The following is a 57,671-nucleotide window of genomic DNA, read 5'->3' on the forward strand; positions in this document are numbered from 1 at the left end:
TTTAATTTCCATACGAATCTCAAAAGTGATCATAAGCTCCCCTGTATTCAGAGGAGCAGATTAACCCCTGGATCAATTTTCAACCGCTGGGGTGGATCAGTTTTGCACCGTTGGTAACATGATGACAATGTGTCGGGTACAGAATGTCGCCCGGGCCGGGTTCTACGCGTGGCTGCATAACCCGGTCTCGGCACGCGATAAAGATAACCAGCGCCTGCTGACGCTTATCCGTGACTTATATTCACTGAGCGGAGGCGTATACGGTTACCGGCGGGTTCATGGCGACCTGAACGAAATCGGGGAGACCTGCGGTAAAAAACCGGGTGGGTAGTATTATACAACTGAACCGGATCAAAGCCGTGCGCGGCTATAAAGCGCCGCGTCGTATCGCCGGCCGACCTTCAGTGGTTGCCCCTAATCGCGTGCAGCGGCAGTTTACTGTTGTCCGGGCCAATCAGGTCTGGGTCACAGATATTACTTATATCCGCACCTGGCAGGGCTGGCTGTATCTGGCGGTGGTTATCGATCTCTTCGCCCGTAATGTGGTCGGCTGGTCGATGAAGCCCACTCTCTCACGCGAACTGGCACTCGACGCGCTGATGATGGCCGTCTGGCGGCGAAAACCGGACGGCGAGGTCATCGTGCACTCAGACAGGGCAGCCAGTATGGCAGCGACGACTGGCAACGGTTCTGTCGGGCCAATAATCTGGCCCCGAGTATGAGCCGGCGTGGCAACTGCCGGGATAATGCAGTGGCTGAATCGTTCTTCAGTTCACTGAAAAAAGAACGGATCAGAAAACGTATCTATAAAACCCGGGATCTGGCCCGGGCCGATATCTTCGATTACATTGAAGTGTTCTACAACCGGGCCCGGCGCCACAGTCACCTCGGCGGCGTCAGTCCGGAGGCCTTTGAACAGGCCTCGTCGTGAGGACAGGAAATGTCTACTGTTGTGGGGTCAGTCCAGTTTTATCTCCTGAGAGTCCAGGAAATCGTACGCACCCCAAAAACGGCCATGCAGAGTAAGTAGCTTAATAATCAGGTTGAGCAAGACCATAGTAATATCAATTGTCGGATACGGCTGATACTGGGGCTCAGGTCATTTCGCTGGGTGAAAATTTTGTATATAGGCATCCGCGAATTGATGGATTGTTGCCGGCGAAGCAGTTTTATCTTTTTATCCACCTGAAATCCCGGTAAATTAAGCTTTTTCCGACCTGTCACCGCTAATGTGACAGAATAGTTCAGAGAGTGCAGTTGCCGAAATTTTGTATTTATTAGAATCGGGAAGGTGGCACTATACCTGCTCTTTGTTATGTTATGTTATGTTATGTTATGTTTTTATTATTCCCCCGCTAGCCAGCGGGTTTTTTTTGGTGTTTTAAAGTCGAAAGTAAAATTTTGTATAAGTATGGCTGTGCTATGTAGTGTCGATTTATGATAGAAACCATTCATTGAGTTGTTTATTTTTTTTTCTGAAGTTGTTCTGGTAAGCATTGTGAGTCTATAAAATAGGCATCTAATGAAATAGGAGCAGGGGATGGATGGCAATATTTTACAACAAATCACAAAAGATAAATCTGTATGGATAAAACAACAGAAAGAGCTATTACCTTTGCTGAGTTTTAAGTGGCGACTTAGGAATAGTCAGCGTTCGTTTTATCAGGCACTACAGAAGAAAAACGAATTGGCATTCATTCTTGAGTGTAAAAAAGCTTCTCCGTCCTGGGGGGTGATACGAAGTGATTTCGATATTGAATCTATCGTTGATGTATACAGGGAATATTCTGATGTTATCTCTGTAATTACTGATGAAAAATATTTTCAGGGGCGCTATGAATATCTGATGCAGGTGAGTAAACTTGCCAGTCAGCCAATTTTGTGTAAAGACTTCATCATTGATGAGTATCAGGTTTATCTTGCCCGGCATTTTAAAGCTGATGCTATTTTATTGATGCTATCCATTCTGGATGATGAAAGTTATAAGCATTTAACGTACGTAGCCCATACATTAAATATGGGTGTTTTGACTGAGGTTAGTAATGAAGAGCAGGTTGAGCGAGCGGTGAAATTAGACGCCAAAGTTGTGGGAATTAATAATCGCGACTTACGAGACCTGTCTATTGATTTGGAGCGAACCCGACGTTTAGCTCCACTTTTCCCCGCAGATATGACGATCATTAGTGAATCTGGTATTTATTCTCGGCAACAGATTGAGGACCTTAGTCAGTATGCTAATGGTTTTTTAATTGGTAGTTCTTTGATGTCTGAGGATAATTTGGAAAGAGCTGTAAAGAGCCTTATCGTTTAAGATTCTATTTTATATATAGTGAGAGTGATGATGAAATATGCAATGCCTAACACTGAAGGGGCGAAAATTAACTTCGCAGAAAAATATGATAATTTCATTGGAGGGGAGTGGTGTCGGCCTACTGCGGGAATGTATATGGATAACATTTCCCCTGTCGATGGTAATGTTTTTTGTTCGGTAGCAGATTCTGACGACGACGATATTAATCTTGCGCTGGATGCAGCCCATGCAGCTTTTCCCGAGTGGAGCCAGACATCAATCCAGGAGCGTAGTCAGTTGCTGCTGAACATTGCTAATCGTATTGAACAGAACACAGAAATGTTGGCAGTCGCAGAAACCTGGGACAATGGGAAGCCAATTCGGGAATGTCTGGCGGCCGATATTCCGCTGATGGTTGATCACTTCCGCTATTTTGCGGGCTGTCTGCGCGCTGAAGAAGGTTGCGCAGTGATGCTGGATACCCAAACGCAAGTGCTTCATCTCAAAGAGGCGATCGGTGTTGTGGGACAGATTATTCCCTGGAATTTCCCGTTGTTGATGGCTGCATGGAAGCTGGCACCCGCTCTGGCTGCCGGGTGCTGTGTGGTACTTAAACCTGCAGAACAAACACCTGCGTCAGTAATGGTACTGATGTCATTGATTGCTGATCTGTTGCCACCGGGTATTGTTAATGTTGTTAATGGCACGGGGATGAAGGCCGGTATTGCGCTGGCGACTTCGTCCCGGATCGCCAAAATTGCGTTTACCGGGTCGTCTGAAGTAGGAAGAAAAATACTACATAATGCTGCTAATTTATTGATTCCTTCAACGGTGGAGCTTGGCGGAAAATCACCCAATATCTATTTTTCGGACATTCTGCAACAGGAGTCATCGTACGTAGATAAATGTGCTGAAGGAATGCTGATGGGATATTTTAATCAGGGGGAAGTCTGTACTTGCCCATCCAGAGCCCTGATCGAGAAATCTATATTTGATCCGTTTATCACACATGTCATCCTCCGTGGTCAGGCATTAAAACAGGGGTCCCCGCTGGATACTGATACGCAAATTGGTGCGCAGGTTTCACGTGAGCAGTTTGATAAAATTCTCAATTATATTTATCTTGGAAAAAAAGAAGGTGCATCATTGCTGATGGGAGGGCACTGGGCTGAAGTGGACGAATACCCAGATGGGTATTATATTCAGCCGACTTTGTTACAAGGCAATAATAATATGCGGATCTTCCAGGAGGAGATCTTCGGCCCAGTGCTGGGGGTCACGCCGTTTGAGGGGCTAAAGCAGGCGCTGGAAATTGCGAATGATACGGTATACGGCCTGGGTGCTGGTGTATGGTCACGCAATGCGCAGACCATACATCGTATGTCGCAAGGAATACAGGCGGGCCGGATTTGGGTTAATTGCTACCATGTTTATCCTGCTCATGCTGCATTTGGTGGCTATAAACTTTCGGGGGTTGGCCGGGAAACGCATAAAATGGCGATTGCAAACTATCAGCAGACGAAAAGTATTATCAGTAGCTTTACCTCTGAACCTCAGGGATTCTTTTAGTTTTTCATAACCGGATGCATTCGTACAAGAGTATAATGTAGAGGAGAACATGTATGTTCATCGGCGGTATTTTGGTTGTGCCGGGTTGTACCACTCCGCGGCCTAAGTATAAGCCTAAGGAGCAGGAGTATTCAGTGAAATCTGGTCGTTATATCGGCCTGGTCCGGAGTTCTGCGATGCAGAATGGAAATCGTCCAGTTGGGGAAAAGCGTAAACAATCAGGGGATAAGATAACGGTGGGTGAAGAAATTTCACGAAATATTGCACGCATGGTTTCAAGAAAACCAGGTTATGTTCATCGCTGTTAAAATAACAGTGAAGTGGCTCGGTGCTTTTTATCTATGTGGTGTAAACCTGAATCGCAAGATATTTTTTCGAAAAAATTGTAAGTGTCATGTTCGTTTTCCTGAATATTTTATGCTCTTCTTTGTCTTACCATAAGGTAGCGGGGTTGTCCGGAAGCCTGATTTACTTCCGGGCAGTTCTCTTTCATGAGGACCTTTCAGGTTCAATATGACCCACGGACTTTAAGGTGTCCGGTTAGCAACGTCCTTACCATGCAGTCAGACCTGATATCCCGGATGTTCTGTGTAGAAAAAGGCTACAATCCTCTCACACGTGTGAATTTCCGGAAAAATATCTGAGGGCGCTGTTGTTGTGCAGCTACTGCTGATTGCGGTGGAAATAACATTGTTTCCAGCAGATAAGCGCGTATTACACATGTGTTATTGAACTCTGAAGTGTCAGCTTGATGCTTAAATAATAGTATTTTGTAGTAATCGGTTCCTCTTTTTAATTATATGCATACTAGAAAGGAGAGTTATGATGACTTATATAACATCATATGATTACCATGCCAGTTATTATCGTAGCACAAAGAATGGTTCTGAACGTAAAAAAACGCACAAAAGATTTCCCTTTAGATTTTTAAAGGGAGTAAAAAATACTACAACCAGCTTTAAAAATCGATGCTTGAAATTGCGCCATGCAAGAAATAACGTTAAGAATATTAATTCATTGCACCATAGAGTTAGAGCTCAAGCTATTAGCCATAACACAATTAAGAGTTTTATTATCCAAAAGCTTGAGGCGTTAGATTTAATAGAAAAAGCAAAGCAAGACACCGTTTATGCCAGTCAGGCATGTGATGCTGCATTGGCATCAGTTTATAGCAATAAAAAGGATGTCTTTTGCAAAGAAATGATTTCCTTGGGACTTGATACTTCAGAGTATTTGAGAGAGGCTGGGTATGCAGCGAAAAACGTGGGTCTTGAAGGTCAAATGCATAATGATATCTTTATTCCTGCCGGTTCTGGAGCAAATCCATTTTTAACGGCTATTATCTCATCTACCCAACGAAGATACCCCCGACTATTTTTAAACAAAAATAGACAGGCAACATTCAGGGAATATGCAGAAAGAAAAATTTTATGTAAAGTGGGTAAAATATGTCAAGCTAAAGGGATAATCACTCCTTCTGAGTTTGGTCTGATGCTGGATAAAATTGCGAGTAAATACCTTTCAGGTGGAGCATCTGAAGCCATGTAAAGTTCCCGGAGAGCTGCAAAACCAGTTTAAATCGCACCTTTTATCTGAAGATGCCAGATTTTTCTCGAAAATAATGTTGACACTGAGCCATGATGCCATTAACTGTTTCATGGCTCAGCTTCAGCTGTGTTAGACTGAATAGACCGTATATTCTTCCTGCTGTTTATGATCTCATTATTTATGTATATCTGAACGTTGTGTCGATTTTAGATATATGAATCCTTAGGCCGTGATTTATATTAAGCTGGCATTGCTTTTTTAATACAAAAATCAATATGAGGTATTATATGTTATCACCAGTTACTAGCCTACCAACCTGGTTTAAAGCACACTGTGGAAGAAGTAGTGAGGCCGCTATCACCTATGCTTTGGAAACTCAGAGGGATAAAGATAGTAAATTTGCAAGAGAAATGATTGAGGCAAAAATAAGTTCTATTATAGCTCGATTTCCAAATGCAGCAGGAACGAACACGAAATACGGTCGTAGCTTGCAAAAATATGGGGGTATGTTGGAACAATTGAAACGAGTAAATAATAATTCTGCTGAGAATATGGTGGTGAAATGTGATGAATATTATGTCGATGCTAAAACAAAAGCTCCTTTAGGAGGGGGTAAGGATTGGGATGGTTGGGATGGTTGGGCAGAAGATAATCAACTATATGGCCCTGTGAGGGAGGTGAATAAAAACTCAGGAGGCTCAGCTTCACCTTCTTGCGAACTGAGGGAACAATTCAAGCCTGTTGTTTCAGAAATGCAAGAGATAATAAAAAGAAAAACCTAATAAATATCCTCCGGCATAGCCGGAGGCATTTCAAATTCGCCGATAAGGCGAGCCTGTACATAAATTTGTGTAATTACCTGATTTTGATATGTTCAATCCAGCATCAAATGAAGGTTAATTTATGGACGAAAAACAGTTGCAGGCTCTGGCTAATGAACTGTCCAAAAATCTCAAAACCCCTGACGATCTCAGCCAGTTCGATCGCCTGCTGAAGAAAATCAGCGTTGAGGCGGCTCTCAACGCCGAAATGTCCCACCATCTGGGCTACGATAAAAACCAGCCTAAACCGGGTGCTAACTCCCGCAACGGCTATTCCACAAAGACCGCTACCACCGGCGATGGCCCTCTGGAACTACGCACTCCACGCGATCGTGATGGCTCTTTCGAACCGCAACTGGTGAAGAAAAACCAGACACGGATCACCGGGATGGATAACCAGATTTTATCGTTGTACGCCAACGGGATGACCACCCGCGAGATAGCTGCAGGGTTCAAAGAGCTGTATGACGCCGATGTCTCACCGGCGCTGGTCTCGAAGGTCACCGACGCCGTGATGGAACAGGTTACCGAATGGCAGAATCGTCCACTGGATGCGGTTTATCCCATTGTTTACCTTGACTGTATCGTCCTGAAGGTCCGGTAGGGCAGTCGCGTCATCAATAAATCCGTGTTCCTGGCGCGGGGTATCAGCATCGAAGGCCAGAAAGAACTGTTGGGTATGTGGCTGGTCGAAAACGAGGGCGCGAAGTTCTGGCTCAATGTGCTGACAGAACTCAAAAACCGCGGCCTGAGCGATATACTCATCGCCTGTGTCGACGGCCTGAAAGGCTTCCCGGATGCCATCAACACGGTATATACGGAAGCCCGCATCCAGCTGTGCATCGTGCATATGGTGCACAACAGCCTGCGGTTCGCCTCATGGAAGGACTACAAAGCCGTCACCTGCGACCTGAAAGCCATCTATCAGGCCCCCCACGGAAGAAGCAGGGTAGCAGGCGCTGGAAGCGTTCGCCAGCGCCTGGGACAGCCGCTACCCGCAGATAAGCCGGAGCTGGCAGGCAAACTGGACCAACCTGGTGACGTTCTTCGCTTACCCGGCAGACATCCGTAAGGTGATCTACACAACGAATGCCGCTGAGGGACTGGCGTATGGCAATGAGCCGCTTTATTATCGAGTTCGGTGACCGCCCCTGGACGGTCACTTCTGAGAAAAAGCAGTTACACAGAATCGTGTACAGGGTCGGAAGCTTGGTTGCGTCACGTGATCAACGTCATCAATACATGGCCTGCCAACTGCGTGAAAGAGCTGTTGCCCTGGAACGTCACCCTCTCTGTAAACTAATTTTTACCTCACTTCCTTCCCGGGGCGCTTACTTCCCGCTTACCTTTACCGGTGCTAGTCCTCAGCAGCCACTGGATATATTCACTCTGGCTGCCGGTGATCCTGTCCAGCGTAAAGATAACCGATTTCCTCCATCGTCGGACGACGCAGTTTTGGGTGTCCGGCCAGAACGGCAGATAAATTCTGGCTCAGTTAAGACCATCGGGCTTTCAGATGTTCGCCCAGCATCCTGTCCGCCAGAGGGCTCAGCCCCTGAAGAAATGCCTGTTCCGTACTCTCCATTGCTCTTGTTCCGACAGCACGCTCAGCATCGGTATTACCGACCAGCTCAGCCGGTTTTAGCTCTGTGTCAGACAGCATCTGAAATATATCGTCATAATCCGAAATTTTCTTCTTACATAGAGTTTCCCAATCTTCCGGATACGCGCGCTTCAGCACGCTGCGTAGCGGTGCCCACTGCAGTATCCATTCTCTGAACTGTGTGTTTTCGGAGGTCTTCACCTGAATCTCGGCGGCCTGCAGGTCTGATTCAGTTATGTGGGATACGTCAAAGAACCGCATTTCCTTCGTCACGCTGCTCAGCTCAAGCACCTCCTTCAGCTTATTCTGGAAGCCCAGATAAACCTCAATTTCATCAACGAAGAACAGCTTGTTGACCTTAGCCCAGGCAATCTCCACCAGCTTTTCCAGGCGGAACATTTCACGCCCTACAGAAACCAGTTCAGGGCGATTGTTATCATACTTCCCTTTTTCTGCATCATGAACCAGTTGCAGGTTCTTCATCTGGTTCAGCGCAAGGGTGACCCGATCCTCGCAGCTTGACGTTGCCTCCGTCGCCATGGCAAAGGTTTTTGCTCTCAGTTCACCGTCTTCGGCCAGTTGCGTCAGCCAGGTCGATATCTGTGCTTTAAAACTGGTTTTTTTTTTGCAGTTTTTCGTCTCGCCTAGCCTGTCCAGGAAGGCACTGAAGGAGGTGGCATCATGTTCCTGTCCAAAGGACTGCCACCGGTCATCGGGCGCGGGTTCGCCCTCTTTCGCCGGCGCCAGCCAATCAGCGACAGCCTGGTGCAACGGACGGGCTTCCTGGGGAGTGGAAGGAGCGGCCATATTGAAATTAATCCTGGGCCCCGAATAACCCCGGCTACTGGTCATGGTCTCCAGGGTCTGGCGCGTGTGCTCTGACAGAGGGGTATTGGCTATATATATACGAGCATCCGAAGGCAGGCGAGTGATGCTTTCCGGTAGACTAGTGATTGAGGTGTTTTGCACCACCATCGTCCTCAACCTGTCCGGCAACTCCGGCAGGTTGGTCAGGGTGGGGATCTCAATCCGAAGCTCCCTTAGTCCGCCGGACAGTTCCGGTAGTTCAGTCAGTAAGGTACCTGTGATCTGTAAACTGGTCAGGCTGTCCGGCAACTTCGGCAGGTTGGTCAGGGAGGGAATGTAAATACTAAGATAATTTAGTCTGCCGGGCAGTTCCGGCAGTTCAGTCAGTAAGGCATCGTTGATAACTAATTTGAACAGGTTGTCCGGCAGTTTCGGCAGTTCAGTCAGTTGGGTATTGTTGATATATATAGTGTCCAGACTGTCCGGCAACGCCGAAAGACTAGTCAGTGGAGTGTTACTCACACTCAGATACCGTACTCCATTCGGCAGTGCCGACAGGCTGGCCACGAGGGTATCGTTGATTTCTATGATTTCAATACAGGGCGGTAAGGAGGAAATACTCCGGCGGTTCAGATGAAGAATACATGTGTCATGGATGTGGATGTCACGCAAGACATCTACCACAAAAGCACGGTCATGGGTCTCTGCTGATGGCGCAGCCTTTTTCCACTCGGACCAGACCACTTCATACTCCTCTAGAGTCTGTGGTGCCGTTGTGGCGGTGGCATGTTCTGGACATTCCTCACCCCGTTCTGCGTCCGGGGTGAGATGGTGGGTTTCATGGTGCTCCTGACACTTCACGGTATACTTCCCTGCATCATCAATGGTAACCGACAGCATCTCCTGGCTGTTTTCGTCCAGAATGCAGAAGTGCTTTTCTCCGTGCCGGCCGAACTGTACGTTTTCTGCAAATCCGCTAAACGCGAACGTCCTGAGCTGTTCAAATCTACCGGCCACCTGCTCCAGCGTCGTTCCGGCCGGCGGGTGACAAATCTGCCGGATGAGCTCCAGCACTTCTGGCTTCTTCGTTGAGCAGAAAAACGCCTTAATTTTATCCCATACGCTCAAGTGAGGAGAAGTGTCAGAACTGGCGATATCCTTAATGCATCTGCTGCTGATTGCAGCGGAAATACATCCATTTCCAACCTGAAAGGGCATAATAAACATTCTCTCTATTATTAACGGTCTGCGTTGATAGTATCATCGCTGTCTGGTTGTTTATTCCATAATACGCTCATCGACTGATTCATGGTTGTTCCGTTGCGGTGAATAGCAGAAGAGACATGAGAATCGCTGGCGTGATGGCCGAAATGGCCGCAGTGGACAAGGGACCAGGTGGACGGAATGTTCCGCCAGGTTACGGTGGCGCATCGTACTGCCAACTGACTGAACAAATCTCTTTCCAATGGTTATCGTGCCACCTCGAGTCTCCCGTAAGATAGTCAGTGTGACGTTATTTCTGCAGCAACAGATAGTGAAGGGGGTTATCGGCACACTCCCCGAAACCACATTCAAGGAATGTCGAAAGCAAATTGATGGCCAGTAACACGCAAAACAGCAGCATGACCACCATACCAGGACGTGAGGATGACGGTGGGGTTGTACTATCCGATCCCGATAAGGAGAGCATCAGAGTGATGGCCATCAGAATGAGCACTGACGTGACCAGCGACCAAGTGTAAAAATGGAGCCCGAGAAATACGGATCCGTATCCTGCATCCCTGGGCATGATGTGTAGCAAAATTTGTCTTACAGCAATCGAGCCGGTGATGATCGCCCCCAGAATTGCAATACTGTAATGCCCTCCTTTGATACCAAATCTGATGTTAAACAGAAAAGCAAGCCCTGTAATGATAAGTCCTGTCCGCTGGAGTAAACAAAGTGGGCAGGGGAGTTCATTACGGTCAAACTGATAGTAAAAGGCAACCATCAGAGCTATGTCGATGGCGAACAGCGTAGCGATATTAAGCCACTTAATGAGATGTTTTTTTGTATGCAAGTTATTTTTTTTGATCATGGGCGCAATTAACCTGTCTTATAAGGAAATATTGAGAGGGGATGTTAAATGGTGCCAGAATGAGAGCAGAGTAACGATAATCAGGGTAATGCAGAGTAAATAACTAATTATCGGTTTTTTTACTGTAAAAAGTGCAACCAGCGTATTGCTGAGTGCCAGAAGAAAGGGAAGGAACATGTACACATTAAATCCTTAGGTGGTATATGGAAGAGTAAAAGCTGTGTGCAGGATTTACTATTAAAATGGGGTTTTTATGTTTTTTATATCAAAAAAGAACCCCCCCCTGAAAAGACTTTTAAGCCATTCGAGAGGAGGGAGGTAATTTATCGATAAACCTCGGCAGTTCCCTGCCAGAAACTGGAGTGTCCGGGGGTACTGAGCGAGGTGATATACAATGTTTTTCCTCCTAGATCTTGTGCTTCTTTTTGCATTTTATGGATTGCATCGTCCATTGTTCCAGGCACAGAGGAAACCGATACCGTCCCGATTTCACTGTGTTGTTCAGTATTGATAACCGTTGGCAGGTTGTTTGCCAGGGCGCTTGCTGATGCCAGCATTAATAACAGAAGAGTTGTTTTCATATTGATAATACCCTTTTATATTTGTGGGTTTGCCCAATTTTTATATTGCATGATTTTTATTCGCGCGTCATTTTTGTTTAGGAAAACATAGTTAAGTTTTTGTAACTATTTATAATGCCTTATTTATCTAAATGAATATTACCCATTATAAGAAACGGGTTTATTTTATTGTATTTATGCTTTTATTTGCTGTGTAGGTTTCGTGTTGTTTTGTGTAGTGAATAAAGTTGTGTTTTTATGCTTTTATATCCGCAGGAAGGTTAAATTAACCTGACGACATATTTGTACCATTAAAGTATATAAAGTCTGGAGGAGAGACTATGTCACTGAAGCAATACTGTCGTTGTCTAAGAAAGTTACTGAGGACTGCCATGCAGGTTATCTGGTTGCCCATCGCGGAGAGTCGAAAAATGGAAGTGGAAGTTATAATAAAGCAAGAGATACAATACGATACCCTGCCCTGCCCTGCCCTGCCTTTGCCTGTATCGTCCACGGAGCTCACCGCTGTTAAAATAACGCTTCCACCCTATACCACTTTGCAAAGGCCAGAGTATTGTGCCCTGTATGGTTTATGTTGTTCATGGGAGCCTTGCCCGTGGCTCAGACTCCTCAACCTACAGACAGACACTGACTACGGGGGAATTTTTTAGCGTCAATACCGTCCATGATGTCCTGGGATATACCAGGGATACGCCGTTGGAAATGGTGGCTTATTACGTCAGATTTTTGAGCCTGGATAATTTCGATGGACTTGATTAGGTTCCTTCTGTGTTGGGGCATTTACCACCGCCAGTTTAGTAATTCTGTGCTATTTTTTTATATTATTGCAATGCGTAAATAGATGACTATCCTATAGTCTAGAAAGTGTTTTTTACGTTAACTGAAAAAAACTGTTTCGGGAGACTTTAAATGACAATCATAGCACCTGTTAAAAAAAATATTGATTCCCCAATTCAAAACGCTAAAGGCTTACAACCGTCTCTACCTAGACGATTTATGAATATGATACTACGTGTCTTTAATAGCTTAGTGGGGATTCGAGTCGTAGCGAAAGGATATACAGACATACCAGTTGCGAAAAAATATACAGACATAGCAGATGTGATTAATAATTCCAAATATTTGAATGCTCAGGTAGAAAGGTTGGATAACGCTGGAAATAGGGCTTTAACTTGTCTCTTTCCAGAATTGAAAGAAGAAGTACGCTCATTGAAAGGTATCATTAATAATATGGGTGATTTGAGTAGGAATGAGTTTGATGACATCATGGTTCATGAAAAAGCTATGGTTGAGGCTATCGCGGATAAATGCCTGCGAGTGATTAAACGTGATGAAGCAGAGAAGCGAAAGGAGATAGTTGATTACATATTTAATGAGATGAAAGATACACATAACACGAAAGGAAAACTGTGCAACAAAGACTTTACTGAAGATATGTTTTCTAATTATATGAAGCTTGTGATTTTCAATAAGATAATAGATAGATTTTTTCAAAAGGCATTTAGTAACATTAAGGAGGAGGTTTGTTCTGAGATTGATAAGGAGCTTAGCTGTTTACAAAATGCCAGGGAGTGCATTTCAAGCCTGGCAAATAGTGAAATCTTTAGCGATAATGATAGGTCAAGATTTTCTGAAATTGTTGCATCATATAAGTACTTAGAGGAACATGTGGTGAATAAATTACCAGGGGCGTTTTCTTTTTTGATATTTCCTGTGCTTCAACCTTATCAAGAAGAGTATGCTAAAGAGTACGCTGGTGGCTGTGATGCAATAAATACAAAGTGTGCTTTGATTAGAGATGTAATTAAAATGACTAACGAAAATTTCAGTGATTCAACCTTGTATAGAGCATATGAAGAAGTACAGGAAAAGAAAATACTGAAAAAATTGAGTCAAATTACATGTGAATGAATGTATAGTTGTTTACGCAGACACACAGGCTCGTTTCTAACCAGGGGGAGGTATTATGCAAATCTCATATTCATCTGGTTTATCACTATTTTGTTATGGTGTGTTTCGTACAGTCAGCAAAGGGCTTTCATCTTTAGTGTTTCTTAGACGCGTGAAAAATTCAGCGGTGACAATTAGACATCATGATGAAAACAAAATGAGCGTTCCCGCAGGGCGAGCATGCGACAAAGAACCGTATAATCGCTTTAGCACTGATGATTATTATTTTCGGGGTAAATCAAATGCCCTTGAAATTGTCACTATGAATGATCCCCCCCCTATAGTTATAGTATCTAATGATACTGGAAGTAATGGTGATGATGAATATGTTAAGGAAGCAAAAACTGCACTGCAAATGATAATAAATATATGGAAGGCAGAAGATGCATTTATCGTTGCACAGGATACAACAAATTGTCGGGCAGCATTAATTGGGGCGTATCGGCAGGCGATTGAATGTTTTAAGCTGTTTGGGGGCGGTAAGGTTTTTTCTAACAATGAGATAAATCAAATCCAGGTCTGTTTTTTTAATAGAGTGGAACTACTTACCAATCCTGTGTATGATGAATTTTTAATCAATAATAATTCATTTGAAAAATTTATTTCATCCTATGGTTTTTTTCGTTCTCGACATGATTTAACAAGAAAAGAAGATATTTCCTGTACCGGAAGTGAGGCAGGCGATATTACTCGTAAACCATGTCTGAAAAGTTGCATTTCTAAACCTAAATACTATGGGCGTTTCAGGGTGATGCGTCATCGAATCAAAAGGGGAGATTATGGCTCTTGAATATCTGTTATTTTCTGATCTTTCTGCTCTTGGTAGCAGCCCGGACAGTGTAAAGAACAAATTTAAAGCGATCTTTGGCACAGAACCAGATGGTCTTGCTCTTAATGATGAGACTTATTATTCAGGCTATCAACCCCCCATTACTCAGCAGTACGCTATGCATTGCTATAAAATTCTGGGGGTGCCCCAGTTCCTGGCGTCGAGTCCACTGGAATCTGGGGAGGTTATTGTCGGCAGTAACACGGCGGTCAATCACTCTGACCAGTCAGCAGAAATAGCCTTAATGGTGGTTGGTGCATGGACGGAGACAATGGGATGGAATTTGTCAGTCACCACCGGTATGCAATTCAAAACAGAATTTAAGGTTGAAGGGATATTTTCTACCGGCTGGGAGTTTAGCCTGAATGTGAGTGGCGGTAAGTCTGGCTCCACGGGGACGAGGAAAAGCTCCCAGGCAACAGCAACGGTTCAGGTACCCGCAAAATCAAAAATCACTATCAATATGATTGCAACCATGAAAAAAGTCAAACTCGACTTTAAAGCTCCAATCAAGGTCAGCGGTTCGTTTGGCGCAAATTTCCCGGAGCCAGTGAGGGGGCACTATTTTTGGTTTGTTGACGCTGAACAACTTCTGCCCATGACGCAGGCTGAAATTACCGGTGTAATTACTGGAGCAGCGGCATTTGATATACGTACTGAAATCGGTGAAATAGAATCCATTTAATATAAGGAGTCGATTATGCTCAGCGGTATTTCCAGAGCAGTCAGTGTTCAGTCCAACCAAAAACTATACTCTGCACTTGGTCAGGCAATGGGCGAACTGAGGAATACGATAGAGAGAGTTGAAAGTAATACCAACGCTCCTTTACGAATGGCATTTTCATCCCTTGAACGTTATCATCAGTCGGTCGAGTCTTGCCGCGATCGCAACGAGAGATTCAATAATCTACGACATCGGGTAGTGAGCATGATTAATGACCGTATGAAAGAAGTACGAAATCATAATGCTCATCCGGCTGTAACTCATTCACGGTTTCTGTCCCTGGCGCAAGATGTACATGGTGCACTTAACCGGAATGAACCCCCTGATAAAGACAAACTGAGAGATTTGCGTGCTGCGTGTGGTATTTTGGGTGAATCATTACCCAAACTGCGTTCTGGCCTGGACCCGCTTTCTGATGACATAAGGGAGATACTGCGGGTTTTACCGGCAGTGGAGAATACCCGTTGTCAACTGATGTCAGACGCCATTCAACCTGTCAGGATGCGCCTTAGTGATCCTCAGTACGAAGAATCTCAGTATAAAGAAGCTGCGCTGGCTTTCTGTGACCAGGTCTATAGCACTCTTGGATTGATGAGAGGCTAATATGCCAGCGATTGGCTTACAGTTATCTCATATCACCTGTATCCGCAATGGTTAATTGTGGTACGACACATCGGCCAGAAAATAGCTGTTGTATTTTGTCCGGCTGCCGTATGGGGATGTGGAGGGTGAGTAAGTGCTCTCGCAGGGAGCGGTTTTTGAGTATCATGAGCAGGGAGTGAATATAGCGGTCATGGAAGACAGGAGTGCTGGAATGATATCGTCCAATAGTATCCCATGAGTATCCATGGTTGATGATCTGCTGATGTAAAATGTAAGCGCCAGAAAGCAAATTAACGCAGGCGCTATTTTGTAATTCTTCTCGTTTAATTCCCATCGTTCTGAGCATTGGCAGATGAATGCTATTGATCTGCATAAGACCAATGTCCTGCGTTTTGTTAGCATTTATATTGACAGCACACTGATCAAAGTGTGACTCCTGCCAGATGACCGCTTTAATAAGCAATGGGTTAATTTGAAAACAACGGGCGGCATACAAGATACAATCATTTGCTGCCAGTGCGGGCCTGCAGCTGACGAAGAGTAGCATCAGGCAGATGATTTTTTTCAACATATAAATTTAGAGTATGAAAGACGGCCACAAAAAAATCCTTTTTCTGTGGCCTGGTAGGTTAATCGTTCTCACTCTCGGGCTGAGAGAAGGCCTTGTTCAACATGAACGAATACAGACTGTTCAGTCCCAGTAGCTGACAGGCCGCTGAATCCAGTGCCTTGGTGTAAGGCGTAGTCCCTTGTTCTTCACGTAGTTCACCATCAGCCTCAAGCAAAGTGGAGGAGAGGGTTGTCAGGGAAGGGGATTTACCTGGATAGAGTGATTTGAGCGTTTTCAGTAATTCAGCAGTGGGGGGGAGTTCGTTGTGCTGGTGTAGATAGTTGAGCACAATATCTTTATAAGCCTGATCCGGGTCGATCGGATCCACTCCACTCACATTGGTATGGTTTGTACGGGTATCAGTCTTCCCTATCATGTTCTTCTTCCTCTTCTAAGTTGTTTTCATGGTGTGTTGCGGTGCTGGTGGAGCGAAACTCCTTCAGCATCGTGATGATTTCTTGCAGAAAATCTCCGGGTAGCGCGTCCAGTGTTTGTCCCGCGGCGAGTGCCTCCTGGCAATTTATTGCGTCTGCCGTCAACTGCTGACACAAAGGAATGGCAGAAAACCGAATGGCCTGATCACGGTACTGGACACCAAAGCTGTTATCGGGAGAGGGCAGGCAGCGAAAATGTTGCAACGAAGGAGGCAAAGAAAGACCTACCGGCAGCAGCAGTGTTGGTGGCTCATTGCCATCTATCTCATCCATAAGGTGAGTGACGATTAGTTCCGCGACGGCGGGTTCGTTGAAAAGAGTATGCAGCCGCTCGGTCAAATAATGCTGGTAGCGGGTGATTAACTGATGCTGCATCGCGATGCAATTCTCCAGAAATGAGACGAGCTCCTGGAAAACCAGATGAAATCCCGCAGCGTATCCTTGTTTCTGTAGAGCCGAGACTTGTTGCGTTGTTTCGTCAATCATATTTTTGCAGCGCTGGTAGGTTTGCGCTAACGCTTCGGCATGGCGTTGTGCACGGCGGCGTTCACCCGCCTTAAACAACGGACCTTCCATCACCGTGTCTGGAAGGTCATCAAGAGAAATGGTACGCATGATTAAGTGCCATGATGAGTAAGTTGATATTTGCAGGGGTCAGAGGGGCTTCCCCCTTTGGGATCCCCAAAGTGAGTGGAAAAAGCAGCCGGGCCCGTTTGTGAAGCGCAGGAGAAAACTGACTGAATAGGGCAAATAAAAAGGACGCCCCTGTCTGCAGGGGCTGGCCTGCCGCAGAAAGGGGGGGGGGCATGACCATGTCGGCCGAGCGGTACTGCACTTCGGGTAAAGGAAGTGCAATAAAAGTTTGTACCGCCGAAGAGCAAAAGAGATGTCTTCCCTGAGCTAAGAGATCGTCACGCAGTAATAGTGAACCGATCAGCATGGCAGCATCAGGAAGACGATGCCAGTGTTGTATAGCGGACTGCAACAGGTGATCTTCCCGTTTGCTGATACTCAAATCCCTCTCCAGAAGCTGGTATTGTCGAGCCAGCCAGTGGTTAAGCAAGGGATGAGCGGCAGGTTTGTCAACCCAGCGCTGCCAGCTTTCGGGAATATGGCTGTGATGGCACCAGACAACGGGATGATACATCACTACAAGATGTGACAACCATAAAGGAGTGGTCATTCAGCAACACCCTCCTCGTTTTTTACCGGCTGTTGTACTGATACCTGTTTACGCCGTAGCCAGTAGAACAATGCGCCAGAGCAGAGCAGGGCAAGGAACAAAAGGCCGCACAAAGCATACCACCACAGCGGATTACCATTACGATCATCACGTGTAGGTGGAGAATATTGCACCTGTGGAGCCGGGAAAAGCACTACCGAAATATTGTTGTAAAGAATATTATCAAGGCTGTTTTTCATCAGCGTTTTAATCTGTGAAATCAAGACATTTTTATCTACAACACCGCTGTAGGTGAGCAATACGGCAAGATGTTCTGTGGGAGAGGCGCTCCCCCCATCACCGGATTGCAACGGATAGCTAATATGCACTCTGGCATTAACAATTTGCGGAATAATCTTTAATGATTGCTGCAGGCGTTGTTCCTCCATCGATAACAGCCGTGCCTGTTCTGCCTGGGGGGAAGACACCAGCGCACTATCGGGAAACGCCTGCGCAATCTGCACGTCCGGAGGAGCTGGGAGCTGGTATTGGTTCAGAATCGATAAAGCACTGGTGCTGTCCGCATTGTGTACCCTGATGGTATAGCCCGCTTTCAGCGTACCACTCTTGGTGGCAGCAATGTTATGTTGCTGGAGTACTGCCAGAACCTGATTAGCCTGCTGTTCGCTAAGGTTGCTGAGTAACGCATTATCATTACAACCACTCAGCGTGACTAAACAGATGACCAATAACAACGATGTCAACATATGCTTGAACATAGGATTATTGCGCTTTTTCCAGAGTCTCAACCGTACTGACCGATTTTCGGGCAAGTGTCGTTACCAGAGAGATGTAGTTACTGTATTCCCCCAGGCGAACCTGTAATTGCGCCAGCATATTCGGGTCACTCGTCATTTGAGGTGCACTGAGTGCATTAATGGCGTTTTTGTACTGAGCATCCTGCTGACTAAGCTGGTGGTAAGCTTGCGAGATGAAGTTATCAAGGTGCCCTTCTGACGACAACGCTGTGTTTGATGTTGTGGCCGAATCGACCGGCATTAATTTGGTCAGGGAGGGTAATGCAGTAATTGAAATACCAGGCATAATATTTCCTCGGTAATAAAAATGAGTATGGTCAGAAACCATACTCACAGGGCTGTTAACTAGCGGAAGTTCTGGATGATGGCAGAACCAATATCTTTGGCGACTTTAACTGTATTGCTTTGGGCGTTACGATAAAGAGTATACTCCTGAAGTTTCGCCTGAAAATTGGCAAGCACAGATGGATTGGAAGGGTCTTTTGAAAGTGCCACTTCGGCAGTTTTTAGATCATTCCACAGAGAGGTAGACCCGGTATCAAAATCCCCACTAAGATAATCAATAAACCCATCATTTTGATTGACCGGGTCAATGGGTTGATTACCTGATACTTGAAATGACATTATATTACCTCATTTGATAAGATTAAAAAGCATAGGCAGGTGGAAAATACCAGTGATGCCGATCAACAAATAAATAGCCATTCGGTGCATCAAGGTACGATTTCCCTTGCAGCCAGTTTTCATCCTGGTTGATAGAGAAATTAATGAAGTGATTACCCCAGAGCACGTAAAACTGGGCTATGAAGTTTTGTAAATCCGTGAGTGCTTCATCGCTGAGTTGGTTGTGGATTTCAAATGTGTATCCTTGAACAGTGTTAATTTGATGATAGGGGATTTGCAACCGTTTAAGGCCATTCTCAGCACTTTCCAAAATTGTTTTTTTACTGTACTGATGTAAATAAATATGTCTGGCATAAGGCATTTTCTTTAGCAGAAGCTGTTGAAGATCCTTAATACGAGCACTGTTCACTCCTTGCAATATGCGTAATGTAGGATACTGTGGGGAGGATAAATCTAGTTGTAATACCGGAATGCCGGATTGCTGTAACTGGAGCAATATATCCGTGCGCACATTGTCTTTCCATAGTGCTTTAATGTTTTTTTGGTCAGGAAGCTTTATGAGCGCGGCCTGTAACCATTGAAGATCGCGATAGTGCGTCGCCAGGGCGTAAATATTATCATCCCTTCCCTGAAGAATTAGCACAGGACTCGGTGCCCCAGCTAATCGCTGCGATAATGACATAATCTTGTGTGTTGACTGATAATGCTGATAAAAAATGGCTGCAGATATGACCATCGTCAGTGATAGCAATAATCCATATAAAAAGATCCGTCGGTTATATTTGACGGCTAAGCGCGGAATAATGCTCAAGGACTCGGTGGAAGTTGATTCGTCTTTATCGGCGTCCAATTGTGATGCTATGAGTGCCTCATGAGCCCATGAGTCGTCAGCTTTTTTCAGCGCCAGGCGAATATTCTGATACTGGAAGTATGTTTGTAATGTTATCGCCTCATTAAGCATATCCTTGCCATCGTATATAGTAACAGGCAATTGCTCACTATTCTCATCATTAAGGGGGACAGGTTTCTGCGACAGATGTAACACCATATTAGGCATGTCAACATCTGCAGGAATGAACAGCGTGTTTTGTACATAAGAGCACACATGCTGTTTTTTTTCGCTACCGTCAGGGTCGGAACTGGCATCAATCATTAAATCTTTATTAGATGCAATAACCAATAAATAGTCTTCTGCAGGCAAGTAGAGCTCACTACCATACATAGGACCAAACATGATTTTTAATGTGTAGGACAATGCATGTGGGGTGCCACGATCATTATCCTGGGTAGTCCCTCCTGGGGAGGCAGATTCATTCGTTAGCATGTTCTCTTTAATGCAGTTGCATTTTCCAAATCGAGTTAGTGATGGCTTAAAGGTTCTCGCCGACCTGAGAGTAATTATATCTGTCAAGAGCAGGTTGTAAATTACTGGGTGAGATGAAAATAATCATATATTTATGATCTTTTTGTGATCTTTTATTTTATTTATGATATCTGCATTTTGCGGGTTGACCTGTTTTTTTTTTGGTAGATTATTAATGTTCGCTATGCAGGACATGCTGTGCCCGTTCACCTCATGCCGGTTAGCAGGGGGTAACCCTGTAATGTACCCTGTAATGTACCCTGTAATGTAGTGGGAGAGACAAAATATGAATGATGCTGAAAATGATAAAAGATGCGACTTAAGGCCATCATTTTTGTGGCGAAAAAAAAACGTTTCTGACACAAGTTTCGTCATGAATGAAGAGTTGGTGAAAATGACGGCAATATCAAGTGATGCTTATTTTAGTGTTTCCTGTAAACGAAAGCGAAGTGGTTGGGTCAGGCCTTTTTATCCCCTCATTTTAGCTATTCATGGTCGCGCGAAGATTGAGCTACACGGTCAATGGTGTATTGAAATACTCCCGGTTTACGATGCCGCCACATTATTGGCTTTTTCTGAAAATGCAGAAGAAGGAGGGGGAGGCGGTACCGGTCATTTTCCTGTTATTAAAATTGATAGTGATAAGGTATCCAGTTTTATCATTAAAGAGTCAAGTGAGGCTTCGATCGCCGAAATGTTGGTGTTGAATCGTCAGAATCAGGAAAGGGAAGAGCTCTCAGGTTTTTATGATTTTATCAGGGGCAGTGAGTGTTACTGGATCATCAAATATCTGCTGTCGATGTTAGCGAGTGAGGGTGAAAAGGATATGGTGAAAGCACCAGGCCGGGTCTATGAAATTTGTAGCTCATATGGTGTGTCGCAAACATACTTCAGAAAGTTATGCCATCGTTATTTGCATCGCGGTGCTAAAAAACAACTCAGAATATGGCGTGCGGCTCTCAGTGTACTGCAATTGATGGAAAGTAAAAATAGCGTGGTTTGCGTAGCGCAGGACAATGGTTACGCTTCATCATCACATTTTTCTACAGAAATAAAGACCTTTTTTGGTATTACGCCAAAAGAGTTCAGGAGACTGGAAAGTTTATTATATGAATAAGTTGTCGCTAAAGCGTGCTTGCCAAATATTATTCTTAGTATGTGCGATCATCGTTAGCGCAGGTCAGCCTGCACTGGCAAGCACGGATAATACGTATGTCGCCAGCGACAGCAGCGTCAGGCAGCTTTATTCGGTCCTCTCTGATGAATTACACAAACCGGTTATTGTCAGCGATCTTGCAGGTAAAAAGCGAGTTACAGGAAATTTTGATCTCAACAGGCCATGGGCTTTCCTGCGGGATATTACGGGTAAAACGTCATCGGTCTGGTACTACGATGGCAGTGCTATCTATGTTTATGATGTGACAGAACTAGAGAGTCGGGTTGTGCAGTTAAATCGGGCACCGTTTTCCCGCCTGCTGGCTTTTCTGAAATCAACGTCTCTTTATGATGAGCAATATCCTCCCCGTGCAAATGGTGATGTTGGGTCATTCTATATTTCAGGACCTCCTGTCTATGTCGATCTGGTGGTTGCGGCAGCCAAATATATGGATGCGACCTACGGAACACCGAATACTGGCAAAAATGAAATCCGGGTGATTCATCTCAAGAATGCGTTTGTCACCGACCGCAGCTATACACAGCGTGATACTCCAGTAACGATCCCTGGGGTCGCGACGGTGCTCAAACAGTTGTTGAATAATTCCTGGCAGAATGGGGAGCAGGCACTACCACACGCAACAGTGACCGTCGATCGCGATACCCGGGATGCATTGGCAGTAGAAGGGAAACAAGGTCCAGGTTATCCGGCATTACCACCTCTGAATATGAACCAGGCTGGGCAGCGCCATTTATCCTCTCCGGAAAGCGGTAGCGACAATAACGATATCAGTATTGTCGCGTACCCGGATACCAATAGTTTATTGGTTGAGGGGGCTGCGAGTCAGGTCAATTATGTGCAGCAGCTGGTGGATGCGATTGATATCCCTAAACAGCAGATCCAGTTGTCATTGTGGATACTGGATGTGGCAAAAGATGATGTTGACGAACTGGGTATTAAGTGGCAAGGAGCAGGATCAACTGGGAACTCAGGTATTACCTTTAATACCAGCTCACTGACCCCACAAGGCAGCCTGCACTTCCTGGCCGATATCAGTGCTCTGGCGCAGGAAGGGAATGCTCAGGTGGTGTCACATCCGGAGCTGCTGACACAAGAAAATATTCCTGCTCTCTTTGATAACAACACCAGTTTTTATGCACGGCTTACAGGAGAGCGGGTGGCATCGCTGGAAAAAATTACCTATGGAACACAAATCAGTGTGTTACCGCGTCTGTCGAGTGGAAGCCGTGAAATTGAAATGATTTTGAATATTCAGGATGGTGGCCTGCCCCTGGCAAATGGTGCCCAACCGTCCACTGTGGATCAGCTACCGGTGGTGGATAATACGCAAATTAGCACTGAAGCTCGAGTGCCACGTAACTACAGTTTATTAGTAGGGGGATACAGTCGTGACCAGGATGAACACGGAGACATTGGTATTCCTTTGCTTAAAGATATCCCCTTCCTCGGGCGGTTATTTGATTACCACTATTCTGAACATAAACAATATATTCGTATGTTCCTGATACAGCCGAAATTACTGGACAATGGATCATTTTTCCAGGGATTCGATAGTAAAAATCCTGAGCTGGGTATCGATTCACGTGGTCGTGAGATTACCCTGCAGGCGACGGTCTCGATGCTGAAAAGCTATCTGACGGATTGATTGGGAGAAATTGTTATGGCCATCAGTACTGTTGATACGAAAAGTTTCCGCGATTTTAATCCCTCGTCAGTTCGAAGCGGAGAAAGTACCTTAGTACCTGTTGATGATGGTATGCCTGTTGTTGCAGTAGATTTACAGGCTGAAATTGCCGATGCCATGGAGGAGATGGCGGATCTTGTTAGCGTTTTCGGACGGTCGGCAGGGAAGAGTGGCAAGAAGAATGTTGAAGAGAATGATTTTTTGTCTTCGATTCTGGAAGAACTGGCTGATGAAAATCTGGAGAGTCTTGTGAGCCAGATGGTGAAATCAAAAATGAGCGCTGCTGAGTTATTGCGCCAGGGAAGAGGAATGTTTCCGGATGATTGCGATCTGATGCAGGCTCTACGTGAGCTTCTGTATCGACGGAAATTGTCAGCGTTACAGAAGAGAGAGCTTCAGAAAGCTATCGCGGATCTGGAGAAATTTACGGATACCCAGAAAACACAATCCGGTGTCAATGTTGCGCGGGTGGCAAAAAAATTTACTCAGGGGCAGGAGGCACTGACTGCGAAGGCATTACGTTCAGCCTATCTCAATTTTCTGGAGTTGGATATTCCTGCCAGCTACCTCTATCAGGATTGGGTCACACAATTTGGTTGCCAGCATCGACAAAGGATCCTGGCATTTATGCTCAGTGCGCTACTTTGTGATATGAAATCAGTATCGCCAGGAATTAATGATATGGAATTTGGTCAGCTCTCCGGGAAGCTTTTTCTAACAAGAGGGCTGAACAGTATTGATAGTCTGCTGATTGAAAAAATGGCTGCGTTTCCTTTTTTAATGCAACCGAGCAATAATCAGGAAGAAGAGCTAATCTCTCTATTTATGACTGGCTTGCTGGAATATGAACAATTTCCACAACAGTTGTCTTCTTTTGTAAAAAGATTCATGTTTAAAGTGTTGATTAAACACCGTGTTACATTTGTGCAGATGTTTTTGGATGTTTTTTCCAGAACATCTGAGTTCTTTTATGCCAATAATGAGGACCGATTACGGTTGATTGAGATGATTCGGGATATGATGCATTCTCTTTATAAAAAAGAGAGGCGTCTTGGTATCTGGAATGATTATTACTCGTAAATAACCCTGTATCAATAATTTTAAAAGAGTGCAATCGCATTTGATGATTTGAGGTGGTGTTAACATCTATGCTTGGTACATTTATATCACAAGTACGGTCAAGGCCGGAGCTCATCATTTTAACAATGATGGTTCTTGTTATTGTCATGCTTATTATTCCGTTGCCAACATGGCTGATTGATTTTCTCATTGGTCTCAATCTGACCATGGCTCTGTTGATTTTTCTGGGGTCATTTTATATTTCTAATATTCTCGAGTACTCTACGTTCCCCTCTATATTACTGGTAAGTACTCTTTTTCGTCTGGCCATTTCGATAAGTACCAGTCGACTAATTCTGATGAATGCTGATGCCGGGGAAATTGTTAGCAGTTTTGGTCAGTTTGTGATTGGCGATAATCTGGTCGTCGGTTTCGTCATATTCTTTATTGTCACGGTGGTGCAGTTCATTGTGATTACGAAAGGGTCTGAGCGTATTGCTGAGGTTGCTGCTCGTTTCTCACTGGATGCTATGCCCGGAAAACAAATGAGTATTGATGCTGATCTGAAAGCAGGTGTGCTTGATGAAGCTGGGGTTAAGAAAAAACGTGAATCACTGGAGGCTGAGAGTCAGCTTTATGGTTCCCTTGATGGCGCGATGAAGTTCATTAAGGGGGATGCCATCGCCAGCATTGTCATCATTTTTGTAAACTTCATTGGTGGAATGTCTGTCGGAATGGTTCAACATGGACTGGATGCTTCTCACGCACTATCAGTATATACGATCCTCACCATCGGTGATGCACTGGTAGCACAGATCCCGGCACTGTTGATATCTATTAGTGGTGGTTTCATTGTAACACGCGTAAATAATAGTGAAGATAATAATCTTGGTGCAAAAATTATTCAGGATCTGTTCGCCAACAAATTCATTCTGATTGTAACAGCATGTCTTGCTTTTATGATGGGGTTGCTACCAGGTTTTCCTTTTCCGGTATTTGTACTGTTGTCGCTCCTGCTACTGGCTCTGTTTGTGAAACACGTGCTGGCTGAGAAGAAAAAAGAAGGAGGTAAAGCGGGTAAAGAGGGGGATGGTAAAGCTGGAGAGGATAAGGCCAGTACTGTGACGATTGATGGAGACTTTATCCCTGAAACGATCCCACTTATTTTGGCTCTCTTTGAAGGCTATAAAGGGCAATTAACACCGGAAAATTTATCAACCTACTTTAAAAAGTCCTTCTTCATTGAATATGGCGTTCGATTACCAGATATTGCTGTAAGCTATCGCGAAAAATCTGTTTGCGAATCTGTCCAGGTTCTAATTAATGAAATTAATGTTGCATCGTACAGTATTCTTCCGGGCATGAGTAAAGTATTGATGCGCGGTGAAGAACTACAATTATTAGATAGTAGTGTAAAAAAACTGGGGGATGCTAGCGGTGTTTCATACTGGATCTCCGATGATAAATGCGAGAAGCTTAAAAAGCTGGGTTATCTGACGCGTAATGCCATTGATGAGCTTTATGTGTGCGTCTCAACGTTATTGACCGGAAATATCACTGAGTTTTTCGGTATTCAGGAAACGAAATCATTGCTTGATGACCTCGAAAAAAAGTATCCAGAGCTCCTAAAAGAGTGTTACAGGAATAGCACGGTTCAGCGAATCTCTGAGGTGTTTCAGCGCTTGTTGCAAGAGAAAATATCCATTCGCAATATGAAGCTTATCCTGGAATCACTCGTGCTATGGGGACCAAAGGAAAAAGACCCAATTATGCTTGTGGAGCACGTTCGTGGTGCGATGGCACGATATATTTCTGATCGTTTTTCTTATCAAGGAAAAATCCGTGCGTTGGTGTTATCGCATGAAATAGAAGACCAGATCCGTAATGGAATAAGACAGACATCTGGTGGTAGTTTTCTGAATCTGTCACCACCTGAAATAGATGGCATTCTACAAATAATGACCCAGAAGGTTGAAGAAATTGGTGTGAATACGCGTGATATGGTGCTGTTAACATCAGTGGATATAAGACGTTTTGCTAAGAAACTTATCGAGAGTCGCTATGCTGAAATGCAGGTGCTTTCTTTCGGCGAAGTTACCAGTGGTATTGAAGTTGATGTGATCGCTGTTATTCAGGAATAACAATTTACTCTTTTCATGACATAAATGGAGAACTCAGCTATGCAATATGATCTTTCAAATTTATTGATTCAGGCACTTGATCAGATGGGAATTAGTGATGTAGTTCAGGGGGGGCTGGATAATCATTCGACGATAACTCTGACGATGAAGGAAGGCAATCCGGATATTAATCTGGCAGCCATTGATGATGAAGTTTGGGTTTGGGCAAAACTGACCGACTTTAATGAAAATGCTCTTGCCCATAATAGCTCGGCACTGCTTCCTCTTCTGCTGCAACATGATGAGGATTGTTTCCACATTGGTCAGCCTGCACTTTATGAAGTTGAGGGCGATTTGGAACTCCGGGCACAGGTGAAAGAGAAGAGCCTGGAATCTGTCGATGCGTTTATGACCATGCTTGATAGCTATTTTAATCAGTTGCTTGAATATAAAAACGTTCTGGTATAACGCGGAGTCCTGGCATGCCTCATTCCCTATCACAATGTTTTAAGCATATTGCTCATCCATTACGTATTCAGGGCAGCATGATTGAAGCCGAATTGCCTGGAACGTCGATTGGTGAAGTGTGTGAAGTGCAGGCTTCGCTACAGGATGAAACGATTGTCGGACATGCTCAAGTCATCGGTTTTCGCGATAACCGTACCCTGCTGAGCTTGCTAAGCGACAGTTCGGGGTTTTCCAGACAACATGTTCTGGTACCTACTGGCGGGCCTTTTTGCTTGACGCTCAGCGATAATTTGCTGGGGTGTGTGGTTGATGCAATGGGACGTATCTGTGGCACGCTGGGGCAGAGGCCTCTGCCCCAGCACATACATTGCGAACAGCGGAAAATTGAAGGTCAAATCCTGGACTTCAGCCAGCGTAGCCCGATATCCCGGCCATTAAACAGCGGTATTCGGGCGATTGATGCCTTGCTGACATGTGGTCAGGGCCAGCGTCTGGGGATTTTTGCTGCGGCGGGGTGCGGAAAAACGTCATTGATGAATATGCTGATTGAACATTCTGAAGCAGATGTCTATGTCATTGGTTTGATTGGTGAACGTGGCCGGGAGGTCACTGAGTTTGTTGAAGAACTGAAAAATACTTCCCGCTGTGCGCAGGTGGTTTTGGTCTATGCCACATCCGATCGCTCTTCTGTAGAACGCTGCAACGCCGCACAGGTAGCCAGCACGGTGGCGGAGTATTTCCGTGACCAGGGGAGAAATGTCCTGCTTTTCATTGATTCGATAACCCGCTACGCCCGAGCTCTGCGCGACATGGCGTTAGGTATGGGTGAATTACCGGCACGTCGCGGCTATCCGGCTTCGGTTTTCGAGAATTTACCGAAACTACTCGAAAGGCCAGGTTGTACCCCACAAGGTTCCATTACGGCGTTTTATACCGTACTGGTTGAAAATGAGGAGGAGGCAGATGTGATTGGTGATGAAGTGCGCTCCATTCTGGATGGGCATATTTATCTCAGCCAAAAACTGGCAGCTCAGGGGCATTATCCGGCGATTGATGTTCTGCATAGCATCAGCAGGGTGTTTCATCAGGTGACAGAGCCTGCACATCAACAGGCGGCGGCGCGTTTTCGTGAATTGCTGGTACGCCAGCGCGACATGCAGATGTATCTGGACTTGGGGGAGTACCGACGTGGAGAAAATGACGATAACGATTTGGCCTTTGATAAGAAAGCACTGATGCGTGATTTTTTGTGTCAACCCTTACCGCAGAAAACCTCAATAGCCCAGACGATGGAACAGTTCTATGGCTGCCTGGCGTAAAGGTATTCAATTTATCGACCTGCTGGAGCGTAAACAGAATGCGATGTTGCGACAATGCGCGATTCACCAGGACGCCCTGCGCTCGCTGGGAGAGAAAGGTGATGCCCTACAACAGCAATGGGAGAGATTGCGTCAGGAGATCCGCGACCTGTTGCAGACGGGAACACTGACCCAGGCAGGGCTGAGAGAGTGCCTTCGTCAGCAGGGTATCTTGCTCAGTCAGCAGCATACTCTCTGGCAACAGATACAGGATATTAAGGAGGCGCGTGAGTTGCATCAGCAGCAGTTACTGGAATGCCAGGAGCAGACTGCTGTATTGCATAAGCGCAAGCTCAAGATCCAACGCTTCTTTACCCAGTTGCGTCTGGAGCATATCCGCAGGCAAGAAAACATGATTGAAAACGATATTCAGGAGATCGCGAGTTATGGCCGAGAAAATTACTGCCAGTAATCTGGCTCTATCCACACGACTACCCTCTGAAGCCGTATCAGTACCCTCTGATGGAATGGATAAAATGATAGCGCATAAGTTTAAAAAGGAACGGCATGCGCAAGGGGGAGTTCAGTTTCAATCGGTGATGCAGCAGGCTCTCCCCCCGTTGACGTTACTTGCATGGCGGGAAGCGGGGCAGGTCAAATCGCATGACAACCTGACGGCCATTCACCAGATGGAGGGTGGGATAAAGCGTAAGGTGTATTGGGCTGGCTCAGCCTTGAACACGGCTGTTACTACGGAGTCAGTCAATATCCAGCATGGTACCCTCAACGGAGAGGTGATGCTGAACGACTTGCCACTCCCCGCCACTATCACCGCTAACAGTGCGGTTCCAGAGCAGCATTTTGCGCCTTCGGTATCCAGTTCGATGCAGGATCAGCATTTTGCGCCTTCGGTATCCAGCCCGGTGCAGGCTCAGCATTTTGCACCTTTGGTATCCAGCCCGGTGCAGGAGCTTAATATTCATTCGCCGCTCGTTGTGGAGCACAAGCAGTCCCTCGCTTTGCATCAGACATTAACCTCGCCTGTGGTAACGGCAAATCTTCATTTGTCAGGGAGCATGCAGGATAGTGGAGCACGGGATCAGAAATCTGTACTGCACAAAGATACCCCAGAAACAGTGAGTACTCAGCCATACTCGGTTCTGGCACAACAGGAGTTGCCGCCCCGTCAGGAAGCTAGCACTGTCTCGGTACCACACCAGCCCCCTCACTTACTGAAGATGACATCGACGGTGGAGGCGCCAGCCACACTGGGTATGGAGTATCGCTTTCGTAGCTGGGAGGGGAACCACTCCGTCCGCCTGGCTGTGAAAGGGGGACAACTGGCAGACAACCCTGTGCTTCTGCACCCATCGGGTGTGCGGGTGGCAGATGCGCTTAGTCAGCAGGTGCAGTACTGGCCGGAAAAAAGCCCATTGGTTCTGGCGCCAATCTCGGGGGACGAATCGGGGGAAGGGCAGCAGCACCGGCAGCAACAGCAGGATGAGGAGGAACAGTCGTGACCTTACGGGAGGTTCTGCGCTCAGTCTCTATGGAGGAGCGTGCTTTAAATGCTCTGCGCTCGCGTTTACCCGGGAGCTGGATTGAACCGGTTAAGGTGGACGAAGAGACCCGTTATCTCTGTTTGACGCTTCAGGATGATGCACAAAGAAAGGCCACGGCATTTGTCAGCCTTCCTCTCTGGCTGGAGAAACATTGTGAACAATTACCCGGTCTGGCATGGCGGGATGTTCCTGTTGAATACCTGGTGAATTTATTCCGGGGAAGCGTCAGCGAGTGGATCGTGGCTGACGATCGCTGGCTGGTGGTGAATGTTGAGCTGGCTGAGCCATTATCACAGGCGTTCTGGGTGGTGGTTCCAGCATCACCTCTGGCGCTGGCGGTGATGGACTGGCCTGCGGGGACGGTTTCCACACCGTCGAACTCTATCACCGGGTCGCTACGCGTGATGCTGCGTTATGTTTTGGGTAACTCATTCCTGACGCTGAACCAACTGGCAACCCTGGAGCCGGGTGATGTCCTGGTTGTTGAGCAGTCGGCGCTACGGCTTATGGTGAACCAACATGCCATTTTTCATTTATATCAAACTGAACCAGAGGTACTGATTGTGGGTGAAACGATGAAAAACGAAAGTACGTCGGAACATGAAGACGATGTACAGCATCAGGATGTTCACTTCGAGATGGGTGATATTCTGCTACGTGTAGAATTTGTTTTGGGCAGACATGAAGCATCGCTGTCAGAGCTGGAAGGGATGACGGAAGGATGCTTCCTGCCACTACCCGTAGATGCAGAAAAACAGCTTACTGTTTGCCTGAACCAGCAGGCTGTGGCGAAAGGCGAACTTGTCACGCTACGGGATGGACGTCTGGCGGTGGAAATCATGCAGGTTCATTCGCGTTATCACGCAGATACGGACAGCTAACATGGCGATGACAAGTGATATCTCCCTGATAGCGTTGCTCTCCTTTGTTACTTTACTGCCGTTCATTATCGCTGGGGGGACGTGCTATATCAAATTCTCCATCGTGCTGGTGATGGTGCGTAATGCGCTGGGTGTACAGCAAGTTCCCTCAACGATGACCCTGAATGGAGTGGCGCTGATCCTTTCTGCGTTTGTGATGATGCCGGTCTGCCGGCATATTTCAGCCTGGATGGAGACCCATCAGACCAGTTTCAATGATACCGCATCAATGGAGCTATTCTTTGACCAGGGGCTGGGGAGCTATCGGGACTATCTGGTGCGTTATTCCGATCACGAGCTGATTCGCTTTTTTGATCGTGTTCAACAAAATGATGGCGACGAGGATACAAATAAACATGTGCTCAGCAATGACGATATGACGGCTCTGCCTCTGACTACGCTGATGCCCGCGTATGCGCTGAGTGAAGTGCAAAGCGCATTTAAAATCGCTTTTTATCTGTATGTCCCGTTTGTCGTTATCGATATGGTTGTTTCCAGTATTTTACTGGCACTGGGGATGATGATGATGAGTCCGGTGACCATTTCAATACCCATTAAACTTATCCTGTTTGTCGCAATGAATGGCTGGACCTTGTTGTCGAAAGGGATGATCCTGCAATACGGGGATTTGATGAACCAATGAATGATATCGCGTTTATAGGGGATTCCGCTCTGTTGCTGGTGCTGAAATTGTCTGCGGTGCCAATTGCTCTGGCGACCATTGTCGGGGTGATCGTGGGCCTGTTTCAGACCGTAATGCAAATCCAGGAACAGACGCTGCCGTTTGGTATGAAAATGCTGGCCGTTTTTGCCAGTATTTTTGGCCTGATGGGCTGGTTTTCTGTCGAAATGTTGCATTTTGCTATTCAGTCTTTCTCCATTGCTTTCCGTTAAAGGGGAGAATATCAGTGAGTAGCATTCTAACGCTTTACATCTGGCTGCAGCACAACGCTATGATGATAATGCTGGCCTACGCTCGGGTGGCTCTGGTGTTTTACCTGCTGCCAGTGACGGGTGGCAAGATGTTATCCAACCCTATTCTTAAAAATACGGTGATCTTTTTAACCTTGATCGGGCTTTGGCCCTGTCTGGGGCATGTGGTTGATCCTGAGCAAGGCTGGGTGTTGCTGCTGACGAAAGAAGCCCTGCTGGGATTGATGCTGGCGATGGTGCTGTGTTTACCTTTCTGGATAGCGAATGCAATGGGTGAACTGTTTGATAACCAGCGTGGTGCCACAATCAGTGAAAGTATCGATCCTGTCAACGGGTTACAGAGCTCAACAATGTCTGCGTTTTTAGGATTTATCTTTGGCGCTATTTTCCTAGCTCAGGGAGGGATGGAACTGTTGCTGGATGCGCTGGTGAAGAGTTATCAGCTTATCCCTCCCGGCAGTCCGTTTTTACACCTGCGCTGGCTGGTTGCGGGGAAGTTGATCCAAATCCTGGGCGAACATGCGATTGTTATGGCGGCACCAGTGATGATGACGATGATGTTATCGGAAATCATGTTGGGCGTTTTTGCGCGATATTGTCCGCAATTGAACCCCTTTTCACTGTCTATGTCATTTAAGAGCTTCATTGCTTTTTCTATTTTCCTGCTTTATGGGCATAACGTACTTTCACATCAGCTATTTGACCTGTTTTCATTAACACATTTTTACCATTTTATTGGTCATTAATCAGGATAGCCTCCTATGGCAGAGAAAAGTGAAAAGCCGACCGAAAAACGACGCAAAGACTCGGCAAAAAAAGGTCAAACATTTAAGAGCAAGGATATTACTACTACCGTGGTACTGGTGTGTGGCGTAGTTTATTTAGGACATGCTTTGAGCTTCACCCACTTTATGGCCTTTTATCGCCAGATACTGCGGTATCCTGATGCTATGCCGGTGAAGGATTATCTTAAGGCTGTATTGAGTCTGTTTTTATCGATAGTGCTTCCGTTTATTGGCTTGTGCTTTATTGCTGGTGCGGCAATAACAGTATTGCAAACGAAATTTACGATTGCCACCGAAGCGCTAAAGCTTAATTTTAAAGCTCTTAACCCTGTGGAGGGTGTAAAGAAAATATTCAGCCTGCGTACTGTGAAAGAGTTTGTAAAGGCACTGTGTTATTTAGTGGTATTTGTTTGCTGTTTTTATATTTTTGTCCACCAGGATTTACAGGAAGTGCTCTCCGTATCACAGGGAAATATTATACAACTTGCTTTTATCTGGGGGGGCTTAATTGTCAAAGTGGCTTTTCTCTTTATTAGCCTGGCTGTTATGGTGTTGATCCCGGACGCTCTGGCAGAGTTTTTTATCTATTTTAAAGATCTGAAAATGGATAAACATGAAGTTAAACAAGAACGTAAAGAAAGTGATGGTAACCCGGAGATTAAAAGAGCCAGGCGTACAGCGCACATGGAAATATTGTCCGGGGACGAGCAGATGGCCATACGAAACTCAGAAGTGGTACTGGCTAACCCTACCCACATCGCCATGGCACTCTATTTTAAGCCGGAAGTAGCAATGTTGCCCTTTGTAACTCTTCGTGTCACCAACATGAAGGCAAAAGCGGCGATTGCATTTGCTGAAAAAGAGGGGATACCGGTTGTTCGCTACCCACCACTGACGCGTAGGTTATATAAAAAGTATGCACTTTTTAGTTTTATCTCTCTCAATGATGATGACTTGTTGGAGATCATGAAGGTGCTCATCTGGTTACAGGAGGTAGAACATGCGGGCCGGCGAGACCCCATAGAGCAGGCTGACCATATTGAGTCTGAGAATGTACCACTTCCACCTCGTGAAGATGAGGGAAATTAACCGTATTATAGCCGTTTTTTTGTATTGCCCATGTATTTCTAACGCTATATTAGCCCCTCAAAAGTACATAAATTAACGTTTATTACAGGGAGGGGAGACTCAAAAACCCAAACAGTATGGAGGATATTATGAGCCAGAATACAGCTCAACGCCCAGGTAAAGATGGTCGCCAGCAACAGATGGATGAATATAATGATGCTATATTCACAGCTCTGGAAAGTGGTGCCACACTGAAGGATGTGCATAATATTCCAGAGTCCGTGATGCAGGATGTGTATTTATATGCATATGATTTTTATCAGCAGGGACGGTTGAAAGATGCTGAATCACTGTTTCGTTTTTTATGTGTTTATGATTTTTATAATCCGGAATATATGCTCGGGTTGGCTGCTGTTCACCAGCTAAAAAAATCCTATGAAAAGGCGATTGAGTTTTACGCTTTGGCATATTCGCTTTCTGATAATGATTATCGCCCGATGTTTTACGCCGGTGAGTGTAATTTAATGTTAAGGCGTGGGGTGTTAGCCCGACGTTGCTTTGAAATTGTATGTGAAAAAGCGAACGATACTCAGCTAGCAGAAAAAGCTGAAGCCTATCTTTTAGCTATGGAGGAAATGGATTTTTCTGATGCTTCAACGGAAGACGTGATCCCGGACGAAATTAAATAGAGTGAGACGTAAATATGAGCATACCAGTGGGGGTTGATCCCGGTAGCCTGAACCATTTGGCGCATCTGTTCGGTCATGAATCAGCCAGTAATAATGCAGTAAAAACAAGTAATGCAGCGGTTAAACGCTTTGGTGATTCTCGCTTCGCTGTGCATGCGCGCGGGAGTGATGCCAAAACAATGCAGGAGACGTTGACGCCAGAACAACTGGAACAACTGTTGCTGCGCCAGTCACAAAGCCGGGATGAACAACAGCCTGTTGGGCATCTGTCCGGGCTTGGTACCCTGCCGCGTCTGGCGACGCCAGCGCAAAAAGTTCCACCTGATGCCGCGAATAATGTGGGTGTCTCTGCAGAGGATGATTCCGATCTGACGTCAGATGCTCGCCTGATGGCATTGCTCGGCAAAATTGCCCAGATGACGAGTAATAACTCGATTCAAAAAACGATTGATGCGTTAAAAAATCTTAATCTACAGAATGCGGCGGTACAAAAGGAATATAGTGCATTAGCGAAAGCACTTGAGGCTGATGGTAAAGCGTTGGCTCACGACAAAGAGGAATATCAGAAAGATAAAGATAAATATGATGGGATGACGGATAAACTGCAGGAAGCAGAAAACAGAGTGGCGCAGGATCAGGCGTCGCTGACGGATTTAGAGAGTCAGGCCAAAGAATATACTGTCTGGGGGAGACCGGTTCCTGAGGCGCTACAGCGGAAAATTTCGCTCGCTAAAGAGGGATTATTCATGGCGAAGGCGAAAGTATCTTCTCTGCAGGGACAATGCGATAAATTTAAATCCGACACCCTGGAGCCTGCATTAAAAGCCGTAAATGCGAGTCAGGCAAAAGTAGATGCTGATATAAAAGCATCGCAGAAACTTATTAGTTCCCTTTCGTCCCAGCAACTGCAAGTCGTGACTGAGAAACATAAAGCGACCCAAAAGGATGCGGCCAGTCTGACCTATCTGATGGCACTCATGAACCAGCTTATCAATCAGAGCGCGTCTGAAAACCTGAAAGCGCAGGCGGATCTGAATAAAAAGCTGCAGGAAGCATCTGCGAAAGACGCGGAGCAAAAAGCCAAGGACTTCGCCGCCAAAGAGGCGAAAGCGGCAGAGACGCAGAAAACCATGGGTTGTATTGGCAAAATCATCGGCTGGGTAATTACAGCGGTGAGTTTTGCTGCTGCTGCGTTTACTGGTGGGGCCTCTCTGGCGCTGGCGGCGGTCGGTCTGGCACTGGCAGTGGGGGACGCTATCGATCAGGCGGTGACCGGGCACTCTTTCATGCAAGATGCCCTCAAGCCAGTCATGGATGCGGTGGTAAAACCGCTAATGAATTTTTTCAGCAACATGATGACCAACGTGCTTGAGACCTTTGGTGTTGATAAAGCTGAAGCGGAGAAGGTTGGCAAAATCCTCGGTGCGATCATGGCGGCGGTTGCCGTGCTGGCGGCTGTTGCGGTGGCTGGCAGCGTGGTTAAGGCCGGTGTTGGTGCAGCAATGGATGCCGTGGCGGGTGATGTCGCTGAAAGTGTAGCGGGTAGCGTCACGTCGGATGTGGCTGAAGAGGTCGGGGAGAATGTAACAAAAGAGGCCGTCGAAGAGGTTGGTGAAGAAGTGGCTGAACAAGCCATTTCTCGGGTAGCTCAACAGACAGAACAGCAGGTGGCACAGGAAACGATGGAAGAGGCAAGCCAGGGATTAATGCGCAAACTCATGAGTAAAGCCGTTGATGTCGCCAAAAACGGTCTGGCCAAAGACAACGAGACCCTGATGAAAGTAGGCAATCACATGCAAACCGGCGTCTCGGTGATGACTACCGTGAATACTGCCGCTCAGGCGGGAGCGGGGATCTATGTTGCACAGCTTCGTAAAGAGGCATCAAAAGATGAAGCGGGGCTGATGCAGGATATGGCCAATCAGGAACTGTTGAAAACGCTGATGGACGTAGCGCTGAAGGTCTTTGCCAGCAAACTGAAAACCACCAGCGCTATTCTGCAGGATATGTCGGCCGCTACCCACCAGCAGACTCAAGTCGGGATGTTTATCACGAATCAGATCTCTCGTGGTGCTGTCGCGTAATTAATATTATTGATTAATAAGGATTTTTTATGAAAATACCAGCAGGAATCATTCGACATCAAGCAGTACTGTTGTCGAAATTACCGATGATGGGGGAAAAACTCTCCCATCAGGTTGTCACTAAGCAACCGCTGAAGGCACGGTTGACCGTCCAGGATGTGCAACAGCAGCGGCTTGCTCAGACAAACTCTGTGTTTCTACCGTTCCTGACCAGTCATTCGGCCCCGGTTTCCCTGCAAGGTCAAGGTGTAGTATCGATGCGTGTGGCACTTGATTCTCTGAGTCACATGAAAGCAAGTGTGTTTAATCGCACGGACAACGCGCTGGAACAGGCGGCACAACAATGCGGTCAGCGCTTCCCTGAGTCCCATACCGGGGAGGGAGGACCCGATCAGGGAAAAGTCTTTATCTGTAATGTTATGGGTAGTCAGGTAGCGTTTGAGGCACTCCAGGCGGTGCGTGATGCTGAACAAAAGCAGGAAAATAATGCGGCGACCCAGGCAGGGCAGTTTGGCGAGATGATGGTTTCTGCTGCGCAACAGGCGGGAAATAAAATTGTATCTGCAGCGGACAATAATCTGACTGGGGCCATTACGGGGGCTACATTAGGGGTTGGCGCTGCGGTGGGCTCTTCGCTGATGATCGGTAAGGCTATGAAGCGGGAGAATACCTCTATTGAAGAGAATCTGGTACCGGCTACAGAAGCCCATCAGATGGTTGGGGAACAACGGAATAACTGGCTGACCAGTCGTAATGATCTGGTCGGTCGTGATACGCCTGAGGATCTTGAGATGGCTATGCAGGCTGATCTTCCTGGAATGAATGCCGCAGCAGAAATAGGTCGGCATAATCATTCGGTAACTGCGAATAAAAATATTGATTACCGTACACGTGCACAAACGCTGGAAACGCTCGGCAGAAGCACTGATACCATGATTCAGAGCGGTTTTGCGACGGCAGCAGCCTCGGATAATAGTCAGTCAAAAATGCTGGAGACTTCTAAAGACCTTGACAATACCCTGACTGGGTCGGCACAGAAGAGCCATGAAACAGCCTCTAAAGGTAAAGATGAAGCGCTGGAAACCATGAAACAAATAGTCCGTCAGAATCAAGACACTATTTCATCGATGGCGAGTGCGGCCGCATAACTATTTTATACAGGGGAGTGAGCTCCCCTTGATATTCCGGAGTGAATGGCAATGAAGACAGAAAACAATATGTCGATGATTAATAGTTTTCTTTTCCCACCCAGTATGAACGCGCCTGAAAAAAAAGCCGATATTTATTCAGCTCCAGGTTTACAAAGCGTTTCTCAGAAAGTGGCCAGGATGCTGAATACTCTGCCTGCGGATGCACGCATGCTGATTGGTTTACCGGTACGAGAGAATAATATGGCAGTGAAGCCTATTACCTCTGAACCGGGCAATATCACGTTAGAGAAGCTACATCAGGATGCACTTATCCGCGCGGTAGGCTATGGTAAACTGAAGAACACCCATCAAAAAGGTGAGGTGTTGCTCTGTGGTTTGTCAGCCAAATCACAAAAAAATGATAATGTCGGTGATGATGGTATCAATAGTTATGCCGATCTGTGGGCGGCGGTTGCGAAAGCTATCGGCAGCATTAAAACGAATTATGTCGATTTTTATGCAGGCCTGATGTCGAAATATGCGCAGATGTATCAGGACTATAATAGTGAAGTACAGACTGCAGCTACCTCTGCTGTTACTGCTGGTTCTGATGCTAATCAGGTCATTTTTTATTCGAGCACTATGCAGGGAGGGTATGATAACTTTCGTCATTGGAAAACGGATTCATTTGGGACCGTACCGGATTGGGGGAGTATGTCAGCCGATCAAAAGGATGCTGTTAAAAAGTCATTAGCACCAGCATTTACTATCGATGATAATGGGAGTGTCCATGCCGATCTGAGTTTTTATACGAAAGCGCAAACTTATCCTAATCCAAAGGCTGATGATGATTATACTGATGGTAAGGCTCAGGTTGCAACGCCGGAGTATAACGCTTGGTTAGCTGATTTTAATACCGTAGGCAGTACAATACAAAGCAACATGCAATCCTTTGCTCAGCGCTATAGTCAGGCAAACAGCACTTTCGATAACCTTAATAAAGAATTGAGTGGTGTTATCAGCTCGCTTTCCCAAAATGCACAGGGTTTCCTTCGGTCATAAGGATATATATGCACGTTATTAGTTCTGGAGATTTCAATAATGCTCTTCAGCAAAGGTTCCATCAGGAAACTAGAGATCTTGGGTACAGATTTCCGATGTACCCGCTGGGCGCATCTCAAACTTCTCATCAATTTCGGTCGCTGCGACCATCTCCGCAAATGGCAGAAACATCACTAGGGAAAGGGGCCGCCGATGTCCGGAACACAAACTCGACATTAAGGGCTACGCGTACGCAACGTACCCATCATCAGCACCGGAACCGAGATAAAGGTTGCTGCACAATCAGTTAAAAAGTTTGGCGTACAGAGATCGTTCATTTCTATATTTTTTATATGTGAGGTTAGTTATGAATTTAACAAGGGCACAGTGCTTACCCGATTTAAGGCAACTTGTTAGTGCATCTGATTTAAGGAATGAAAATACACGTGGTGTAGGTTCCTTGTGTTCCAGTGCTGTTAATTCATCTGCCAATTTGCGTTGTATGGGTTGTGCACAACATGAATTAGAAAAACGCCCGTTACAGGTGACGCATAGGAATATGGATGGCGTCAGAAGTGAGCACTATTTGTCTGGGATGGGAATCAATCTAGAATCATTCGAGTGTTTCGGTAAAAACGCTCTGTTAGCAAAGTGTGCTCTTGCTAATGTACATGATGCCCTTCCTGAAACGCAGAAAGGCCAATTGAATGTTATCATCGAAGCACTTCGATCAAATAATGGGGTGAACACAAATAATTTTTGGCAGACTCTTCAGAAGGTTTATGCCACTTCTCAACAAGAGATTAATAAACACATTGTTGATCAAACGACGCAGCAGGCGGTAAATGTCTGGTGTACTCATACCGGGAGATCAAGCGACGAGGCGGTAAAAAACGCCTTCAACACTGAACAGTATAATTCGGTAGTAACGACTCTGGTGGAAAGTTCTAATCAACTGTTGGGCAAAGTTCATGTCAATAATATTCCGTTGTTGTTTTCTACGTTATTAAATAACCGCTCTGCCATTTTCCATACATTGAGAACCGCTTCGGATAACTCGGCCGATGCTCCGCCGCAGAATCTACCACAACAACCACAACCAGCGGTTGTACCTGCAAGCCATCTGCCATCAACTGGCGTGGCTGGGCCGCATGTGTTTAATATTAGTGCAACGGGTGGAACAGGTGGAACAGCAACAGCAACAGCAAATTTGGATACGGATGCTTTGCGAAAAATTGTGAGTGACGCTGTAGAACAGAAATTTGCACTTTTCGCTAATCTTATCGAGAACGTTCGTAATAATCTTCCTTCTGTTCCAGCGGTGAGTGAGCAACGCAAACCTCTTCAGGTTAATGTAGCTGAACAGCAGACTGTGGATATAACAGAGTCGGTAGATGACTTGCAACCTCATCCATCTCCTGTTTCAGTTGCGGTGAGTGAGCAACGCGAACATCTTCACGTTCAAGCGCCAGTCCAGCAGGCGGATATTCACGACGTTTCCGTTCCTGTTCCTCCGTCGGTTTTTCTGCAACCAGATGGTGTTTCACCAGCGAAAGTATCGCATTCTTCAGATAGTAATGGGCAAAATTCACCTGATGTAACGACTCAGGCACGGCAATCTGATCTTCTTTTTGACAAAGATTTTGAAGAACAACTGAAGAATATGCGTGCTAAGTTGAAGAAAAATATAGACCATGATTTAGCGTCTCGTCTGTCAAAGGATGCAGAAAAAGCTAATGTAGGGGTTTTTAACACAGCTCAAAAAGCAAAAAGAGTTATTACAAGTGAGGCTGGGGCACTAACCCGAGATGCGAGTGATGCGTATGTGCAGTAGGAATACTCACCACTTATGAACTATTTACATGAAATTTATCTGCTGGTAAACCAGGTGAATGGGTATCCTCTGGAGTTGATGCAGCCCCAGGACAGGTTGCAACATGAGCTGGGTATGGACTCTATTGAAATAGTAGACCTTATTCTCCGCCTGGAGGATAAGGAGGTTTATGTGCAGGAAAATCAGCTCCATCCGGAGCTGACCCTGGAAGAGGTGGCATCATGGTTGTCGTGTGTTAAATCAAGGATGTGATATGATAATTTACAAGTATTTAATGTGATTTTATTTTTATATTGAAAATATGTGTGATAAGCAAAATGACATAATCTTCGGTAGTTTTGTCTTCAACCCCAAAAGTCGGGTGCTATCGATTGGAGAGGACAAACAGCAACTTCGAAAAAAAGAGGCGGCGGTTTTAAAGCTGCTGTGTGATAAATATCCGGAACCCGCCCTGCACCAGGATTTCTTGTCTGAAGTCTGGGAAGGGAGCTATGTTAATCCGCACAGTATTGCGCAAATTGTACGCTCACTGCGCAAAATTATGGGAGATGAAGGGCGGGCGATGATTATCACGATCCCAAAGTTGGGCTATCAGCTTGGTACTGCACCATCCTGCTCTGGTCTGGGCGGAAGCCAGGTTGAGGACGTTGTGTCAGCTGAAGAGCACACCGTGGATGTGGATGATGAGATACACATATATCCATTGTCGGTGACGTTACCGGTTGCCCCCCCCGTCAGACCGACTGGGTTTTCTCATGCCTGGTTGTGGCTCTGTCGGTTGGGGATCATCGGGCTAATTGGTGGGGCAACCTTTGGTGCTTATCTGTTTACGTCTTCGCGCGTTATTGTTTATCAGCATATCGATCCCTCTTCGTTGCCTATCTTTGCACCTGGAGTCTTGCCTGATGGACAAGATGATGCTTCTGTAATCTACCAGGGAAAGGTCGATAACCTGCGATTCAGTTGTCGGGAAAGCCAGAAAGGGGAAACAGTATGTTCCGCAAACTAGAGATCCTCTTGTATACGCTGGCAGTGATACTGCTTCCTGTTGGTGCGGCGTATTATGGCGTGACACACCCAGCGGCCAGTGCAATAGATGGATTCTGGGAAGGGCGTAAACTTATTACTACCGCGGAGGGTAATGTTAATCTCGTCACCACGATATATATTAAAAATAGTCAGATCTCGGGCTCGGCCGTGCTATATGATGGTAAAGGAACCATGTTACGTCACATTGATGAGACATGGCGGCTGATCAACAGCAATCATACGGGAAGTATTTTTATTCACCATTATCAGTATTCTCCACAGAAGAATTTCCCCGGCCTGGATGATTTATTTCAGTCTGTGAAGTTGGTGAAGATGCGTGTATACCTGATTGGCAATGATAAGTTGTTTATCCATTTTTTTACAGGTTCCCCAATGGGCTATAATATGGTGTTTCACCGCTTGTAACGTGTTCTGTATATAGTCCCCCTGATGAATACCCTGCTCGACGAATACGGGGTCGGGCCAGTATGCCATGAGCTGGATTTCGCCCCGTTGTCATACTACCGCCACTGTGATCATCATCTACACCCCGACAGACGCCGCCAGCGCGACCAGCCTGAGTTCGCAGACAAAATACTCTCCCGGAAAACCGGCGCGGTTCCTTCTTTTCTCGGTAAAACTAATGGGATCAAAGTCGTCCACACAGGTCAGGCACTTGATCCTGCGACCGGTGGCGAGCGCGTCCATGACAAAATCCATCGACCAGGTCAGGTTGGGCGCCGCCGGGCGGAGCAGAGGCAGACGTTCTGTTGCCAGCCCTTTACGACGCCGTCTGCGTTTTACGCCCAGCCCTCTAAGATGATAAAGGCGGTACACGCGCTTGTGATTAACATGAAGGCCCTCACGGCGCAGTAACTGCCAGATGCGGCGGTAACATCGGGAACCACGACTCATGGGTAAGAGATAAATTAAAACGTTATCATGATAACCCGGTCACTTTTAATGATTCACTGTGGGATGAATAAAGCAGTCAAGTAACAAAGTAGTAAAAAGGCCATAAACATGGCCTTTTTACCAGGAAGATAATGCGCACAGCGCACGACGGTACTAAAAAATTGTGGCATTATAGAACTCAGGTATATTTGCAATTCCTGGAAAGGTTCCCTTAATTATACCCCATCGGGTTGTTTCATTTCTTCCGGAACGTTAAAGATGCCAAATCTATCAACTACCCTCAACACTTCATCACATTTATCCTTCAACACGTGCATTGCATCTGCTGAGAGCGTGGAAGAAGAACCGGTTTTTGATATATGCATGTAAAGCTTCTTCAGTTGAGGGGATAACCTTTCCCTGACCAACGGTACAGACCACTTTTCGGGCTGATCCGCAGGCAACGTCACATCGGCTCCGGTTAACTTTGCCATTCCCTTGATATTGTTGCAGGCAGGCCCCCCCAAAGATGAGTTCAGGGTTAAGGTCGTGGCATTAAGAAAACGCTGAATTGCACGCCCAACGATAATTTTTTCGTGAGGAACCAGATGATTATCCTTAATATCTTCCTGAACAAATACCTGCAGTTGGCTTTTTTTGGTCATTTCCTCTGTTTTGATTAAGGATTCAATGGCCGACTGCTCGGTGACGTGACTTACCGGTAAGTCACCACCTGCAAGCCAAGGGATGTTCTCCAGAGCCTCTCCCTTATTACAGTGCGCTGCTTTAAACTCCTGAAAACGGGTCTTATACTCTTCCACACACCCTAACGCCTCCCCCTCCAGTTGAGCAATGCGCTGTGTGATGCCGAAAAACTCTTCCACATCAGCGACAACCACTGGCCCCTTTCCCTGGGCCAAATCCGCCAATTCATCTAATTTAAAAAAAAGACCTGTTTTACTGATATTGCGAAGCGCCTGAAATTCATTTGCACATTGGGAAAATATCTCTCTATACTCGCCTTCTGTTTTAGCTGTTTCTGATGGCTTCGATTCTGATGTCGTTGCTCGCTGAATAGGTGATGATGAGGAACCCGATACTGGTAGCATAAACCTACTCCTTAACAAATAATATCGCTCTTATGGAGGGTAAACATAGTCCGCTATTGATATCACGTGATATCAAATTTCGCACATCAAGCCACTTCACTGTCACTAACGGTGCGAAAGTGGGCTTTCCGCAACTATGGGGGGAAGAAAATCAATGAAACTTTTTAGTTAACAAGGTCCTAAGCTGTTTTCAGCTATGGATAACGCTATGCCTTCACTTAAGACTCTTTTACAGTTTCCTTGCGAGTGGTAATCCAGCCGACAAGTTGTTCTTCCTGATGGGATAACCATCCATCTTCGTGCTACACGTAAAACAGCACTATGTCCTGAATGCCTTAAGCGCAGCCGCTCTGTCCATAGTTGCCAGCGGCGCCGGATACAACACCTCCCATTCTGTCAACGCCAGGATTGTTGGCCGTTTTGGGGATGCGGACGATTTCCTGGACTCTCAGGAGATGAATGTTTACCGAAGCAGAACGGCTCCGAGCAACTGAACTTTACATGAAAAAACAGATAGCTAAGAATGGGCAGCGATGTTCCGATCTGAAATTCCGCCAGTCAATCAGAAGTGGTCCCTTGCACAGTTGTCATACAGATAATCGAGGTTGTGGTTATAAGGGGGGCATTTTTCAGTGTGGTGCTGATATCAATAAAAAACACCCGGAGGGCCGACTGATAATCACGTTATCACTGCTGAACTGGGTGTGCATCAGCATCTCTTCAAGGAACATCTCGTCAATCTGTACTGTTCCCCCCTGGAGGAGCTAGCTTCTCCAGGTAGCTAATCACGCGCTCGGGCATCGAGGCATTTTAGAAAATTAAACTGGCTGCTCCTATCCTTATTAAGTCAGCCGAATAGCCTCTGTGACTACTGGCCACGGTAACTCATAATACCATGTTGCTGGATGGACAGTTCAATAGCTTCAATAGTTTCAATAGCGAGTCTCTGGGGATTCATGGCATCGCCCAGAACCTCAAACGGTACATACGGATGAGCCAGCCGGCTAACCTCTTCGATAGACCGACGCATCTGTATGTCATTCCGGATACCGAATCGCTGAGAGGCCTGTTCAGCAATGAGTCCCTGGTTATGAATCCGGCTGGCTTCCGCTAATTGGCGGCAGGTTTCCTCATCATCCATGGTCAGGTTGTAAATTTTATTACCCCCCTCATACTTCACAGTATACTTCCCAGCGTCATCAAGGATCACCGTCAGCATCTCCCGGCTGTTTTCGTCCAGAATGCAGAAGTGGTTTTCCTCGTGCCGGCCGAACTGTACGTTTTCTGCAAATCCGCTAAACGCGAACGTCCTGAGCTGTTCAAATCTACCGGCCACCTGCTCCAGCGTCGTTCCGGCCGGCGGGTGACAAATCTGCCGGATGAGCTCCAGCACTTCTGGCTTCTTCGTTGAGCAGAAAAACGCCTTAATTTTTTCCCATACGCTCACGTCAGGAGAAGTGTCAGAATGGGCTATCGGATTAATGTTAATGCTGCTGCTTGCAGCGGGAAATAAACTGTTTCCTGCAGGGGAGGGCATCATAAAAACATCTCCGTAAAGAGTAAAGTTACACATAATGTCTGCTAACGGTAGCATCTTCCTCATGCCCATTAATTGCAAAATACGCTCCTCGCCTGAGTAATCGTTGTCCTGTCGTGGCAAACTTAATATCTGGTTGAGTGGATTGATTTTCAGTACGGCTAAAATGGTTGCAAAGTTTATCGTCGCGGCGCGCCGACTCTTGCAACAGCATCGAAAACAAAATATTTTATGGTTGTTTTATTGTATATTTTTATCTTTTTTTTGTGATGCAACCATGCTCACCCGACAATCACCCACATCAATAAAAGACGTATTAAATTACGCACACCCCGACAATATTTATTAATACAACAACACCCCCCTTTACATTACCAAATAAAACACTACAGGACACCCACCTGAATAAAGGATAGATTTAAAACAATTATAAAACGAAAACCCACAACAATGAGGCTTTAATTAAGATGGCGAATTTTTTCATTGACCGCCCTATATTCGCATGGGTTCTGGCTATTCTGCTATGTCTGATAGGGTGCATTGCAATTTTTTCACTCCCCGTAGAACAATATCCTGACCTTGCGCCGCCTAACGTAAAAATTACAGCAAGCTATCCCGGAGCATCCGCACAAACGCTAGAGAATACGGTCACCCAGGTTATTGAACAGAATATGACGGGTCTTGATAACCTGCTGTACATGTCGTCACAGAGCAGCGCTAACGGTCAGGCAACAGTGACGCTCAGTTTTACTGCCGGAACTGATCCGGATACAGCGGTACAGCAAGTACAAAATCAGCTGCAATCCGCGTTACGTAAACTCCCGAAGGATGTACAGGATCAGGGCGTCACGGTACGTAAAACCGGAGATAGTAATATCCTTACCATTGCTTTCGTCTCCACCGACGGTAGCATGAACAAACAGGATATCGCCGATTATGTCGCAAGTAATGTTCAGGATCCTATCAGTCGCATTAACGGGGTCGGAGATGTCGACGCTTATGGCTCTCAGTACTCAATGCGTATATGGCTGGATCCAACAAAGCTCACAAACTATCAGATGACAACACAGGATGTTACTAATGCAATCATCGCACAGAATGCCCAGGTTGCGGTCGGTCAGTTGGGCGGTACACCTTCAGTGAAGAGGCAGGCGCTGAATGCGACGCTTACGGCGCAGTCGTTGCTGCAGACGCCGGAACAGTTTCGGCATATCACCCTGCGCGTCAATAAGGATGGTTCGGAAGTCACACTTGGCGATGTAGCCACTGTAGAGCTGGGATCGGAGAAATATGACTATCTCAGTCGTTTTAATCGCCAGCCCGCCTCAGGACTTGGGATTAAGCTCGCCTCCGGCGCTAACGAGATGGTCACAGCAAACCGGGTGGTTAATCGTCTGAATGAGTTATCACAATATTTTCCACACGGATTAAAATATAAAATCGCCTACGAGACATCCTCATTTGTCAAAGCCTCTATTGTCGACGTTGTAAAAACGTTGCTTGAAGCCATCGTTCTTGTCTTCCTCGTGATGTATCTGTTCCTGCAAAACCTTCGTGTGACTCTTATCCCAACCATCGCGGTCCCCGTGGTACTCATGGGGACGTTCGCGATTCTTTTCGCCTTCGGCTTCAGCATCAATATTCTCACCATGTTTGCAATGGTGCTGGCAATAGGCTTGCTGGTAGATGACGCTATTGTCGTGGTGGAAAACGTCGAGCGCATCATGAGTGAAGAAGGTCTTTCACCACAGGATGCAACACGCAAATCAATGGGACAAATCCAGGGGGCACTGGTTGGTATTGCTATGGTGCTGTCAGCGGTATTCATACCCATGGCGTTCTTTGGCGGCACCACCGGTGTCATTTATCGCCAGTTCTCCGTTACCATCGTCTCGGCAATGGTGCTTTCGGTTCTGGTCGCGATGATCCTGACTCCCGCATTATGCGTCACTATACTCAAACCGGTTACCCAGGGAAGCCATGAAAAGAAGGGTTTCTTTGGCTGGTTTAACGACGTTTTTAACCGTAACGCCTGTTACTACGAAACGTTCGTGGGTCGTATGCTCAGCCGCACGCTGCGCTGGCTCCTGGTTTACGGCCTGCTACTAGGTGGTATGGTATTTATGTTTATACGTCTACCGACCTCATTCCTGCCGCTTGAAGATCGTGGCGTGTTCAGCACGTCTGTGCAACTACCCAGCGGCTCGACGCAGCAGCAGACGCTGAAAGTTGTGAAGAAGGTAGAAGATTATTACCTTAATAACGAAAAACAGGATGTTTCCTCCGTATTTTCCATTGTCGGTGCAGGTCCGGGTGGTAATGGACAGAACGTCGCCAGAGTATTCGTGCGCCTGAAAGGCTGGGATAAACGTGACCCGAAAACCGGCTCTTCTTTTGCGATTATTGAACGCGCAGCTAAAGTATTTGAGCACATAAATGAGGCCAGAGTTATCGTCAGCAGCCCGCCAGCCATCAACGGTCTGGGTAGCTCAGCCGGTTTCGATATGGAGCTTGAAGATCATGCTGGTGCGGGTCATGCTGCGTTGATGACTGCCCGAGATACGTTGCTTGCACAAACGGCAAGAAACAATCAGCTAGCCCGTGTGCACCACAACGGTCTTGATGACAGCCCACAGTTGCATATTGATATTGATCAGCGAAAAGCACAAGCTCTCGGTGTTGCCGTTAAGGATATTAATAACACGTTGCAAACCGCCTGGGGTTCGAGCTATGTCAATGATTTTATGGATCGTGGACGGACCAAAAAGGTCTATGTGCAGGGTGGAGCACAGTACCGTATGTTACCAGGCGATATCAATCTGTGGTACGTGCGCAACAATGTTGGCACGATGGTTCCCTTCTCCGCTTTTGCCTCATCACACTGGGGAGCCGGTTCTCCGCGTCTTGAACGTTACAATGGCTATTCATCCGTCGAAATTCAGGGTGAGGCCGCGGCTGGTGTCAGTAATGGTACAGCCATGGATATTATGGAGAGGCTGGCGGCTAAACTGCCAGCGGGTTTTGGGCTGGAATGGACCGGCATGTCTTACCAGGAACGCCTCTCCGGCTCCCAGGCGCCGACACTCTATGCTATATCGCTACTGGTTGTATTTCTGTGCCTTGCAGCGCTATATGAAAGCTGGTCAGTACCCTTTTCCGTCATGACAGTAGTCCCGCTCGGCGTGACCGGAGCATTACTGGCAACCTGGATTCGGGGGCTAGAAAACGATGTTTACTTTCAGGTCGGACTATTGACCATCATTGGTCTGTCAGCAAAGAATGCAATACTGATTGTCGAATTTGCAAATGAGCAAAACGAGAAAGGAGAAGAACTCATCCTGGCAACGCTAACGGCATGCCGTCAGCGTCTGCGACCGATATTAATGACATCACTGGCGTTTATTTTCGGTACATTGCCGATGGCGATCAGTTCTGGTGCAGGCTCCCGAAGCCAACACGCCGTGGGTACAGGTGTTATGGGCGGAATGCTCTCTGCCACTGTTCTGGCCATTTTTTTCGTGCCGTTGTTCTTTGTGCTGGTGCGGCGTCGCTTCCCGCTAAAATCACACAAAAAACAGTAAATGCATCTCTCCTCTCTCATACCTGTCCTTCTGTAGCGCCTCCGGGAAGGACAGGCTTCTCAGCGATTCCAACATCCACATGTCATAACCGGATACCGGATTAACTGGTGTTTAGGTGTGGTAAGAGGTTTGATGCTCAGCGGAACGAAAACTCACGCTAAGCAACGTTTTCTACCCCTGACGCCTCTTCTAATGGACTCAGGGAGGAGTTCAGGGAAAAGCGGGATCGACTTTTGGTGCCATAGCGGCATAAAGGAATCGCAGGGCGGATCCCGCATCTTCACCATACCCGCAGTGATATTCCTGGTATGCGACACCACTACGGTCATCGACAACACTGAACAGCATCAGTGTGGGTTCACCTTTTGGAGACTGAAAGTGTCCCTGTTCAGTATCAACACCGTAATCCTCCAGTAATTCAATCGCCCGGCGGGTGGAAAGATGGCGGCCCTTTTTGTTGGTGGTGCGAAACTTAAGTGCAGAGACCAGTTCACAGTAACGTTCCATATCCTTTCGGGGAAGTACCCGCGCTTGCCCATGGTCCTGCCGGTGAATCGGGCGGGGTTTTAGCAAATCATTGAGCGCCCGGTACACAGACGTGGTAGAGAGTCCATATAATGCAGAGACTGCTGCAATCTGCGATGCCCGTTCAGGGCTTTTGGGCGGCAGGCGATCAAGACGCTGCCGCAGCTGCAACAGGGAGTCTGACGGGATGGATTTACGCCGGCTGCTCTGTGGCCCTGAGGGTGATCCCGCGCTGATTCAGGCTGTACACGATACCCTGCAAATCCTGGATGCTGCGCGCCAGACGATCCACCCGCGTCACCATCAGCGTGTCACCCGGACGAGCCCCCACAAATGAGACAGAAAAACTGTCTCACCGAACTGTTTGTTTTAGGTGTACCTTAAAAATACCATTATGGATTTGTGGCGTTTTTTTATAGCACCATAGAATGACTGAGTGATATTTATAGATCATTATGATCAACCTCAGTTAATTCTCAGTATCAAAGTAACTCCATTATCAAGTTGTAAGCAATCGAGATGTAAGTGACAAAGCGAAAGAAACATTTGCTGAAATCTGTGCTGATTACGAGTCGTTACATTTAGCGAGGCGGGGAACAGACATGGTACAGATATTGTCATTTTAAAATTGGTATATTTTTCAGCTATTGAGTTTGCTGAAGATAAATAAATGTAAATCAGGTGTGTTCTGGATGTACAGTTATCATCCAGTTAAAATAAAATCCATTTGAATTATTAAGTTAAATAAGTGAGTATAAAATATGCAGTTCAACGCAGCCCATCACCTCATTCATACTGTCAGGGAGAAGATAACAAGACCGAGGCTGACATTTTAAAGCAGAAATGTGATAAGTGGAGAGGAGAAGCAGTGCAAGGTGCTGGAGAACAGCGAGATATAGCTGTTGAAAGAATAAACCAATGCTTAAATGAACCAACAAAAAAACCAAATTTAAATCTGAAAGATCTTAAACTGACAAGTTTGCCACCTTTACCTTCCTGTGAAAAGCTGTTTGTTAGTGAAGAATTACTGGAGCAACTACTCAGCTTGGCTGTTGGAAATAACTCATCAGATAAGATTACAGAACAAGCTGTAGAAAACTTTCTTGATTATCACTTTACTGATGTATTCGATGATGTTTCTCGTGAAGATTTTACTGATTTTATCCGCGAAGATATTTTTGATCACTATAAACTTGGTGACTACGGCAGCGAATGGAGAGATTTTTATAAGGAAGTAATAGAATGCTTTAATTCCCGGCTTAATGCAGTTGATAGAGAGGCCAAGGAATATTTGGCTGAAAACTTAAAAAAATTCAGTGAGAAGCGGGATTTTAGTGTTGATAAACTGAAATCAGAGCTGGAAAAATTCGTGAGAGATAAACTTTATGATATAAGTCACATTTATGTGAAAGAATATTGTGACAGACATGAGAACAATTCAGATTCAGATGATTGACTCAGACCCGCTCTGGCTGTTAGCTGTTATTCATGGGGCTCCCCGATCATGCTGGGAGAATCATAAATCTGTGTTTAATCTGCCATAATGGAACATCATAGGCTCTATTAAACGGCATCAGAGATGCCATAATGGGAGTGTGTCAAACACGACCATGTATAAGGGGATTGAGGTGAGTAGGCCCCTAAACAACAGCCCGGCATTACCGAATCTATTGAACCGGCAGTTTAACCCTGTTGCACCAAACCAGATCTGGTTTGGTGACATCAGTTTTATTCGCCTGCAGGACAAATGGTGCTATCTCGCGCTTGTCGTTACAGCACTGAATTTTTCAAAATTCCTCTAGCCTAACTCGGTAAAAATAGTGTAACCAAATCCGGGAAACCTAAGTCGTATTAACGCGCAATCCCCGGCGAATATGTCATAATATCTTATGCGCTGCATGGTCGTTTTTTTATAGATGTAATTTTATTTACTTGTTATCTTAACTGATTTGATAATGGATGCATGACATGTTTGTAAATAAGCGAATTGATATTTATAGCGACTCAGTTACTACTGCACTTTTAAAAAAGGCTGAAAATAAAAACCTTTCGAATAAGACTCTGCATAAGCTTGTGAAAATTGCCAATTCTCACATTGGACTTACAAAAGCAGAAGCCAAAAATGTATTTATTAAAAATCAACCGATAGAAACAAATGCTTATTCGATGAAGTTGGCTTTTGAACTAAAGAAGGTATTCTCTCAATGTTCAAACCAAGAATTAAGAGATAGAATAGGGACTTTCATCCAAAACTGCAAACCTACAATTTTTAATAAAACAGAAAATAGTGTTCAGACAAAGGCAATTAACCAAACGAAATATATGAGTTCTGCGGATTTTGTCGATGCATATTCTGATAGCATTGGCCTCACCATTGGTGAGGGGGCAGAAGCTATAGTTGTAGAAGATGCGAAAAATGACCATAAAGTATTAAAGATATTTTTTGATAACGTTGATGAGAGTGAAATTATCAATCAAGCTAAATCATTCAATATGTTTTATGGTGAAAATACTGCACATGTTATTTCCGGTAAAGCTATCCGTATGAATAAAATAGAAGGTGCTCCTTTATCTCAAATAAAACACTTTCCAGCTGATGCCACTACTAACTTCATGTCTCTTATTGCCGAAATGGTCACAAAACGTTGCGCTCCGTCTGATATGTCAGAAAATAACTTTCTCTATGATAAAGGAAAAAATAAATTTTTACCTGTAGATATATCCACAAGCAAAGAAAATAAAGTTAATAAGAATGGGTTAAGGTATATTATGAATTACATCATGAACAAAAGTGTTGGTTAAAAATTTGTACGCCATCCTTTAGTATTGCATTATCGAAAAAACTCACCACCTCTCCAGGAGGTGGTTTAGGGGGACAATAAAGTAATGTAATAGACCGCAACTAACCAGTCATTTTAAATAGCCAAAAATCAACCAGCCAATTTACATCGCTGATTGCCATTTTTAGCCACCTCTTTTATGATAGCCAGATTGACTATACTCATTTTGGCTACCATAAATGAAAATTGCTCGCATCTATGAAAGGGTAAGTACATCAGAGCAGGATCTGACACGCCAGGCTGACATCGAAAAAACGGCCATTGCCAGTGGTTTTTATATTGCTGGTATTTATCGGGAAAAAGCATCGGGTGCCAGAGCTGACAGACCTGAGCTTCTCCGCATGATCGCCGACCTTCAGCCTGGTGATGTGGTGATAGCCGAAAAAATTGACCGTATCAGTCGTCTCCCTCTTCCTGAAGCTGAAAAACTGATTGCTTCCATCAGAGACAAAGGTGCCCGGCTGGCTATTCCAGGCATAGTGGATTTGTCAGAAGTGGTAGCAGAAAATGATAGTGTCTCCCGCATTGTTCTTGAATCTGTTCAGGAGTTGTTGCTTAAACTTGCCCTTCAGACCGCACGAGATGACTACGAAATACGGCGGGAAAGACAGCGCCAGGGTGTTCAGCTCGCCAAAGTTGCAGGCAAATACGCGGGCAGGAAGGCCGATCTCGTGACCCATGAGCGTATCATTACCCTCCGGCAGTCCGGATTAACCATTGAGCGCACGGCCACGCTGGCCGGATGCAGCATCAGCCAGGTCAAACGCGTCTGGGCAATCCATCAGTCGCAAAAAAATTCGTGATATGCCCCTGAGCTAAGGATGGTTACGATGCCAGTTAATTTTCTTTCCGAAGATCAAAAAGCAGGTTACGGTAACTATCATGGCGAACTGACAAAGGAAACACTGGCTCGCTATTTTCATCTTGATGATTTTGACCGGATGAATATTTCAGAAAAACGGGGAGACCATAACCGGTTGGGCTATGCCATATTATTATGTACAGTCCGTTACCTCGGTCGCTTCCCCGATTTAACGACAATAATTCCGGTTGTTGTTATTGATTTTCTGGCAGAGCAACTACATATTGAGAGTGGTAGTGAGCAGGTTAATATATATAACTCAGGAAAGCAACGTCGACCACATATAGATGAAATTACAAAAATATATGGTTACACGGAGTTTACCGACACCCGTGTGGCGTTTTCACTGACCCGCTGGTTATATTCTTTATGCTGGACCGGAACGAGTCGTCCGGGTATTCTTTTTGAAAGATGTACCGGATGGCTTTTATCACATAAAGTCTTATTACCCGGATATTCATTGCTCGAACGTTATATAGCCCGGTTACGCAGCAGGGTTGAAAACCGGCTCTGGTATTCACTGGCTGCCTGCATTGATGACTCTCAGACTCAACGGCTTCTGGAGCTTCTTTCGGTTCCAGCCGGGAGCCGCTATTCGTTACTCGATCAGTTACGTACCGGACCCACTAAAGTGAATGCCGCATCACTGGTGCAGGCGATAGGCCGCCTTCAGACAATACGTAATCTGGGAGTGACATTACCAGCAATTACGCCAGTTTCGGATACCCGTATTGCTGCCCTGGCCCGTTATGCCTCAACGGCTAAAACAACAGCACTTCAGCGCTTACCAGAAAAAAGAAAACTGGCTACACTTGTTGCATTCTCCTGCTGTATGGAGGCGACGGCATTAGGATGATGCACTTGAATTACTTGAAGCACTACTCCGGGATCTGTTCAATGAAGCGGTTCAGGCAGATAAACGGAATCGCCAACGAACGCTTAAAGATCTGGATCGCGCAGCGGAAATACTGGCAAAAGCATGTCGGATGATCCTTGATGACAAGTTACCTGATACTGATGTTCGTGATAATATCTTCAACATTATTCCCGAAGATGTATTGAAACATGCTGTAAATAATGTGACATCAATTATTCGACCAGCTAATAACGTTTACTTCAATGAGCTTGATGCTAAATTCAAAACGGTACGACGTTTTTTGCCTGATTTACTTTCCAGAATACATTTTGAAGGCAATACCTCAGCTGAGGCATTAATTGAAGCGCTTTGCTGGATTGAAGTTAATTTAAAAAAGAAAAAAACCGATAACGATGCTCCACGCGAAATAATCAATAAACCGTGGCAACAACATGTGATAAGAAAAGATGGCAGTATTGATTTTCACGCCTATACATTTTGTGCACTTAAGGAACTTCAGCTTATACTGAAAAAACGGGATATTTATGTCAATCCCAGCTGGCTTTATGCAGACCCCCGGACAGGGCTTGTCGAAGGTAAGGAATGGGAAGCTATGCGTCCAATAATCTGCCGCTCTCTGGGATTATCATCAGCACCAGGTGCCACTCTGTCGGCCATTGCAACAGAGCTGGATTCAACATATCGCGATGTACTGGACCGACTACCGGAAAACCCGGCAGTCAGATTTGCGGAGAATGGCGATAAAACTGAGCTGATCCTGAGTCCTCTGGATGCCATTGAAGAAACGCCATCACTTATCGCATTGCGGCAGCGGGTGACCGACATGTTGCCACGCGTTGATTTGCCTGAACTGATACTGGAAATCGATGCCAGGACACATTTCACCGGTGCCTTTACCCATTCATCAGAGCAAAGCTCCCGCGTCTCAGACCTGAATATCAGCATCTGCGCCATGCTGATGGCAGAAGCCTGTAACACCGGTCCGGAGCCCTTTATACGCAATGATGTCGCGGCACTGAAGCGTGACCGTCTGACCTGGACAGACAGCAATTACATCAGAGACGAAACGATTAGGGCAGCCAACGCCATTCTGGTCGCAGCACAAAGTGGCGTTCCCCTGGCGAACATCTGGGGTGGTGGTGAGGTGGCGTCAGCCGATGGTATGCGATTTGTGGTTCCTGTGCGCACGGTACATGCCGGCCCCAACCCTAAATACTTCAAAGAAGGACGTGGGGTTACATGGTACAACCTGATATATGATCAGTATTCGGGGATAAACGACATCGTTGTTCCTGGAACGCTCAGGGATAGCCTGGTCATCCTGGCTGTCGTGCTGGAGCAACAAACGGATCATGCCATACCAGATAATGACCGATACGGGGGCATACAGCGATGTTATTTTCGGGCTTTTCCGCCTGCTGGGATATCGTTTTTATCCAAGGATCGCGGATACGGGGAGAGCCAGATTCTGGCGCACCGATCCTAAAGCAGATTACGGTCCGTTTAATGCGATATCTTCGCATCGCCTTAATTTTGGTAAAAAAACAGAGCCACACTGGGATGATATTCTGCGGCTGATTGCGTCCCTCAAACTTGGACGACTGAACGTCATGTCCATCATGAACACACTGCAAACGGGCGACAGGCCAACCAGTCTGGCGCAGGCTATAGCCGAAATAGGCCGCGCAGATAAAACTATTCATATGCTGACTTACCTCGACGATGAAAACAAACGGCGAAGAACGTTGCAACAACTCAACCGTGGAGAGGGTCGCCACGCGGTGGCCAGAAATGTCTTTCATGGTAAGCGGGGAGAGCTGAGGCAGGCTTACCGTGAAGGCCAGGAAGATCAGCTTGGATCGTTAGGTCTGGTGCTCAATATTATTGTGCTGTGGAACACGATGGATGCAGCAATTCAGCAGCTCAGGCGGGAGGGCTATCCGGTTCTGGATTCAGACGTTGAGAAACTTTCACCGTTACAGTGTGGGCATATCAACATGCAGGGGCGCTATTCATTTACAGTGCCGGAATCCGTCAGTAAGGGTGAATTGAGAGCTTTCAATGAATAGACATAAGTCATTGATTAATGGATTGATGGCATCCCTGACGGGATAAAGGCTATCGCCGGGCTGCACGGGAAAATCAGTGGTGACCTCCGCTATCATTTTTAATGGCCCCCCATGAAGGATGAGCGCATAGTTTTTTTGTTTTTTCAGATAAACAACATCAATTACCAGCCATTCCATAGCTAATCCCTCAATATTATTCAGCAGGCAGATTAACATAACGTGCTGTAACGACGTGGAATGAGAGTTTAAGTATATGAACCAGCGCTGTATTAAAGTATGAGCGCCCTCTTATGAGGGCAAAGAAATGGAGTCAGTATCCGGGCAGCATTACGGGTGATCTCCACATTTAAGTACATCGTTGAGATTTGATTAAATCCGCCAGTGCAGAATAGTGAATTCTGATGGCTTCAGGGCGGATTTAACACCCTGAGTGATTTACCCTACTTACTGGTAATCAAAAGATGGAGACATTTTGATGCTGTCCACACCGTTATGTGACGTTATCCGCAGTGTTCCGGATATTTCTGCTTTTCCGACCCTCGCAGAGATGACGAAAAATACCTCAGTGATGCACACCCGTTATCCTGAACTCGTCACTGTAACAGAGGTGGGTGTGTCTGCTCAGGGAACCCCATCGATATGGTATCCGTCGGGAAAGGTCCCCTGTCAGCATTGTTTGTGGGTGCCCCGCATCCGAATGAAGTCATAGGATGTGCTGCCATCGAGTATCTGATAGCCCGTTTATGCCAGGATGCAGCGTTTCGTGAAGCGTTACCTTTCCGCTGGCACTTTATCAAAGCGATTGAGCCTGACGCACTGCGGCTGAATGAAGGGTGGTTCTCGTCACCAGGCAACTCACAGTGTTACTACGAACACTATTACCGCCCGCCGTTAAACCAGCAGGCTGAGTATGCCTTCCCGTTTGCTGACAGCGACTGGCTGAGCCGGCATCCGCTGCCGGAGAACATCGCATGGCAGAATGCCATCAGGCAGGCGCGTCCGGATTTTCTTTACTCCCTGCATAATTCGGAAGCGGGCGGCGTTTATTATGTCGCGTCGGGTTATCCGGTGGGGCTGGCCGGAACGCTGAAAGCAATATGCCATCAGAGCGGCCTGCCGCTCAATACGACGGGGGAAACCGAGCTCCGTGACAGTCTGTATGAACCCGGTCTGTTTCATTTTCCGGATATGAAAGCGCTGGTCGGTATGCCCGCAGATGATTACCAGGAAAATGGCAGTCGTCCGGTGGGCAATTCCAGTGCCTGCTACACCGCGGCATCGGGAACATTTTCTTTATTTACCGAAGTGCCTTACTGGAACAGCCCCCTTCTGGATAACCGGCAACTTACGCCGTTCAGTATCAGGGATGTGGAGGCTGAGCTGGCCCCCCTGAACGCACAGGTTGTTGTATTAGCAGAAAAAGCGCTGGCGCTGAACACCGGTGACGCCGGGCATATCGCAGTAAACCTGCGGCAGACCCTACAGATGCATTATGAGCAGTTCGCTGCGCCTGCAGCGGACGACCGGGATGCGGATAAAAAACTGAGCCGGGGCGACAAAACCCGCCTTAGCATCAAGGGGCGGCTCGAGCGACTCAGTACCCTCGGCCTGATATGCAGGCTTGCCGGTGACAGCAAGCTCACCACGGAATGCCGGCAGATTCTGGCAGAACAGTCGGCATACCTGGCAAACACTGAAAAAATGACAGCAGTACCGGTGAAAAAAACCTGTCAGTTACAGATACATGCGGGACTGGCAACAATGATTGCCCTGATAAAGTCCCGTTATGTTTACCGTAAGCGTACAGAGTGAACCGTATTGACGGGGATGTGTTATTCAGTTGGCAGTGCGATGCGCCAGGGCAGCAGTTCACTGACCCGGTTTACCGGCCAGTCGGCGATGACGTCAAGTACATGGTGAAGGTAGCGCTCTGGATCTACGCCATTTAATTTGCACGTACCGATCAGGCTGTACAGCAACGCTCCGCGCTCACCACCGTGGTCAGAGCCGAAGAACAGGAAGTTCTTGCGCCCCAGACTGACCATCCGCAGGGCATTTTCAGCGATGTTGTTATCGGCTTCGG

General features: G+C 46.2%; 50 protein-coding genes and 10 pseudogenes (1 of these 60 running past the window's edge). 40 read left to right on the forward strand and 20 right to left on the reverse strand.

From position 1 onward, the window contains the following. Positions 1–115: 115 nt before the first annotated feature. From ACTJJI_RS24455 to ACTJJI_RS24485, 7 genes and pseudogenes are all read left to right on the forward strand, one after another. Positions 116–931, forward strand: a pseudogene (locus ACTJJI_RS24455) (IS3 family transposase); the annotation flags it as partial. Positions 932–1,540: 609 nt separating this feature from the next. Continuing rightward, positions 1,541–2,296: pseudogene (gene trpCF / locus ACTJJI_RS24460) on the forward strand (bifunctional indole-3-glycerol-phosphate synthase TrpC/phosphoribosylanthranilate isomerase TrpF); the annotation flags it as partial. 45 nt (positions 2,297–2,341) lie between these two features. Beyond that, the gene (locus ACTJJI_RS24465) at positions 2,342–3,859 is read left to right on the forward strand and encodes an aldehyde dehydrogenase family protein (protein ID WP_440655959.1); all 1,518 of its coding nucleotides are present in this window, start codon (positions 2,342–2,344) and stop codon (positions 3,857–3,859) included. Between the two features lie 53 nt (positions 3,860–3,912). Continuing rightward, complete coding sequence (locus tag ACTJJI_RS24470; RefSeq protein WP_440655868.1) at positions 3,913–4,167, forward strand: hypothetical protein; 255 nt, start codon at positions 3,913–3,915, stop codon at positions 4,165–4,167. Positions 4,168–4,681: 514 nt separating this feature from the next. Then, positions 4,682–5,407, forward strand: a complete 726-nt coding sequence (locus ACTJJI_RS24475; RefSeq protein WP_440655870.1) for a hypothetical protein — start codon at positions 4,682–4,684, stop codon at positions 5,405–5,407. A 287-nt stretch (positions 5,408–5,694) separates the two neighbouring features. Then, a complete protein-coding gene (locus ACTJJI_RS24480; RefSeq protein WP_440655872.1) occupies positions 5,695–6,189 on the forward strand; it encodes a hypothetical protein in 495 nt (164 codons plus the stop codon). Between the two features lie 121 nt (positions 6,190–6,310). Further along, positions 6,311–7,397, forward strand: a pseudogene (locus ACTJJI_RS24485) (IS256 family transposase). Between the two features lie 166 nt (positions 7,398–7,563). On the opposite strand, the pseudogene ACTJJI_RS24490 reads toward ACTJJI_RS24485, so the two are convergent. The 5 genes and pseudogenes from ACTJJI_RS24490 to ACTJJI_RS24510 all read right to left on the reverse strand — a co-directional run. Next, positions 7,564–7,711, reverse strand: a pseudogene (locus ACTJJI_RS24490) (ExeA family protein); the annotation flags it as partial. A gap of 12 nt (positions 7,712–7,723) precedes the next feature. Next, the gene (locus tag ACTJJI_RS24495; protein ID WP_440655874.1) at positions 7,724–9,865 is read right to left on the reverse strand and encodes an NEL-type E3 ubiquitin ligase domain-containing protein; all 2,142 of its coding nucleotides are present in this window, start codon (positions 9,863–9,865) and stop codon (positions 7,724–7,726) included. A 286-nt stretch (positions 9,866–10,151) separates the two neighbouring features. Further along, a complete protein-coding gene (locus ACTJJI_RS24500; RefSeq protein WP_440655961.1) occupies positions 10,152–10,628 on the reverse strand; it encodes a disulfide bond formation protein B in 477 nt (158 codons plus the stop codon). A gap of 105 nt (positions 10,629–10,733) precedes the next feature. Further along, a complete protein-coding gene (locus ACTJJI_RS24505) occupies positions 10,734–10,892 on the reverse strand; it encodes a DUF5993 family protein (protein ID WP_440655963.1) in 159 nt (52 codons plus the stop codon). Positions 10,893–11,038: 146 nt separating this feature from the next. Continuing rightward, positions 11,039–11,296, reverse strand: coding sequence for a DUF1471 domain-containing protein (locus tag ACTJJI_RS24510; protein ID WP_440655876.1), 258 nt, complete (start codon positions 11,294–11,296; stop codon positions 11,039–11,041). 909 nt (positions 11,297–12,205) lie between these two features. Here ACTJJI_RS24510 and ACTJJI_RS24515 point away from each other — a divergent pair. The 4 genes from ACTJJI_RS24515 to ACTJJI_RS24530 are packed head-to-tail and all read left to right on the forward strand — an operon-like array spanning position 12,206 to position 15,402. After that, positions 12,206–13,207 carry a hypothetical protein gene (locus ACTJJI_RS24515; RefSeq protein WP_440655878.1) on the forward strand — a complete coding sequence of 334 codons (1,002 nt, stop codon included), beginning with the start codon at positions 12,206–12,208 and terminating at the stop codon, positions 13,205–13,207. A gap of 55 nt (positions 13,208–13,262) precedes the next feature. Further along, entirely contained in the window at positions 13,263–14,036 is a 774-nt protein-coding gene (locus ACTJJI_RS24520; RefSeq protein WP_440655880.1) for a hypothetical protein, read from the forward strand. Continuing rightward, positions 14,026–14,760: a hypothetical protein gene (locus ACTJJI_RS24525; protein ID WP_440655882.1), complete on the forward strand. Its 735-nt coding sequence runs from the start codon at positions 14,026–14,028 to the stop codon at positions 14,758–14,760. The genes ACTJJI_RS24520 and ACTJJI_RS24525 overlap by 11 nt, the downstream gene beginning before the upstream one ends. Positions 14,761–14,775: 15 nt before the next feature. Continuing rightward, complete coding sequence (locus ACTJJI_RS24530) at positions 14,776–15,402, forward strand: hypothetical protein (protein ID WP_440655883.1); 627 nt, start codon at positions 14,776–14,778, stop codon at positions 15,400–15,402. 22 nt (positions 15,403–15,424) lie between these two features. Here ACTJJI_RS24530 and ACTJJI_RS24535 read toward each other — a convergent pair whose 3' ends face one another. Genes ACTJJI_RS24535 through ACTJJI_RS24570 form a run of 8 tightly spaced genes read right to left on the reverse strand, consistent with a single transcriptional unit; the run spans position 15,425 to position 20,374 of the window. After that, positions 15,425–15,973, reverse strand: coding sequence for a lytic transglycosylase domain-containing protein (locus ACTJJI_RS24535; RefSeq protein ID WP_440655885.1), 549 nt, complete (start codon positions 15,971–15,973; stop codon positions 15,425–15,427). A 58-nt stretch (positions 15,974–16,031) separates the two neighbouring features. Beyond that, the gene (locus ACTJJI_RS24540; protein WP_440655887.1) at positions 16,032–16,388 is read right to left on the reverse strand and encodes a hypothetical protein; all 357 of its coding nucleotides are present in this window, start codon (positions 16,386–16,388) and stop codon (positions 16,032–16,034) included. Then, positions 16,372–17,061 (reverse strand): hypothetical protein, encoded by a 690-nt coding sequence (locus ACTJJI_RS24545; RefSeq protein ID WP_440655889.1) that lies wholly within the window; start codon positions 17,059–17,061, stop codon positions 16,372–16,374. Before ACTJJI_RS24545 ends, ACTJJI_RS24540 begins: the two co-directional genes overlap by 17 nt. Further along, the gene (locus ACTJJI_RS24550; protein WP_440655891.1) at positions 17,042–17,629 is read right to left on the reverse strand and encodes a hypothetical protein; all 588 of its coding nucleotides are present in this window, start codon (positions 17,627–17,629) and stop codon (positions 17,042–17,044) included. The genes ACTJJI_RS24545 and ACTJJI_RS24550 overlap by 20 nt, the downstream gene beginning before the upstream one ends. After that, a complete protein-coding gene (gene sctJ / locus ACTJJI_RS24555; protein ID WP_440655893.1) occupies positions 17,626–18,387 on the reverse strand; it encodes a type III secretion system inner membrane ring lipoprotein SctJ in 762 nt (253 codons plus the stop codon). Before sctJ ends, ACTJJI_RS24550 begins: the two co-directional genes overlap by 4 nt. A gap of 4 nt (positions 18,388–18,391) precedes the next feature. Beyond that, positions 18,392–18,712, reverse strand: a complete 321-nt coding sequence (gene sctI, locus ACTJJI_RS24560) for a type III secretion system inner rod subunit SctI (protein WP_440655895.1) — start codon at positions 18,710–18,712, stop codon at positions 18,392–18,394. A gap of 59 nt (positions 18,713–18,771) precedes the next feature. Continuing rightward, positions 18,772–19,050 (reverse strand): type III secretion system needle filament subunit SctF, encoded by a 279-nt coding sequence (gene sctF / locus ACTJJI_RS24565; protein WP_440655897.1) that lies wholly within the window; start codon positions 19,048–19,050, stop codon positions 18,772–18,774. Between the two features lie 22 nt (positions 19,051–19,072). Beyond that, complete coding sequence (locus ACTJJI_RS24570) at positions 19,073–20,374, reverse strand: PrgH/EprH family type III secretion apparatus protein (protein WP_440655899.1); 1,302 nt, start codon at positions 20,372–20,374, stop codon at positions 19,073–19,075. A 325-nt stretch (positions 20,375–20,699) separates the two neighbouring features. On the opposite strand from ACTJJI_RS24570, the gene ACTJJI_RS24575 reads away from it, so the two are divergent. From ACTJJI_RS24575 to ACTJJI_RS24675, 21 genes are all read left to right on the forward strand, one after another. Beyond that, positions 20,700–21,530 (forward strand): helix-turn-helix domain-containing protein, encoded by an 831-nt coding sequence (locus ACTJJI_RS24575; RefSeq protein WP_440655901.1) that lies wholly within the window; start codon positions 20,700–20,702, stop codon positions 21,528–21,530. Further along, positions 21,523–23,235, forward strand: coding sequence for a type III secretion system outer membrane ring subunit SctC (gene sctC / locus ACTJJI_RS24580; RefSeq protein WP_440655903.1), 1,713 nt, complete (start codon positions 21,523–21,525; stop codon positions 23,233–23,235). Before ACTJJI_RS24575 ends, sctC begins: the two co-directional genes overlap by 8 nt. 15 nt (positions 23,236–23,250) lie before the next feature. Continuing rightward, complete coding sequence (locus ACTJJI_RS24585) at positions 23,251–24,354, forward strand: HrpJ domain-containing protein (protein ID WP_440655905.1); 1,104 nt, start codon at positions 23,251–23,253, stop codon at positions 24,352–24,354. Between the two features lie 68 nt (positions 24,355–24,422). Continuing rightward, positions 24,423–26,474 carry an EscV/YscV/HrcV family type III secretion system export apparatus protein gene (locus ACTJJI_RS24590; RefSeq protein WP_440655907.1) on the forward strand — a complete coding sequence of 684 codons (2,052 nt, stop codon included), beginning with the start codon at positions 24,423–24,425 and terminating at the stop codon, positions 26,472–26,474. Between the two features lie 39 nt (positions 26,475–26,513). After that, positions 26,514–26,921 carry a hypothetical protein gene (locus ACTJJI_RS24595; RefSeq protein WP_440655909.1) on the forward strand — a complete coding sequence of 136 codons (408 nt, stop codon included), beginning with the start codon at positions 26,514–26,516 and terminating at the stop codon, positions 26,919–26,921. Between the two features lie 14 nt (positions 26,922–26,935). After that, positions 26,936–28,240 (forward strand): type III secretion system ATPase SctN, encoded by a 1,305-nt coding sequence (sctN, locus tag ACTJJI_RS24600; RefSeq protein WP_440655911.1) that lies wholly within the window; start codon positions 26,936–26,938, stop codon positions 28,238–28,240. After that, on the forward strand, positions 28,224–28,691 hold the full coding sequence (locus tag ACTJJI_RS24605) for a hypothetical protein (RefSeq protein WP_440655913.1): 468 nt from the start codon (positions 28,224–28,226) through the stop codon (positions 28,689–28,691). The genes sctN and ACTJJI_RS24605 overlap by 17 nt, the downstream gene beginning before the upstream one ends. Beyond that, a complete protein-coding gene (locus ACTJJI_RS24610; RefSeq protein ID WP_440655915.1) occupies positions 28,666–29,739 on the forward strand; it encodes a SpaN/EivJ family type III secretion system needle length determinant in 1,074 nt (357 codons plus the stop codon). The genes ACTJJI_RS24605 and ACTJJI_RS24610 overlap by 26 nt, the downstream gene beginning before the upstream one ends. Beyond that, positions 29,736–30,662 (forward strand): FliM/FliN family flagellar motor switch protein, encoded by a 927-nt coding sequence (locus tag ACTJJI_RS24615; RefSeq protein ID WP_440655917.1) that lies wholly within the window; start codon positions 29,736–29,738, stop codon positions 30,660–30,662. Before ACTJJI_RS24610 ends, ACTJJI_RS24615 begins: the two co-directional genes overlap by 4 nt. A 7-nt stretch (positions 30,663–30,669) precedes the next feature. After that, positions 30,670–31,344 (forward strand): EscR/YscR/HrcR family type III secretion system export apparatus protein, encoded by a 675-nt coding sequence (locus ACTJJI_RS24620; RefSeq protein ID WP_440655965.1) that lies wholly within the window; start codon positions 30,670–30,672, stop codon positions 31,342–31,344. Beyond that, the gene (gene sctS / locus ACTJJI_RS24625; protein ID WP_440655919.1) at positions 31,341–31,595 is read left to right on the forward strand and encodes a type III secretion system export apparatus subunit SctS; all 255 of its coding nucleotides are present in this window, start codon (positions 31,341–31,343) and stop codon (positions 31,593–31,595) included. The genes ACTJJI_RS24620 and sctS overlap by 4 nt, the downstream gene beginning before the upstream one ends. 59 nt (positions 31,596–31,654) lie before the next feature. Continuing rightward, positions 31,655–32,380, forward strand: a complete 726-nt coding sequence (gene sctT / locus ACTJJI_RS24630; protein WP_440655967.1) for a type III secretion system export apparatus subunit SctT — start codon at positions 31,655–31,657, stop codon at positions 32,378–32,380. A 15-nt stretch (positions 32,381–32,395) separates the two neighbouring features. Beyond that, the gene (locus ACTJJI_RS24635) at positions 32,396–33,508 is read left to right on the forward strand and encodes an EscU/YscU/HrcU family type III secretion system export apparatus switch protein (protein WP_440655921.1); all 1,113 of its coding nucleotides are present in this window, start codon (positions 32,396–32,398) and stop codon (positions 33,506–33,508) included. A 128-nt stretch (positions 33,509–33,636) separates the two neighbouring features. Further along, positions 33,637–34,176 (forward strand): type III secretion system translocator chaperone SicA, encoded by a 540-nt coding sequence (gene sicA, locus ACTJJI_RS24640; protein ID WP_440655923.1) that lies wholly within the window; start codon positions 33,637–33,639, stop codon positions 34,174–34,176. A gap of 14 nt (positions 34,177–34,190) precedes the next feature. After that, a complete protein-coding gene (sctE, locus tag ACTJJI_RS24645; protein WP_440655925.1) occupies positions 34,191–36,260 on the forward strand; it encodes a type III secretion system translocon subunit SctE in 2,070 nt (689 codons plus the stop codon). 29 nt (positions 36,261–36,289) lie between these two features. Then, a complete protein-coding gene (locus tag ACTJJI_RS24650; RefSeq protein ID WP_440655927.1) occupies positions 36,290–37,408 on the forward strand; it encodes a hypothetical protein in 1,119 nt (372 codons plus the stop codon). A gap of 45 nt (positions 37,409–37,453) precedes the next feature. Next, entirely contained in the window at positions 37,454–38,452 is a 999-nt protein-coding gene (locus tag ACTJJI_RS24655; protein ID WP_440655929.1) for an IpaD/SipD/SspD family type III secretion system needle tip protein, read from the forward strand. Positions 38,453–38,798: 346 nt separating this feature from the next. After that, complete coding sequence (locus tag ACTJJI_RS24660; protein WP_440655931.1) at positions 38,799–40,265, forward strand: hypothetical protein; 1,467 nt, start codon at positions 38,799–38,801, stop codon at positions 40,263–40,265. 15 nt (positions 40,266–40,280) lie between these two features. Further along, entirely contained in the window at positions 40,281–40,517 is a 237-nt protein-coding gene (locus ACTJJI_RS24665) for a phosphopantetheine-binding protein (RefSeq protein ID WP_440655933.1), read from the forward strand. A 49-nt stretch (positions 40,518–40,566) separates the two neighbouring features. Then, positions 40,567–41,274 (forward strand): winged helix-turn-helix domain-containing protein, encoded by a 708-nt coding sequence (locus ACTJJI_RS24670; RefSeq protein ID WP_440655935.1) that lies wholly within the window; start codon positions 40,567–40,569, stop codon positions 41,272–41,274. Beyond that, positions 41,259–41,720 carry a hypothetical protein gene (locus ACTJJI_RS24675; RefSeq protein WP_440655937.1) on the forward strand — a complete coding sequence of 154 codons (462 nt, stop codon included), beginning with the start codon at positions 41,259–41,261 and terminating at the stop codon, positions 41,718–41,720. The genes ACTJJI_RS24670 and ACTJJI_RS24675 overlap by 16 nt, the downstream gene beginning before the upstream one ends. A 225-nt stretch (positions 41,721–41,945) precedes the next feature. Here the strand turns inward: ACTJJI_RS24675 and ACTJJI_RS24680 are convergent. Together ACTJJI_RS24680 and ACTJJI_RS24685 are read right to left on the reverse strand one after the other, a co-directional pair. Then, a pseudogene (locus ACTJJI_RS24680) lies at positions 41,946–42,194 on the reverse strand (IS3 family transposase); the annotation flags it as partial. Positions 42,195–42,424: 230 nt separating this feature from the next. Further along, entirely contained in the window at positions 42,425–43,297 is an 873-nt protein-coding gene (locus ACTJJI_RS24685) for a hypothetical protein (protein WP_440655939.1), read from the reverse strand. A 196-nt stretch (positions 43,298–43,493) separates the two neighbouring features. Here ACTJJI_RS24685 and ACTJJI_RS24690 point away from each other — a divergent pair. Then, a pseudogene (locus tag ACTJJI_RS24690) lies at positions 43,494–43,712 on the forward strand (transposase family protein); the annotation flags it as partial. A gap of 453 nt (positions 43,713–44,165) precedes the next feature. On the opposite strand, the gene ACTJJI_RS24695 reads toward ACTJJI_RS24690, so the two are convergent. Next, positions 44,166–44,915 carry a hypothetical protein gene (locus tag ACTJJI_RS24695; RefSeq protein ID WP_440655941.1) on the reverse strand — a complete coding sequence of 250 codons (750 nt, stop codon included), beginning with the start codon at positions 44,913–44,915 and terminating at the stop codon, positions 44,166–44,168. 386 nt (positions 44,916–45,301) lie between these two features. Between ACTJJI_RS24695 and acrD the strand changes: the two genes are divergently transcribed. Beyond that, positions 45,302–48,415 (forward strand): multidrug efflux RND transporter permease AcrD, encoded by a 3,114-nt coding sequence (gene acrD, locus ACTJJI_RS24700; RefSeq protein WP_440655943.1) that lies wholly within the window; start codon positions 45,302–45,304, stop codon positions 48,413–48,415. 213 nt (positions 48,416–48,628) lie between these two features. Here acrD and ACTJJI_RS24705 read toward each other — a convergent pair. Continuing rightward, a pseudogene (locus ACTJJI_RS24705) lies at positions 48,629–49,177 on the reverse strand (IS481 family transposase); the annotation flags it as partial. Then, a pseudogene (locus tag ACTJJI_RS24710) lies at positions 49,140–49,262 on the reverse strand (recombinase family protein); the annotation flags it as partial. The pseudogenes ACTJJI_RS24705 and ACTJJI_RS24710, both read right to left, overlap by 38 nt. 426 nt (positions 49,263–49,688) lie before the next feature. Here ACTJJI_RS24710 and ACTJJI_RS24715 point away from each other — a divergent pair. From ACTJJI_RS24715 to ACTJJI_RS24735, 5 genes and pseudogenes are all read left to right on the forward strand, one after another. Further along, a complete protein-coding gene (locus tag ACTJJI_RS24715; protein ID WP_440655945.1) occupies positions 49,689–50,396 on the forward strand; it encodes a hypothetical protein in 708 nt (235 codons plus the stop codon). 187 nt (positions 50,397–50,583) lie between these two features. Next, a pseudogene (locus tag ACTJJI_RS24720) lies at positions 50,584–50,712 on the forward strand (IS3-like element ISKpn37 family transposase); the annotation flags it as partial. Between the two features lie 196 nt (positions 50,713–50,908). Further along, positions 50,909–51,742, forward strand: coding sequence for an OspG family effector kinase (locus ACTJJI_RS24725; RefSeq protein ID WP_440655947.1), 834 nt, complete (start codon positions 50,909–50,911; stop codon positions 51,740–51,742). Between the two features lie 217 nt (positions 51,743–51,959). After that, the gene (locus ACTJJI_RS24730) at positions 51,960–52,583 is read left to right on the forward strand and encodes a recombinase family protein (protein ID WP_440655949.1); all 624 of its coding nucleotides are present in this window, start codon (positions 51,960–51,962) and stop codon (positions 52,581–52,583) included. 27 nt (positions 52,584–52,610) lie between these two features. Next, positions 52,611–55,588: pseudogene (locus tag ACTJJI_RS24735) on the forward strand (Tn3 family transposase). Here the strand turns inward: ACTJJI_RS24735 and ACTJJI_RS24740 are convergent. Beyond that, a complete protein-coding gene (locus ACTJJI_RS24740) occupies positions 55,532–55,804 on the reverse strand; it encodes a hypothetical protein (RefSeq protein WP_440655951.1) in 273 nt (90 codons plus the stop codon). The pseudogene ACTJJI_RS24735 and the gene ACTJJI_RS24740 overlap by 57 nt on opposite strands. Before the next feature lie 423 nt (positions 55,805–56,227). On the opposite strand from ACTJJI_RS24740, the gene ACTJJI_RS24745 reads away from it, so the two are divergent. Beyond that, positions 56,228–57,400 (forward strand): hypothetical protein, encoded by a 1,173-nt coding sequence (locus ACTJJI_RS24745; RefSeq protein WP_440655953.1) that lies wholly within the window; start codon positions 56,228–56,230, stop codon positions 57,398–57,400. Between the two features lie 20 nt (positions 57,401–57,420). Here the strand turns inward: ACTJJI_RS24745 and tnpC are convergent, their stop codons facing one another. Beyond that, positions 57,421–57,671, reverse strand: partial view of an IS66 family transposase gene (gene tnpC, locus ACTJJI_RS24750; RefSeq protein ID WP_440655955.1) — the 3' portion only. It continues 1,288 nt past the right edge of the window; 251 of the gene's 1,539 nt are visible here — the last part of the coding sequence; its start codon lies off the right edge, out of view; it ends in the stop codon at positions 57,421–57,423.

Origin of the sequence: Enterobacter sp. 22466 (genome assembly GCF_052044775.1) — a bacterium.
Lineage (GTDB): Bacteria > Pseudomonadota > Gammaproteobacteria > Enterobacterales > Enterobacteriaceae > Enterobacter > Enterobacter dissolvens.

Bases quoted from the DNA above. Each gene is read 5' to 3' on its own strand.
- sctC (WP_440655903.1), top strand. From the start codon at position 21,523: ATGAATAAGTTGTCGCTAAAGCGTGCTTGCCAAATATTATTCTTAGTA.
- ACTJJI_RS24550 (WP_440655891.1), bottom strand. From the start codon at position 17,629: ATGACCACTCCTTTATGGTTGTCACATCTTGTAGTGATGTATCATCCC.
- ACTJJI_RS24610 (WP_440655915.1), top strand. From the start codon at position 28,666: ATGGCCGAGAAAATTACTGCCAGTAATCTGGCTCTATCCACACGACTA.
- ACTJJI_RS24475 (WP_440655870.1), top strand. From the start codon at position 4,682: ATGATGACTTATATAACATCATATGATTACCATGCCAGTTATTATCGT.
- ACTJJI_RS24570 (WP_440655899.1), bottom strand. From the start codon at position 20,374: ATGCTAACGAATGAATCTGCCTCCCCAGGAGGGACTACCCAGGATAAT.
- acrD (WP_440655943.1), top strand. From the start codon at position 45,302: ATGGCGAATTTTTTCATTGACCGCCCTATATTCGCATGGGTTCTGGCT.
- ACTJJI_RS24655 (WP_440655929.1), top strand. From the start codon at position 37,454: ATGGCAATGAAGACAGAAAACAATATGTCGATGATTAATAGTTTTCTT.
- ACTJJI_RS24470 (WP_440655868.1), top strand. From the start codon at position 3,913: ATGTTCATCGGCGGTATTTTGGTTGTGCCGGGTTGTACCACTCCGCGG.
- ACTJJI_RS24505 (WP_440655963.1), bottom strand. From the start codon at position 10,892: ATGTTCCTTCCCTTTCTTCTGGCACTCAGCAATACGCTGGTTGCACTT.
- ACTJJI_RS24725 (WP_440655947.1), top strand. From the start codon at position 50,909: ATGTTTGTAAATAAGCGAATTGATATTTATAGCGACTCAGTTACTACT.
- sctT (WP_440655967.1), top strand. From the start codon at position 31,655: ATGATGATAATGCTGGCCTACGCTCGGGTGGCTCTGGTGTTTTACCTG.
- ACTJJI_RS24575 (WP_440655901.1), top strand. From the start codon at position 20,700: ATGAATGATGCTGAAAATGATAAAAGATGCGACTTAAGGCCATCATTT.
- ACTJJI_RS24620 (WP_440655965.1), top strand. From the start codon at position 30,670: ATGACAAGTGATATCTCCCTGATAGCGTTGCTCTCCTTTGTTACTTTA.
- ACTJJI_RS24465 (WP_440655959.1), top strand. From the start codon at position 2,342: ATGAAATATGCAATGCCTAACACTGAAGGGGCGAAAATTAACTTCGCA.
- ACTJJI_RS24480 (WP_440655872.1), top strand. From the start codon at position 5,695: ATGTTATCACCAGTTACTAGCCTACCAACCTGGTTTAAAGCACACTGT.
- ACTJJI_RS24635 (WP_440655921.1), top strand. From the start codon at position 32,396: ATGGCAGAGAAAAGTGAAAAGCCGACCGAAAAACGACGCAAAGACTCG.
- ACTJJI_RS24665 (WP_440655933.1), top strand. From the start codon at position 40,281: ATGAACTATTTACATGAAATTTATCTGCTGGTAAACCAGGTGAATGGG.
- ACTJJI_RS24675 (WP_440655937.1), top strand. From the start codon at position 41,259: ATGTTCCGCAAACTAGAGATCCTCTTGTATACGCTGGCAGTGATACTG.
- ACTJJI_RS24650 (WP_440655927.1), top strand. From the start codon at position 36,290: ATGAAAATACCAGCAGGAATCATTCGACATCAAGCAGTACTGTTGTCG.
- ACTJJI_RS24500 (WP_440655961.1), bottom strand. From the start codon at position 10,628: ATGGTTGCCTTTTACTATCAGTTTGACCGTAATGAACTCCCCTGCCCA.
- ACTJJI_RS24525 (WP_440655882.1), top strand. From the start codon at position 14,026: ATGGCTCTTGAATATCTGTTATTTTCTGATCTTTCTGCTCTTGGTAGC.
- sctF (WP_440655897.1), bottom strand. From the start codon at position 19,050: ATGTCATTTCAAGTATCAGGTAATCAACCCATTGACCCGGTCAATCAA.
- sctE (WP_440655925.1), top strand. From the start codon at position 34,191: ATGAGCATACCAGTGGGGGTTGATCCCGGTAGCCTGAACCATTTGGCG.
- ACTJJI_RS24740 (WP_440655951.1), bottom strand. From the start codon at position 55,804: ATGTTAATCTGCCTGCTGAATAATATTGAGGGATTAGCTATGGAATGG.
- ACTJJI_RS24605 (WP_440655913.1), top strand. From the start codon at position 28,224: ATGGCTGCCTGGCGTAAAGGTATTCAATTTATCGACCTGCTGGAGCGT.
- ACTJJI_RS24545 (WP_440655889.1), bottom strand. From the start codon at position 17,061: ATGCGTACCATTTCTCTTGATGACCTTCCAGACACGGTGATGGAAGGT.
- ACTJJI_RS24510 (WP_440655876.1), bottom strand. From the start codon at position 11,296: ATGAAAACAACTCTTCTGTTATTAATGCTGGCATCAGCAAGCGCCCTG.
- sicA (WP_440655923.1), top strand. From the start codon at position 33,637: ATGAGCCAGAATACAGCTCAACGCCCAGGTAAAGATGGTCGCCAGCAA.
- ACTJJI_RS24660 (WP_440655931.1), top strand. From the start codon at position 38,799: ATGAATTTAACAAGGGCACAGTGCTTACCCGATTTAAGGCAACTTGTT.
- ACTJJI_RS24540 (WP_440655887.1), bottom strand. From the start codon at position 16,388: ATGATAGGGAAGACTGATACCCGTACAAACCATACCAATGTGAGTGGA.
- ACTJJI_RS24745 (WP_440655953.1), top strand. From the start codon at position 56,228: ATGGTATCCGTCGGGAAAGGTCCCCTGTCAGCATTGTTTGTGGGTGCC.
- ACTJJI_RS24590 (WP_440655907.1), top strand. From the start codon at position 24,423: ATGCTTGGTACATTTATATCACAAGTACGGTCAAGGCCGGAGCTCATC.
- sctS (WP_440655919.1), top strand. From the start codon at position 31,341: ATGAATGATATCGCGTTTATAGGGGATTCCGCTCTGTTGCTGGTGCTG.
- sctN (WP_440655911.1), top strand. From the start codon at position 26,936: ATGCCTCATTCCCTATCACAATGTTTTAAGCATATTGCTCATCCATTA.
- ACTJJI_RS24585 (WP_440655905.1), top strand. From the start codon at position 23,251: ATGGCCATCAGTACTGTTGATACGAAAAGTTTCCGCGATTTTAATCCC.
- ACTJJI_RS24685 (WP_440655939.1), bottom strand. From the start codon at position 43,297: ATGCTACCAGTATCGGGTTCCTCATCATCACCTATTCAGCGAGCAACG.
- ACTJJI_RS24530 (WP_440655883.1), top strand. From the start codon at position 14,776: ATGCTCAGCGGTATTTCCAGAGCAGTCAGTGTTCAGTCCAACCAAAAA.
- sctJ (WP_440655893.1), bottom strand. From the start codon at position 18,387: ATGTTCAAGCATATGTTGACATCGTTGTTATTGGTCATCTGTTTAGTC.
- ACTJJI_RS24670 (WP_440655935.1), top strand. From the start codon at position 40,567: ATGTGTGATAAGCAAAATGACATAATCTTCGGTAGTTTTGTCTTCAAC.
- ACTJJI_RS24515 (WP_440655878.1), top strand. From the start codon at position 12,206: ATGACAATCATAGCACCTGTTAAAAAAAATATTGATTCCCCAATTCAA.
- ACTJJI_RS24495 (WP_440655874.1), bottom strand. From the start codon at position 9,865: ATGTTTATTATGCCCTTTCAGGTTGGAAATGGATGTATTTCCGCTGCA.
- ACTJJI_RS24520 (WP_440655880.1), top strand. From the start codon at position 13,263: ATGCAAATCTCATATTCATCTGGTTTATCACTATTTTGTTATGGTGTG.
- ACTJJI_RS24535 (WP_440655885.1), bottom strand. From the start codon at position 15,973: ATGTTGAAAAAAATCATCTGCCTGATGCTACTCTTCGTCAGCTGCAGG.
- ACTJJI_RS24730 (WP_440655949.1), top strand. From the start codon at position 51,960: ATGAAAATTGCTCGCATCTATGAAAGGGTAAGTACATCAGAGCAGGAT.
- ACTJJI_RS24595 (WP_440655909.1), top strand. From the start codon at position 26,514: ATGCAATATGATCTTTCAAATTTATTGATTCAGGCACTTGATCAGATG.
- sctI (WP_440655895.1), bottom strand. From the start codon at position 18,712: ATGCCTGGTATTTCAATTACTGCATTACCCTCCCTGACCAAATTAATG.